Origin of the sequence: Mesorhizobium sp. B2-7-3 (assembly GCF_006440715.1) — a bacterium.
Classification (GTDB): Bacteria; Pseudomonadota; Alphaproteobacteria; order Rhizobiales; family Rhizobiaceae; genus Mesorhizobium; species Mesorhizobium australicum.
This window is the reverse complement of record NZ_VFTY01000001.1, coordinates 391238-444385: the sequence shown is the minus strand read 5'-3', so window position 1 is coordinate 444385 and position 53148 is coordinate 391238. Positions and strand designations below refer to the sequence as shown.

The 53148-nt window shown below is 65.0% G+C and carries 59 protein-coding genes (2 of these 59 only partly in view); 29 read left to right on the top strand and 30 right to left on the bottom strand.

Annotation, left to right across the window (positions count from 1 at the left end):
* From FJW04_RS02240 to rph, 8 genes are all read right to left on the bottom strand, one after another.
* A protein-coding gene (locus tag FJW04_RS02240) for an isochorismatase family protein (protein WP_140712097.1) crosses the window boundary here: on the bottom strand, window positions 1-576 show its 5' portion. Its footprint begins 105 nt before the window's first position; the window shows 576 of its 681 coding nt (coding positions 1-576); its start codon is at window positions 574-576; the stop codon falls past the left edge of the window.
* 316 nt (window positions 577-892) lie between these two features.
* Window positions 893-2197, bottom strand: coding sequence for a Xaa-Pro peptidase family protein (locus tag FJW04_RS02235; protein ID WP_140712095.1), 1305 nt, complete (start codon window positions 2195-2197; stop codon window positions 893-895).
* Window positions 2198-2346: 149 nt separating this feature from the next.
* Entirely contained in the window at window positions 2347-3318 is a 972-nt protein-coding gene (locus tag FJW04_RS02230) for a GlxA family transcriptional regulator (protein ID WP_140712093.1), read from the bottom strand.
* A gap of 97 nt (window positions 3319-3415) precedes the next feature.
* Window positions 3416-3739 carry a low molecular weight protein tyrosine phosphatase family protein gene (locus tag FJW04_RS02225; protein ID WP_140712091.1) on the bottom strand — a complete coding sequence of 108 codons (324 nt, stop codon included), beginning with the start codon at window positions 3737-3739 and terminating at the stop codon, window positions 3416-3418.
* Window positions 3740-3742: 3 nt separating this feature from the next.
* Window positions 3743-4921, bottom strand: a complete 1179-nt coding sequence (hemW, locus tag FJW04_RS02220; RefSeq protein ID WP_140618144.1) for a radical SAM family heme chaperone HemW — start codon at window positions 4919-4921, stop codon at window positions 3743-3745.
* A complete protein-coding gene (gene rdgB, locus FJW04_RS02215) occupies window positions 4918-5595 on the bottom strand; it encodes an RdgB/HAM1 family non-canonical purine NTP pyrophosphatase (RefSeq protein WP_015314796.1) in 678 nt (225 codons plus the stop codon). The genes hemW and rdgB overlap by 4 nt, the downstream gene beginning before the upstream one ends.
* A complete protein-coding gene (locus FJW04_RS02210; protein WP_140618142.1) occupies window positions 5595-6005 on the bottom strand; it encodes a VOC family protein in 411 nt (136 codons plus the stop codon). The genes rdgB and FJW04_RS02210 overlap by 1 nt, the downstream gene beginning before the upstream one ends.
* A gap of 183 nt (window positions 6006-6188) precedes the next feature.
* A complete protein-coding gene (gene rph, locus FJW04_RS02200) occupies window positions 6189-6905 on the bottom strand; it encodes a ribonuclease PH (RefSeq protein WP_015314794.1) in 717 nt (238 codons plus the stop codon).
* A gap of 155 nt (window positions 6906-7060) precedes the next feature.
* On the opposite strand from rph, the gene hrcA reads away from it, so the two are divergent.
* The 6 genes from hrcA (at window position 7061) to FJW04_RS02170 (ending at window position 12570) form a co-directional block, all read left to right on the top strand.
* Complete coding sequence (hrcA, locus tag FJW04_RS02195) at window positions 7061-8143, top strand: heat-inducible transcriptional repressor HrcA (protein ID WP_015314793.1); 1083 nt, start codon at window positions 7061-7063, stop codon at window positions 8141-8143.
* 103 nt (window positions 8144-8246) lie between these two features.
* Complete coding sequence (locus tag FJW04_RS02190) at window positions 8247-8444, top strand: hypothetical protein (protein ID WP_015314792.1); 198 nt, start codon at window positions 8247-8249, stop codon at window positions 8442-8444.
* A gap of 83 nt (window positions 8445-8527) precedes the next feature.
* Window positions 8528-9892: a sorbosone dehydrogenase family protein gene (locus FJW04_RS02185; protein ID WP_181172853.1), complete on the top strand. Its 1365-nt coding sequence runs from the start codon at window positions 8528-8530 to the stop codon at window positions 9890-9892.
* Between the two features lie 117 nt (window positions 9893-10009).
* Entirely contained in the window at window positions 10010-10627 is a 618-nt protein-coding gene (locus tag FJW04_RS02180; RefSeq protein WP_140712087.1) for a LysE family translocator, read from the top strand.
* A 177-nt stretch (window positions 10628-10804) separates the two neighbouring features.
* Entirely contained in the window at window positions 10805-11785 is a 981-nt protein-coding gene (cysK, locus tag FJW04_RS02175; RefSeq protein WP_140712085.1) for a cysteine synthase A, read from the top strand.
* Between the two features lie 158 nt (window positions 11786-11943).
* Window positions 11944-12570, top strand: a complete 627-nt coding sequence (locus FJW04_RS02170) for a glutathione S-transferase family protein (protein ID WP_140712083.1) — start codon at window positions 11944-11946, stop codon at window positions 12568-12570.
* Window positions 12571-12606: 36 nt separating this feature from the next.
* Here the strand turns inward: FJW04_RS02170 and FJW04_RS02165 are convergent, their stop codons facing one another.
* Together FJW04_RS02165 and FJW04_RS02160 are read right to left on the bottom strand one after the other, a co-directional pair.
* On the bottom strand, window positions 12607-13851 hold the full coding sequence (locus FJW04_RS02165) for an RNA polymerase sigma factor (RefSeq protein ID WP_015314787.1): 1245 nt from the start codon (window positions 13849-13851) through the stop codon (window positions 12607-12609).
* 7 nt (window positions 13852-13858) lie between these two features.
* Window positions 13859-14227 carry a YciI family protein gene (locus tag FJW04_RS02160; protein WP_015314786.1) on the bottom strand — a complete coding sequence of 123 codons (369 nt, stop codon included), beginning with the start codon at window positions 14225-14227 and terminating at the stop codon, window positions 13859-13861.
* 256 nt (window positions 14228-14483) lie between these two features.
* Here FJW04_RS02160 and FJW04_RS02155 point away from each other — a divergent pair, with 256 nt between their 5' ends.
* The 3 genes from FJW04_RS02155 (at window position 14484) to FJW04_RS02145 (ending at window position 18078) form a co-directional block, all read left to right on the top strand.
* Window positions 14484-15443, top strand: a complete 960-nt coding sequence (locus FJW04_RS02155) for a TAXI family TRAP transporter solute-binding subunit (protein WP_140660352.1) — start codon at window positions 14484-14486, stop codon at window positions 15441-15443.
* A gap of 69 nt (window positions 15444-15512) precedes the next feature.
* On the top strand, window positions 15513-17618 hold the full coding sequence (locus tag FJW04_RS02150) for a TRAP transporter permease (RefSeq protein WP_140712081.1): 2106 nt from the start codon (window positions 15513-15515) through the stop codon (window positions 17616-17618).
* A 76-nt stretch (window positions 17619-17694) separates the two neighbouring features.
* Window positions 17695-18078: a DUF1850 domain-containing protein gene (locus FJW04_RS02145; RefSeq protein WP_140618416.1), complete on the top strand. Its 384-nt coding sequence runs from the start codon at window positions 17695-17697 to the stop codon at window positions 18076-18078.
* A gap of 171 nt (window positions 18079-18249) precedes the next feature.
* On the opposite strand, the gene FJW04_RS30525 is transcribed toward FJW04_RS02145, so the two are convergent.
* Together FJW04_RS30525 and FJW04_RS02140 are read right to left on the bottom strand one after the other, a co-directional pair.
* Complete coding sequence (locus tag FJW04_RS30525; RefSeq protein WP_263484918.1) at window positions 18250-18375, bottom strand: hypothetical protein; 126 nt, start codon at window positions 18373-18375, stop codon at window positions 18250-18252.
* Between the two features lie 2 nt (window positions 18376-18377).
* Window positions 18378-18518, bottom strand: a complete 141-nt coding sequence (locus FJW04_RS02140; RefSeq protein WP_015314782.1) for a hypothetical protein — start codon at window positions 18516-18518, stop codon at window positions 18378-18380.
* A 401-nt stretch (window positions 18519-18919) separates the two neighbouring features.
* Between FJW04_RS02140 and FJW04_RS02135 the strand changes: the two genes are divergently transcribed.
* From FJW04_RS02135 to ligD, 3 genes are all read left to right on the top strand, one after another.
* Window positions 18920-19426, top strand: a complete 507-nt coding sequence (locus FJW04_RS02135; protein WP_015314781.1) for a ferritin-like domain-containing protein — start codon at window positions 18920-18922, stop codon at window positions 19424-19426.
* 109 nt (window positions 19427-19535) lie between these two features.
* Window positions 19536-20405 carry a Ku protein gene (locus FJW04_RS02130; RefSeq protein ID WP_140712079.1) on the top strand — a complete coding sequence of 290 codons (870 nt, stop codon included), beginning with the start codon at window positions 19536-19538 and terminating at the stop codon, window positions 20403-20405.
* A gap of 9 nt (window positions 20406-20414) precedes the next feature.
* The gene (gene ligD / locus FJW04_RS02125) at window positions 20415-22970 is read left to right on the top strand and encodes a DNA ligase D (protein ID WP_140712077.1); all 2556 of its coding nucleotides are present in this window, start codon (window positions 20415-20417) and stop codon (window positions 22968-22970) included.
* A 25-nt stretch (window positions 22971-22995) separates the two neighbouring features.
* Here ligD and FJW04_RS02120 read toward each other — a convergent pair whose 3' ends face one another.
* The gene (locus tag FJW04_RS02120) at window positions 22996-23670 is read right to left on the bottom strand and encodes a winged helix-turn-helix domain-containing protein (RefSeq protein ID WP_140712075.1); all 675 of its coding nucleotides are present in this window, start codon (window positions 23668-23670) and stop codon (window positions 22996-22998) included.
* A 68-nt stretch (window positions 23671-23738) separates the two neighbouring features.
* Here FJW04_RS02120 and FJW04_RS02115 point away from each other — a divergent pair, with 68 nt between their 5' ends.
* The 3 genes from FJW04_RS02115 to FJW04_RS02100 all read left to right on the top strand — a co-directional run bounded on the left by FJW04_RS02115 (window position 23739) and on the right by FJW04_RS02100 (window position 24714).
* Entirely contained in the window at window positions 23739-23954 is a 216-nt protein-coding gene (locus FJW04_RS02115; RefSeq protein WP_140712073.1) for a DUF1127 domain-containing protein, read from the top strand.
* Window positions 23955-24040: 86 nt separating this feature from the next.
* A complete protein-coding gene (locus FJW04_RS02105; protein ID WP_140712071.1) occupies window positions 24041-24373 on the top strand; it encodes an NIPSNAP family protein in 333 nt (110 codons plus the stop codon).
* Complete coding sequence (locus FJW04_RS02100) at window positions 24370-24714, top strand: antibiotic biosynthesis monooxygenase (protein ID WP_140712069.1); 345 nt, start codon at window positions 24370-24372, stop codon at window positions 24712-24714. The genes FJW04_RS02105 and FJW04_RS02100 overlap by 4 nt, the downstream gene beginning before the upstream one ends.
* 176 nt (window positions 24715-24890) lie before the next feature.
* Here FJW04_RS02100 and mbfA read toward each other — a convergent pair whose 3' ends face one another.
* Entirely contained in the window at window positions 24891-25874 is a 984-nt protein-coding gene (mbfA, locus tag FJW04_RS02095) for an iron exporter MbfA (RefSeq protein WP_140618116.1), read from the bottom strand.
* Window positions 25875-26043: 169 nt separating this feature from the next.
* Between mbfA and FJW04_RS02090 the strand changes: the two genes are divergently transcribed.
* Together FJW04_RS02090 and FJW04_RS02085 are read left to right on the top strand one after the other, a co-directional pair.
* The gene (locus tag FJW04_RS02090) at window positions 26044-26367 is read left to right on the top strand and encodes a hypothetical protein (RefSeq protein WP_140712067.1); all 324 of its coding nucleotides are present in this window, start codon (window positions 26044-26046) and stop codon (window positions 26365-26367) included.
* Window positions 26368-26516: 149 nt separating this feature from the next.
* Entirely contained in the window at window positions 26517-27491 is a 975-nt protein-coding gene (locus FJW04_RS02085; RefSeq protein WP_140712065.1) for a threonine/serine dehydratase, read from the top strand.
* 21 nt (window positions 27492-27512) lie between these two features.
* Here the strand turns inward: FJW04_RS02085 and FJW04_RS02080 are convergent, their stop codons facing one another.
* From FJW04_RS02080 to FJW04_RS02065, 4 genes are read right to left on the bottom strand one after another with little or no spacing between them, the layout of a single operon-like run.
* Entirely contained in the window at window positions 27513-28649 is a 1137-nt protein-coding gene (locus FJW04_RS02080; protein ID WP_140712063.1) for an ABC transporter permease, read from the bottom strand.
* Window positions 28646-29566, bottom strand: a complete 921-nt coding sequence (locus tag FJW04_RS02075) for an ABC transporter ATP-binding protein (RefSeq protein WP_140618109.1) — start codon at window positions 29564-29566, stop codon at window positions 28646-28648. Before FJW04_RS02075 ends, FJW04_RS02080 begins: the two co-directional genes overlap by 4 nt.
* On the bottom strand, window positions 29563-30516 hold the full coding sequence (locus FJW04_RS02070) for an HlyD family efflux transporter periplasmic adaptor subunit (protein ID WP_140712061.1): 954 nt from the start codon (window positions 30514-30516) through the stop codon (window positions 29563-29565). Before FJW04_RS02070 ends, FJW04_RS02075 begins: the two co-directional genes overlap by 4 nt.
* On the bottom strand, window positions 30513-31232 hold the full coding sequence (locus tag FJW04_RS02065) for a CerR family C-terminal domain-containing protein (RefSeq protein ID WP_140712059.1): 720 nt from the start codon (window positions 31230-31232) through the stop codon (window positions 30513-30515). Before FJW04_RS02065 ends, FJW04_RS02070 begins: the two co-directional genes overlap by 4 nt.
* A 91-nt stretch (window positions 31233-31323) precedes the next feature.
* On the opposite strand from FJW04_RS02065, the gene FJW04_RS02060 reads away from it, so the two are divergent.
* Window positions 31324-31797: a CYTH domain-containing protein gene (locus FJW04_RS02060; RefSeq protein WP_140712057.1), complete on the top strand. Its 474-nt coding sequence runs from the start codon at window positions 31324-31326 to the stop codon at window positions 31795-31797.
* Window positions 31794-32738 (top strand): CHAD domain-containing protein, encoded by a 945-nt coding sequence (locus tag FJW04_RS02055; protein ID WP_140712055.1) that lies wholly within the window; start codon window positions 31794-31796, stop codon window positions 32736-32738. Before FJW04_RS02060 ends, FJW04_RS02055 begins: the two co-directional genes overlap by 4 nt.
* A 22-nt stretch (window positions 32739-32760) precedes the next feature.
* Here FJW04_RS02055 and FJW04_RS02050 read toward each other — a convergent pair whose 3' ends face one another.
* Window positions 32761-33564 carry a helix-turn-helix transcriptional regulator gene (locus FJW04_RS02050; protein WP_140712053.1) on the bottom strand — a complete coding sequence of 268 codons (804 nt, stop codon included), beginning with the start codon at window positions 33562-33564 and terminating at the stop codon, window positions 32761-32763.
* Between the two features lie 114 nt (window positions 33565-33678).
* Between FJW04_RS02050 and FJW04_RS02045 the strand changes: the two genes are divergently transcribed.
* Both FJW04_RS02045 and FJW04_RS02040 read left to right on the top strand, forming a co-directional pair.
* The gene (locus tag FJW04_RS02045; RefSeq protein ID WP_140712051.1) at window positions 33679-34539 is read left to right on the top strand and encodes an SMP-30/gluconolactonase/LRE family protein; all 861 of its coding nucleotides are present in this window, start codon (window positions 33679-33681) and stop codon (window positions 34537-34539) included.
* A gap of 117 nt (window positions 34540-34656) precedes the next feature.
* Window positions 34657-35274 carry a DNA-3-methyladenine glycosylase gene (locus FJW04_RS02040; RefSeq protein WP_140712480.1) on the top strand — a complete coding sequence of 206 codons (618 nt, stop codon included), beginning with the start codon at window positions 34657-34659 and terminating at the stop codon, window positions 35272-35274.
* On the opposite strand, the gene FJW04_RS02035 is transcribed toward FJW04_RS02040, so the two are convergent.
* The 4 genes from FJW04_RS02035 to FJW04_RS02020 all read right to left on the bottom strand — a co-directional run bounded on the left by FJW04_RS02035 (window position 35264) and on the right by FJW04_RS02020 (window position 38662).
* The gene (locus FJW04_RS02035) at window positions 35264-36994 is read right to left on the bottom strand and encodes a SulP family inorganic anion transporter (protein WP_140712049.1); all 1731 of its coding nucleotides are present in this window, start codon (window positions 36992-36994) and stop codon (window positions 35264-35266) included. The two genes, FJW04_RS02040 and FJW04_RS02035, sit on opposite strands and share 11 nt — an antisense overlap.
* Window positions 36995-37055: 61 nt before the next feature.
* Entirely contained in the window at window positions 37056-37334 is a 279-nt protein-coding gene (locus FJW04_RS02030; protein WP_140712047.1) for a helix-turn-helix transcriptional regulator, read from the bottom strand.
* Between the two features lie 273 nt (window positions 37335-37607).
* Entirely contained in the window at window positions 37608-38312 is a 705-nt protein-coding gene (locus tag FJW04_RS02025) for a phosphatase PAP2 family protein (protein ID WP_140712478.1), read from the bottom strand.
* Window positions 38313-38320: 8 nt separating this feature from the next.
* A complete protein-coding gene (locus FJW04_RS02020) occupies window positions 38321-38662 on the bottom strand; it encodes a hypothetical protein (protein WP_015314759.1) in 342 nt (113 codons plus the stop codon).
* A 168-nt stretch (window positions 38663-38830) separates the two neighbouring features.
* On the opposite strand from FJW04_RS02020, the gene FJW04_RS02015 reads away from it, so the two are divergent.
* Together FJW04_RS02015 and FJW04_RS02010 are read left to right on the top strand one after the other, a co-directional pair.
* Window positions 38831-40222, top strand: a complete 1392-nt coding sequence (locus tag FJW04_RS02015; RefSeq protein WP_140712045.1) for a sensor histidine kinase — start codon at window positions 38831-38833, stop codon at window positions 40220-40222.
* Window positions 40219-40881 carry a response regulator transcription factor gene (locus FJW04_RS02010; protein ID WP_140712043.1) on the top strand — a complete coding sequence of 221 codons (663 nt, stop codon included), beginning with the start codon at window positions 40219-40221 and terminating at the stop codon, window positions 40879-40881. The genes FJW04_RS02015 and FJW04_RS02010 overlap by 4 nt, the downstream gene beginning before the upstream one ends.
* 118 nt (window positions 40882-40999) lie before the next feature.
* Here FJW04_RS02010 and FJW04_RS29865 read toward each other — a convergent pair whose 3' ends face one another.
* On the bottom strand, window positions 41000-41500 hold the full coding sequence (locus FJW04_RS29865; protein ID WP_181172852.1) for a hypothetical protein: 501 nt from the start codon (window positions 41498-41500) through the stop codon (window positions 41000-41002).
* A 263-nt stretch (window positions 41501-41763) separates the two neighbouring features.
* Here FJW04_RS29865 and FJW04_RS02000 point away from each other — a divergent pair, with 263 nt between their 5' ends.
* Both FJW04_RS02000 and FJW04_RS01995 read left to right on the top strand, forming a co-directional pair.
* Window positions 41764-43767 carry a PhoX family phosphatase gene (locus FJW04_RS02000; RefSeq protein WP_140712041.1) on the top strand — a complete coding sequence of 668 codons (2004 nt, stop codon included), beginning with the start codon at window positions 41764-41766 and terminating at the stop codon, window positions 43765-43767.
* 133 nt (window positions 43768-43900) lie between these two features.
* Window positions 43901-44125, top strand: a complete 225-nt coding sequence (locus FJW04_RS01995) for a hypothetical protein (protein ID WP_140712039.1) — start codon at window positions 43901-43903, stop codon at window positions 44123-44125.
* A gap of 32 nt (window positions 44126-44157) precedes the next feature.
* On the opposite strand, the gene FJW04_RS01990 is transcribed toward FJW04_RS01995, so the two are convergent.
* On the bottom strand, window positions 44158-45345 hold the full coding sequence (locus FJW04_RS01990; RefSeq protein ID WP_140712037.1) for an NAD(P)/FAD-dependent oxidoreductase: 1188 nt from the start codon (window positions 45343-45345) through the stop codon (window positions 44158-44160).
* 95 nt (window positions 45346-45440) lie between these two features.
* Here FJW04_RS01990 and FJW04_RS01985 point away from each other — a divergent pair, with 95 nt between their 5' ends.
* Both FJW04_RS01985 and FJW04_RS01980 read left to right on the top strand, forming a co-directional pair.
* Window positions 45441-45629 (top strand): hypothetical protein, encoded by a 189-nt coding sequence (locus FJW04_RS01985; protein ID WP_140619882.1) that lies wholly within the window; start codon window positions 45441-45443, stop codon window positions 45627-45629.
* Window positions 45630-45787: 158 nt separating this feature from the next.
* On the top strand, window positions 45788-46825 hold the full coding sequence (locus tag FJW04_RS01980; protein ID WP_140660328.1) for a phosphatidylglycerol lysyltransferase domain-containing protein: 1038 nt from the start codon (window positions 45788-45790) through the stop codon (window positions 46823-46825).
* Between the two features lie 27 nt (window positions 46826-46852).
* On the opposite strand, the gene FJW04_RS01975 is transcribed toward FJW04_RS01980, so the two are convergent.
* Both FJW04_RS01975 and FJW04_RS01970 read right to left on the bottom strand, forming a co-directional pair.
* Window positions 46853-47632, bottom strand: coding sequence for an ABC transporter permease (locus tag FJW04_RS01975; protein ID WP_015314751.1), 780 nt, complete (start codon window positions 47630-47632; stop codon window positions 46853-46855).
* On the bottom strand, window positions 47629-48555 hold the full coding sequence (locus tag FJW04_RS01970; protein WP_041163616.1) for an ABC transporter ATP-binding protein: 927 nt from the start codon (window positions 48553-48555) through the stop codon (window positions 47629-47631). Before FJW04_RS01970 ends, FJW04_RS01975 begins: the two co-directional genes overlap by 4 nt.
* A 235-nt stretch (window positions 48556-48790) precedes the next feature.
* Between FJW04_RS01970 and FJW04_RS01965 the strand changes: the two genes are divergently transcribed.
* Together FJW04_RS01965 and FJW04_RS01955 are read left to right on the top strand one after the other, a co-directional pair.
* Window positions 48791-50152: a cytochrome ubiquinol oxidase subunit I gene (locus FJW04_RS01965; RefSeq protein ID WP_140712035.1), complete on the top strand. Its 1362-nt coding sequence runs from the start codon at window positions 48791-48793 to the stop codon at window positions 50150-50152.
* A gap of 241 nt (window positions 50153-50393) precedes the next feature.
* The gene (locus FJW04_RS01955; protein WP_140712031.1) at window positions 50394-51398 is read left to right on the top strand and encodes a cytochrome d ubiquinol oxidase subunit II; all 1005 of its coding nucleotides are present in this window, start codon (window positions 50394-50396) and stop codon (window positions 51396-51398) included.
* A 60-nt stretch (window positions 51399-51458) separates the two neighbouring features.
* Here FJW04_RS01955 and msrA read toward each other — a convergent pair whose 3' ends face one another.
* The 3 genes from msrA to FJW04_RS01940 all read right to left on the bottom strand — a co-directional run.
* Window positions 51459-52184, bottom strand: a complete 726-nt coding sequence (msrA, locus tag FJW04_RS01950) for a peptide-methionine (S)-S-oxide reductase MsrA (RefSeq protein WP_140712029.1) — start codon at window positions 52182-52184, stop codon at window positions 51459-51461.
* 223 nt (window positions 52185-52407) lie between these two features.
* A complete protein-coding gene (locus FJW04_RS01945) occupies window positions 52408-52662 on the bottom strand; it encodes a hypothetical protein (RefSeq protein WP_140712027.1) in 255 nt (84 codons plus the stop codon).
* A gap of 116 nt (window positions 52663-52778) precedes the next feature.
* Window positions 52779-53148: the 3' portion of a DUF1223 domain-containing protein gene (locus tag FJW04_RS01940; RefSeq protein WP_140712025.1), read on the bottom strand. 335 nt of this gene lie beyond the right edge of the window; 370 of the gene's 705 nt are visible here — the last part of the coding sequence; its start codon lies beyond the right edge, outside the window; its stop codon occupies window positions 52779-52781.

The window sequence follows — 53148 nt, the reverse complement described above, 5'->3', positions numbered from 1 at the left end:
GGCGCCGTCGGTGTCGGCAACCGCGCCGCCATAGAGCCGGTTGGCAAGGTTGAGGATGCCGGTCTGGTGCATGGCCGCGCTCCCGCTGCCGCAGGCATCCTTGACCAAAAGCACGCGAAAGCCCCTTGCCACGGCATCCCTGACCGACGCGTCGATGCAGGCCTCGGTCCACACGCCAGCCATGACGAGCCATTCGATGCCGGAAGCCTTGAGCCGATCGCCGGCCGGACCGGAGCGGAAGGCGCTGGCCTCGGCCTTGATCAGCAGCGCCTCGCCATTCGCCGGCGCCACCTCGTAGCAGATCTCGGTCAGCGGGTCGCTCTTGTCGGAAAAGGCCGACTTGCCGTCTTCGCCGACCGGATGAAAGGGCCGGTCCTGGCTGTCGAGATCGACGATATAGGCCCAGTGATGAAGCGGCACATGGTTTTGACGCGCCGCCGCCTGCAGGCGCTGGACGTTGGCGAGGATCTTTTCATAGCCCTCGACAAGGTAGCGCTTGTCCCGCCGGTGCTCTTCCTGCAGATCGATGAACACAGCGGCCACCGTGCCGCGCTTGATAGAGATGGGGGCTTTCATGCGGATAGGGTCCGGGCCAACACGGTTCCTTTCCGCGCGCTGGCGCAGGCCCTGGCGATTGGCCGGCGCCTCCCCACCTTCGTCATCCACGGGCGGAGCAGGAGCGAAGCTCCGTCGCGGAGACCCGAGGATCCATGCCGTGACGTTGATCGACTGGTGCAACGGAGCAGAATTCGGACCATTGCTGCGCTTCTGTGTCGCGGCATGGATCCTAGGGTCTCCGCGTCGCTGCGCTCCTTGCTTCGCCCTAGGATGACGAAGCGATAGGAGGCCCCGTCGGCCGCGAAGGTCACGTCAGCGAGGTGGGCAGAAGGCATCAAACCTCTTTCTCCAGAAACTCATCCTCATAGGGAAAGCGCGACAGAAGCTCGGTGCCGGTCTCGGTGATCAGGATTTCGTCCTCCAGCTTGACGCCTTCGCGGCCGCCCTTCTCGCCAATATAGCTTTCCACGCTCACCACCATGCCTGGCACGATATGGCCGTCGCGGCCATAGGTCTCGTAATCCATGGCATGCGCGATGAATGGTGTCTCGCCATGCATGCCGACGCCGTGCATGACCGAGGTGTAGCGCTGGTCGACGAAGCGGTCCGGAATTTTCCACGCCTTCTCGGCGATCTCGCGGAATGCCATGCCGGGCTTCACGATCGAAATATTGTGCTGAACCTGATCATGCGCCATGCGGTAGAGCGATTTCTGATAAGGCGTCGGTCTGCCCGGCCCACAGCGGAAGGTGCGCGAAAAATCCGAATAATAGCCGTAACAGCCGATCGTGTCGGTATCGAGCGCCAAGAGTTCGCCGGGCCTGATCTTGCGGCCGCTGGCTTCGTTGAACCACGGATTGGTGCGCTGGCCTGAGGTCAAGAGCCGCGTCTCGATGAACTCGCCGCCCTGGCGGATGACCTCGCCATACATGATGGCGAACAGATCGTTTTCGGAAACGCCGGGCTTGATCGCCTCGCGCACCGCATAGACGGCGGCCTCGGCGCCGGCCATCGACACCTGCAGGCATTTGACTTCCTCGGGCGTCTTCACCGCGCGCACGGCGAGAATTTCGCCCTGGCAATCGCGAACCTCGCAGCCGCGCTTTTCAAGCGCCAGGGCCTGCAGATGGCTGCAGCGGTCGAGCCCGAGCTTCATCGAGCCGCCGCCGTGCTTTCTCAGCAACTCGGCGATCTCGTCGGCGAAGGGCCCGGCGGTCTCGTCGTCGCGGCCCGACACGGAAGACCAGACAAGCTTGGAAGGACGCGCTTCATCGATCGTGTCGAGCACCATGGAGACATGGTAGCTCTGCGGGTATTCGAACAGCACGATCGGCCCTTCGGCCGGGATGAAGAAGTAGCGGGTCGAATTGCGCAGGAAATAGCCGAACATGTTGCGCGAGCCGGTGGCGTAGCGCTGGTTGTAGGGGTCGAACAAAACGACGCCGCCATAGCCGGCCTCGCGCATCCAGCCGCGCAGTTTGTTGAGCCGGCCTTTGCGCAGGGCGTCGGCATCGATGAAGGACGGCTCGGTGTCGGACAGCCACATGCCGCCGGCCGGATCGGCCGCCGCCGGGTGGCGCATGCGGTCCTTGAAGTCGACGTCCTCGGTGCTGTCGGGGTCGAAAACGACGATGCTCATGGTGTCTGGCCTTTGGCTGGGTGTAGGGCCAGAGCATGGCGCAGGAGGATCGGGGCAATTGTGCGGAAAACCGCGTGGGTTGTGCGGGATACCGCTGCACGACAGAGGGGGGCGCTGTCCCGCCAACGCCTCCCGCGTCAACGCTCGCGCTAACGCCTTCTCGCCAGCTTCGGCGCATGGCCATGCTCCTCGCGAAAAGCGCGGGCAAAGCTCGACATCGAGGCAAAGCCGCAGGCCAGCGCCACGTCGCGCACGGCAAGCGTCGAATGCGCCAGCAGGTCGGCGGCGCGTTTCAGCCTGAGCCGTCGATAATAGCCGTTGGGCGAGATGGCGAGTTCGGAGCGGAACGAGCGTTCGAGCTTGTCGGAGGAAACCCCGAGCTTCGCCGTCAGCTCGGCCATGCCGAGCCGCTCCTCCACCGCGTCTTCCATGATGGCGATGGCCGACAGCACCAGCTCGTTCTGCACGCCGGTGCGCAGCCTGAGCGGCATCAGCTTGCGGTCGACGCTCGAGCGCAATTGGCTGTGCACGAACCACTCGGCGACGCCCGCGGCAAGCTCGGCGCCGTAGTCGCGGGTGACGATCTCCAGCATCATGTCGAGGCTGCCGACGCCGCCGGCCGAGGTAAAACGCTTGCGGTCGATCACGTAGAGATCGCGGCGCAGCTCGATGTTGGGGAACGCCTCGGTGAAGGCGGCCTGGCTGGTCCAGTGCAAGGTGCAGGCATGGCCGTCGAGCAGGCCCGCGCGTGCCAGGAAGAACGCCGCGTCCGCCACCGCCCCGATATGCGCGCCGGCGCGCAGGCTGCGGCGGATCCAGCTCGCGGCGTCCTCGGCGACGAGATGGTCGGCATCGCCGCCCGAGCAGACCACGATGCGGTCGACCTTGGGCGCTGCCTCGGCGTAAAAGCCTGGCTGGATGACGACGCCGTTCGAGGCCTCGACCGGATCTTGGGTCGCCCCGACGATGATCCAGCGGTAGCATTCCCGCTTCGCCAGTATGTTGGCGGCGCGCAGTGGCTCGATGACGGAACTGAACGCCATCATCGGAAAGCCGGGGAACACCAGCACCGCGAAGGTGAGCGGGGCGTCCGTGGGTTTGGGTGGTTCGCGCGTGGCCATGACGTCCGGAGCCGGGAGGATCGGGGGCTACAATTCGGGCAGATAGGCTTCGGGGTCAACGGTGTTCGGCCGAAGGCGAAGGGGCGAACGCAAGCGCTCAGTCCAGATACCGGGACACGCGCGCCTTCAGAAGCGCGATCAGCTCCGGATCCATGAATTCATAATCGTCGGGGATATCGAGGCAGATCACCTTGGCCGCCTTCAGGCTGGCCTTGAACTGCTTCCGCAGTTTCGTCCGGTGGGTTTTCTCCATGACAAAGATGATGTCCGCCCAGCCGACGAGTTCGTGGGTCAGCGGTGTGTTGGCGTCATGATTGGTGCCAGCCGACGCGACTTCGATGTCGCGCCGCGTGGAAAACACCTGTTCGGCGGTCGGGCTGCGCAAGCGGTTCTGGCTGCAGACGAAGAGGACGTTTTTCAAGGTTTAGCGCGCCAAGTCCGCGACCACGGCGTCGAGCACGATCATTCCGGCCGGCGTGGCACGCAGGCGGGCGTTGCCGATCGGCGCCACCAGCCCCTCGCCCTGCAGCACCGACAGCCGAGCGCTCGACAGCTCGCGCCCGGAAAAGGCCTCGTAGCGCGAGAGGTCGATGCCTTCGGCGAGCCTCAGCCCCATCAAAAGAAACTCGTCCGCCTCTTCGGAGCGCGTCAGCAGCTCGCCGCCGGTGATGCCATGGCCCTTGGCCTCGACCAGATTGGCCCAGGTTTCCGGCATCCGTTCGGCGATGGTCACCACACGATGGCCGTTCTCGACGAAGCGGCCATGCGCGCCGGGGCCGACGCCGACATATTCGCCGTAGCGCCAGTAGGTCAGATTGTGCCGGCTTTCGGCCCCCGGCCTGGCGTGGTTGGAGATCTCGTAGGCCGGCAGGCCGTGCGCCGACGTGATTTCCTGCGTCAGTGCATAGAGATCGGCGGCGTGGTCGTTGTCGGGAACGACGAATTTCTTCGCCGCGTGCAGCGCATGGAAGGGCGTGCCTTCCTCGATGGTCAGCTGGTAGAGCGACAGGTGGTCGGCGGCATGGCCGATCGCCTGTTCGAGTTCCGCCTGCCAATCCTCCGGCGTCTGCCCGGGCCGCGCATAGATCAGGTCGAAGGACAGGCGCGGAAAGATTTCGCGCGCGAGCCCGATGGCGTGCAAGGCTTCGCTTACATTGTGCAGCCGGCCGAGAAAGCGCAAATCCTTGTCGTTCAGCGCCTGCACGCCGAGCGAGACGCGGTTGACACCGGCGGCGCGGTAACCGCGAAACCGCTCCGCCTCGACCGAGGACGGGTTGGCCTCGAGCGTCACCTCGATGCCGTCAGGCACTGTCCAATTCCTGGCCACGGCGTCCAGAACCCTGGCCACGGTTTCCGGCTTCATCAGCGACGGCGTGCCGCCGCCGAGAAAGATGCTGGTCACTTCGCGTGGCCCGGTGCGCTGGCGCATCGTTGCCAACTCGGCCTCGAAGGCGGCGGCGAAGCGCTCCTGGTCGACCGGCTGGTGGCGGACATGGCTGTTGAAGTCGCAATACGGGCACTTGGCGGCGCAGAACGGCCAATGCACGTAGACGCCGAAGCCGGGACCGCGGTCGAGCGCCATGGTGGTGCCGGGTCCGATCATGCCGAGCCAGGCCTCACCGAACCAAGCCGGGCTTGGGCGAATTTCTGGAAGGCGCGGGCGCGGTGCGACAGCGCCGTCGCCTGGCCGGGTTTCCAGCCGTGCTTTTCCTCCGCGCTCATCTCGCCGAAGGTCTTGTCGAAGCCATTGGGCAAAAACACCGGATCGTAGCCGAAGCCGAGCTCGCCGCGCGGCGGCCAGACCAGCGTGCCCTCGGCCTCGCCGCGATAATATTCGGCCTCGCCGTCGGGAAAGGCGAGGCAGATGACGGCGACAAAGCGGCCCGTGCGCCGTTCGGGCGTGGCCGCGCCGACTTCCTGCATCGCCACTTCGGTGCGCTGCATGGCCATGGCGAAATCGCGCGAACCGTCCGGAGTCTCGGCCCAGTTCGCGGTATAGACGCCGGGCGCGCCGTCGAGCGCGTCGACGCAGAGGCCGGAATCGTCCGACAGTGCCGGCAGGCCGGTCGCCTTTGCGGCGGCAAAGGCCTTGATGTAGGCGTTTTCCTCGAAGGTGGTGCCGGTTTCGTCCGGTTCGGGCAGGCCATACGCCTTGGCTGATTTCGCCTCGAAGCCGAACGGTCCCATCAGCTCGGCGAATTCGCGCAGCTTGCCTTCATTGTGGCTGGCGACGACGATCTTCTTGCCATCAAGCGTATGGAGGTTTGGCGAATGCATCAAAGGCCCCAGATTCTCGGCTCGGCGAACTCGATCGAATTGCCCGAAGGGTCGCGTATATAGATCGAACGGCCGCCTTGCGGCCATTCGAATTCGCTTTCGACGGCGATTTTCTTCGCCAAGAGATGGGCTTTCCAGCCGTCGATTTCAGCGGCGTTTGCGGCAAAGCACAGATGGCCTTCGCCGACCGTGCCGTGCGGCGGCACCTTCAGCCGCGCATCGGACGCCGGCGGAATCTTGGTCGCCTCGGCGTTGAAGATCAGCAGCACGCCCGGGCCACAGCGGAAGAAAAGGTGGCGGCCTTCTACCTTGCCAAGCAGGGTGAGGCCGAGGATATCGGTGTAGAAGACCTCTGCTTCAGCGAGGTCGGTGACATAGAGGGCGGATTCAAGAATGGCAGAGGGAGTCACGAGGCACCCCCCTCTGGCCTGCCGGCCATCTCCCCCGCAAGGGGGGAGATCGGCAGCGTGAGCGCCAGCTCATGGTATTCTATGCTGATTATTGGCGAAGCTCTCGACAACATCCGATCTCCCCCCTTGCGGGGGAGATGCCCGGCAGGGCAGAGGGGGGTGCCCAGGCTCCGCATGAATAAACTAAGCCACAGCCATCTGCTGCAGGCTGACCAACCGGGAAATGCCCTTCTTGGCCAGGCCCATCAAGGCCGCGAACTGCTCTTCGGAGAAGGGCTCGCCCTCGGCGGTGCCCTGGATCTCGACGATGCCGCCCTTGCCGGTCATGACGAAATTGGCGTCGGTGCCGGCCGAGGAATCCTCGATATAGTCGAGATCGATGACCGGCTGGCCGTCATGGATGCCGCAGGAAATCGCCGCGACATGATCCTTCAGCACTTTCGAAACACTGGCCATCTGCCGCGCTTCCATCCAGCGCAGGCAGTCATACAGCGCCACCCAGCCGCCGGTGATCGAAGCGGTGCGGGTGCCGCCATCGGCCTGGATGACGTCGCAGTCGACGGTGATCTGCTGTTCGCCCAGCGCCTGCAGGTCGACCACGGCGCGTAGCGAACGGCCGATCAGCCGCTGGATTTCCAGCGTGCGGCCGCCCTGCTTGCCGGCGGAGGCCTCGCGGCGCATGCGCTCGCCGGTCGAGCGCGGCAGCATGCCATATTCGGCCGTCACCCAGCCCTTGCCGGAATTGCGCATCCAGCCAGGCACCTTTTCCTCAAGGCTGGCGGTGCACAGGACATGCGTGTCGCCGAACTTCACCAGGCACGAGCCTTCGGCATGCTTGGAGACGCCGCGCTCGAAGGATATGGCGCGCATTTCGTCGAATTGGCGTTTGGAGGGGCGCATTCGGCCTGCTTTCTTGTCATTTTTTGAATCGTGGCCGGCTTGTAGCCCCACCAAGCCCATGGCGCAAAGGAAAATGGCCGAGCGATCCGACACAGACACCGGGTTGCGCGCGGCCCACCGAAGTCTATATCCTTGAACCGGAGGTTTTTAGCCGAATGACCAAGGCAGTCGATCCCGCCTCGCAGTCGCTGGCTCTTCAGTCGCTCGACATGCGCTCGCGCGACATCTTCCGGCGCATCGTCGATTCCTATCTGCGGGACGGCGAACCCGTGGGCTCGCGCAGCCTGTCGCGCATCCTGCCGTCCTCGCTGTCGCCCGCCACCATCCGCAACGTGATGAGCGACCTCGAGCATCTCGGGCTGATCTACGCGCCGCACATCTCGGCCGGGCGCCTGCCAACCCAGGCTGGCCTGCGTTTCTTCGTCGATGCCTTCATGGAGCTTGGCGACCTCTCCGACGAGGAGCGTCGTACCATCGAGGCGCAGGTGCGGGCCTCCGGCTCCGGCGCGACGCTGGAGCATATGCTGACCGAGGCCAGCCAGATGCTGTCAGGCATGTCACGCGGCGCCGGCCTGGTGCTCGCGGCCAAGAACGAGGTGGCGCTGAAGCACATCGAATTCATCCAGCTGGAGCCGACCAAGGCGCTTGCGGTGCTGGTGTCGCAGAATGGCGATGTCGAAAACCGTGTCGTCGAGTTGCCCGCCGGCATCACCGTCTCGCAACTGCACGAGGCCTCGAATTTCCTCAACGCGCATATTCGTGGCCGCACGCTGGCCGAGGCGCGCACCGAGATCGCCCGCATCAAGGAAGAGACGAGAGCCGCCCTCGACACGCTGTCGCAGGACCTCGTCGAGAAGGGGCTTGCGGTGTGGGCGGGCGCCGAAAGCGGCCTGCCTGCCCGGCTCATCGTGCGCGGCCGCGCCAATCTGCTGGAAAACGTCACCGCCCAGGCCGACATCGAACTCTTGCGCCACCTGTTCGAGGACATGGAGACGCAGGACGGGCTGATCCAATTGCTCGACCTCGCCGAGCAGGGATCTGGCGTGCGCATCTTCATCGGCTCGGAAAACAAGCTGTTCTCGCTGTCGGGCTCGTCGCTGGTGGTGGCGCCCTATCGCGACAAGGACGCCCGCGTCGTCGGCGCGCTCGGCGTCATCGGCCCGACAAGGCTGAACTATGCCCGCATCGTGCCGATGGTGGATTATACGGCACAGCTGATTTCCCGCATGCTGAGGTAAGGAGTCCGAGGAATTATTGCTTTGGTTTCCATGCCGGAATTCGACCGCGAACGACTTTCCTGGCGGGACCGTAAATCCAGACAGGCTGCAAAGGAGAAAAAGAATGGCGCTGGAATCGTTCAAGGCCCAGATCAGTCTGCTGCTCGAGGAGATGGTCAACCAGCCGGAGGACCAGCACGAAATTCAGGAACAGCTGCGCGAAAAACTGCGCGAGATGCGCGCCATGGGCCTGCCATTGCCGGCCGATCTCGTTGAATTGGAAAAACGCCTGGACGACGATTTTTACGCTGCCGGGACCTGATCCGAGAAGTTTTGCGCATCGTGCGAACGGAACCCACGGGCAAACCGATCGTTGCTTTCCTTCATGACGGATTGGAGGAAGTGATGCGATTGGCCGGACTGGCGCTGTCCGCACTGTTTGTCACGACCGCGGCGCTCGCCCAGCAAGCCGATCAGCCTGTGCTCAAAGGCCCGGCCGCCTTCGGCGACTGGCGGGCGGACAGGCCCGGCGTGCGCCGGCTGATCAAGCCGGAAGACCTGCCGAAACCCTATGTCACCAAATCCGCCTCCAACAGCGCCGGCGTGATCGACATGCCGGCGGACGCAAAGCCGCATTTGCCGCCGGGGTTTTCGGCCGAGTTGATCGCCTCGGGGATCGACAATCCGCGCGTCGTGCGCATCGCACCCAACGGCAACCTGTTCGTTGCCGACAGCAAGGCCAATCAGGTTCGGGTCTATCGCCTGGCGAAGGGCAGCGCGAAAGCCGCGGAGAAAAGCATCTTTGCCGGCGGTCTCAACCGGCCCTATGGCATTGCCTTCTATCCCCCGGGCAAGGACCCGCAATGGGTCTACGTCGCCAACAGCGACAGCATCGTGCGTTTTGCCTACGGCAATGGCGACCTGAAGGCCTCGGGCGAGCCGCAAACCATCGTCGCCGACATTCCTTCGACCCACCACTGGACCCGCGACATCGCCTTCTCGCCCGACGGCAAGACACTTTATCTTTCCGTCGGCTCCGGCTCGAATGTCGCCGAGGACATGGGCAAGAGGCCCAGGGGCGGGCTCGACGCCTGGGTCAAGGCTAAGCCGCTCGGCGCCAGTTGGGGTTCCGAGGCGGGCCGGGCCGAGGTCCGGGCCTTCGATCCCGACGGCAAGAACGGCCGCACAGTCGCCACCGGCTTGCGCAACTGTTCGGGCATGACCGTCCAGCCGGCGACCGGCGCGCTATGGTGTGTCGTCAACGAGCGCGACGGGCTCGGCGACAATGTGCCCGCCGAATACGCGACATCGGTCAGGGAAGGCGCCTTCTATGGCTGGCCCTGGTATTATATCGGCGACAATGAGGACCCGCGCCACAGGGGCGAGCGGTCCGATCTCGCCGGCAAGGCTGACAGTCCCGACGTGCTGATGCAGGCGCATTCGGCGCCGCTCAACATCGCCTTCTACGATGGCAAGGATTTGCCCGCCGACACCGGCTTTCCCCAGGCGTATCGAGGCGACGCCTTCGTTGCCCTGCACGGTTCGTGGAACCGCGGCAACAGGACCGGCTACAAGGTGGTCCGGCTTCTGTTCAAGGACGGCAAGCCAACCGGCGAATACGAGGATTTCATGACCGGCTTCGTCGTTTCCAATGGCGAGGTGTGGGGCCGCCCGGTCGGCGTTGCGGCGGCCGGCGACGGATCCTTGATCGTCTCCGAGGATGGCAACGGCACGATCTGGCGCGTGACTTATAGCGGCGACCGCTCCTGATCCTTCCTTGCGAACCGGGCCATGCCGTCTGGTGCAAGCGAATTTCGCGCTCAGGGCGTTCTCCTGGAGGCCGCCTCATGCGACAAGGGGCGCGACCGCCCTTGGACGCCAACGCCAATGACCCTCACCGGATTCCTGGCCTATAGCGCCGCTCTTGGTATCGCCGCCGCCATTCCTGGCCCCGGCATCACCGCGTTGGTCGCGCGTGCGCTGGGCTCGGGCTTTCGCTCGTCGCTGGCCATGTCCTTCGGACTCATGCTGGGCGATCTCACCTACCTGACCGCCGTGGTGCTGGGCCTCGCCTTCGTCGCGCAGGAGTTCGGCATGGTTTTCCTGGCCATCAAATGGGCCGGCGTCGCCTACCTGGCTTTCCTCGGCTGGCGCTTCTGGACCGCCGGCATCACACCTGAAACCGTCGAAGCCAGGAAGGGAAAGGGCGGCTTGCTGTCGAGCTTCGTCGCCGGCCTCACCGTGACGCTCGGCAACCCCAAGACGATGATCTTCTACCTCGCCATCACGCCGACCATCGTCGACCTGAAGACGATCGCGCTTGCCGATTACGGCATTCTCGTCGCGCTGACGGTCGTCGTCCTGTTCGTCGTGCTGGTGCCTTACCTGGCGCTGGCGGCCAAGGCGCGCTGGTTCCTGAAGTCGCCGCGCGCGCTGAAGGTGCTGAACCGCACCGCCGGCGCCTTCATGGTTGGCGCGGCGGCGGCGATCGCCGCTCGTCAGTAGGTCGTTTCGGCCAAACCATTCCCTGCCCCGGCTGTTTCGGGAAATGCTTTTCCGGGGGCCAGGCGTTTTCAGCACGTGCCCCACTCGGATATTTTCCAGCCGCGGCCTATCTTGCGCGGTTGAAAGCCCTATTCTGTCGGCTACTGCCAATTGCCTGAAATCCAGGGAGCGAAACCAATGAACAAGCCCGTCACTTCAGCCCGCGTGCCCGGCCGCGGCCGCATCTACGATTCCATCACCGACACGATCGGCGACACGCCCCTGGTACGGCTCGACAAGTTCGCCAAGGAGAAGGGCATCGTCGCCAATCTGGTCGCCAAGCTCGAATTCTTCAATCCGATCGCCTCGGTCAAGGACCGTATCGGCGTAGCGATGATCGAGGCGCTGGAAGCGGCCGGCAAGATTGCCCCCGGCAAGACCACGCTGATCGAACCGACATCCGGCAACACCGGCATCGCGCTCGCCTTCGCCGCCGCCGCCAAGGGCTACAAGCTGATCCTGACCATGCCGGAGACAATGTCGGTCGAGCGCCGCAAGATGCTGGCGCTGCTCGGCGCCGAACTGGTGCTGACCGAAGGCCCGAAAGGCATGAAGGGCGCCATCGCCAAGGCCGACGAACTGGCCGCGACGATCCCCAACGCCATCATTCCGCAGCAGTTCGAAAACCCGGCCAATCCGGAGATCCATCGCAAGACGACGGCGGAGGAAATCTGGAACGACACCCAGGGCGGGATCGACATCTTCATCGCCGGCATCGGCACTGGCGGCACCATCACCGGCGTCGGCCAGGTTTTGAAGAAGCGCCAGCCCGCGCTGCATGTCGTCGCCGTCGAGCCGGATGCTTCGCCGGTCCTGTCGGGCGGCCAGCCCGGCCCGCACAAGATCCAGGGCATCGGCGCCGGCTTCGCGCCAAAAATCCTCGACACCACGGTCTATGACGAGATCGTCAAGGTCTCGAACGAGGATTCGGTCGCCAATGCGCGCCTCATCGCCCGCCTCGAAGGCGTGCCGGTCGGCATCTCCTCGGGCGCGGCCCTGCAGGCGGCCATCGTCGTCGGCTCGCGGCCCGAGAACAAGGGCAAGACCCTGGTCGTGGTCATCCCCGATTTCGCCGAGCGGTATCTGTCGACGATCCTGTTCGAGGGGCTGGGAGCTTAGGCTTCGATACCCAAGAACAGCAGCGCTAACGTGGCTTGTTTAGCGTCCTGAGCCTGGCCCGTTGAAAAACCTGCCGTGGAGTCCTTACCCGACTTGAGTAGCCCCTGCTTCCGGTGCAAATCTCGAGCGCGCCCCGGTTCGGGCCGGGGGAGGATTTCATGTACAAGCTCTACACGCGTCCGGGCAGCGGTGGCTTTGTCGTCGAGGCGGCGCTGGCGCTGATCGATGCGCCTTTCCAACGGATCGACGTGCCGAAAAGCGAGGCGCCCGATCCGGCCTTCCTCGCCATCAGCCCGTTGAACCAGGTGCCGGTGCTGACCTTGCCGGACGGACGCTCTATCACCGAATCGGCGGCGATCTGCATCCTGCTCGCCGAGCGCCACCCGCAAGCCGGCCTGGCGCCGACCGCCGATGAACCGGCGCGCGCGGAGTTCCTGCGCTGGATGGCGTTCATGTCCTCGGTGCTCTACCCGGCGATGCTGCGGCTCTACTACGCCCACCGCTACACGACGGATGCCGAGGGGTCGAAGGCGGTGAAACAGGCGGCGGTCGCCGAGATGGACCGCGGTTTTACCGTCGTCGATGCAGCCTTGCGCAACCGCGACTGGCTCGCCGGCGATCGGATGTCGCTGGCCGACATCTATCTCGTCATGCTGGTGGCCTGGCATCCCGACATCGACATGGCGCGGGCGGCCTGGCCCGGTATCGAACGCCTGTGGGCGCGGTTGCGCGAGCATCCGCTCATGAAGACGCTCAACACGTCGCACGAGATGTGGCCGGCCTGAACGAGGTGGTCCGAAAGGCCGCCCGCGCCCGGGAGCTCATTGGATGAGAGCGGCGCGTCTTGCCTGCAGGAAGCGGCGCACCGCCGGATCGCGCTCTAGGCCGATCGCCCGATCATAGGCTTCGAGCGCCTGCGGTGCCTGGCCGAGCCTGGCCAGCAGGCCGGCCCGCGCGGCCCAGTAGGGCTGGTAGTCATTGAGCCGCTTGTCGTCTCCCAGCACGTAAAGAGCCGCCAACCCTGCCACGGCGCCCTCGGTCTCTGCGATCGCCACCGCGCGGTTGATCGCCACGACCGGTGATCCCGCGATCGAAAACAGCGCTTCGTAGAGCGCGCGGATCGCCGCCCAGTCGGTGCGGCCGCTCAGTCGTCGCGCCACATGCGCCGACTGGACCGCCGCCTCGAGCTGATAGCGGCCGATCGTGCCCATGGCGGCGGCACGGCGGAGCAGCGCTTCGGCCTCGTCAACCAGGGCGTGATCCCACAGTGCATGGTCCTGCTCGGCGAGCGGCACATACTCTCCGGCCGTGTCGCGACGCGCGGCGCGGCGCGCTTCGGCGAACAGCATCAGCGACAGCAGGCCCAGCGCTTCCGGCTCTTGCGGCAGCAGCGAGGCCACCAGCCGGCCGAGCCAGATGCCTTCGGTGGCGAGGTTCCGGCGCCGCGTCTCGGTACCGGCCGGGTCGGACCAGCCCTCGGCGAAAGCGGCGTAGATTGCCTCCAGCACCGCGTCCAGCCTTTCGCCGAGTTCGGCTCGCTCCGGTACGCGGAACGGAATGCCGGTCTCGCGGATGCGGCTCTTGGCGCGCACCAGGCGCTGCCCCATCGTTGACGGCGAGAGCAGGAAAGCGGAAGCGATCGTCGCGGCATCGAAGCCGAGGATGGTCTGCAGGATCAGCGGCGCCCGCACGCCGGGTTCGATCGCCGGATGGGCGCAGGCGAACATCAGCCGCAATCGTTCGTCGGGCAGGTCCTCATCGGTCATGCGCGCCTCCGCCTCCTCGGCAATCAGCTTGAGATGGTCGCGGCCGGCTTCGCCGGTCAGCCGCCGCCGCACCGCATCGACACGCCGCCGCCTTGCCACGGCGAGCAACCAGGCTTCCGGCTTTTCCGGCACGCCGGTGCGCGGCCAGCGCTCAAGCGCCGCCGCAAAGGCGTCGGCCAGCGCATCCTCCGCGGCAGCCACGTCGCGCGTGCGCGCCGCCAGCCAGGCGACCAGCTTGCCGTAGCTCTGCCGGGCGGCCGTCTCGGCGGCCACCCGGGCGATTTCGGGGCGTGTGTCCATCACGCCGTCATTTCCTGGGCAGATAGTCGGCCATTTCCCAGATCGGCCGCACCTCGACAGTCCCGGTGCTGGCCGCCGGACAGCGCGCCGCCCAGGCGATCGCGGCGTCGGCGTCCTCGGCCTCGATCATGTAGAAGCCGGCAAGCTGCTCCTTGGTGTCGGCATAGGGGCCGTCGAGCACGCTGGTCTTGCCGTCAGTCATCCGGACCAGGGTGGTCGCCTGGCTCGGGCGCAGCCTGTCGCCGGCCAGCCAGGTGCCGGACTTCTTCAGCGCTTCCGTGTAGGCGTCATAGGCGGCGCTCATCTGATAGGTCGCCTCGGTCGGCACGTTCGCCATCGCGGCTTCGTCGGCGTAGATCATAAGCATGTATCGCATGGGTCTTCTCCCGTGGTTTCGAAGGCCGCTTCGTTGCGGGCCGAACGTATGTCGCGCGACCTTGGCCGATTTCGACAGGCGCTGGAAAAACTTTCGGCTCCGGCCGCGCCTTGTGCAAGCGGGCATATGTTTGGCGACACTCTCAACCATTCGTCTAACGAGCGGAATTGCGGGTTGGCATTTCCCCTCCGCTGTCTAAACTCGCCCGGTTCGCGTCAGGGAGGCGATGCGGCCAATATTTCAGGGAGGAAACCGGATGTTGAACTTCAGAAAGACGTTTATTGCTGCCGGCGCGATGGCGCTTTCCCTTGGCCTTGGTGCGGTGTCCGCCACCGCGCAGGAATTCATCAATGTGCTGACCGGCGGCACTTCGGGCGTCTATTATCCGCTCGGCGTGGCACTGTCGGAAATCTACGGCAAGGGCATCGAGGGCGCCCGCACCCAGGTGCAGGCGACCAAGGCCTCGGTCGAGAACCTCAACCTCCTGCAGCAGGGCAAGGGCGAGATCGCGTTCGCGCTCGGCGATTCCGTCAAGATGGCCGCCGAGGGCAATGCCGAGGCCGGCTTCCCCGGCAAGCTGGACAAGCTGCGCGGCATCGCCGCCATCTATCCCAATTACATCCAGATCGTCGCCAGCCAGGAATCCGGCATCAAGACGCTCGCCGACCTCAAGGGCAAGAGCTTGTCGGTCGGCGCGCCGGCATCGGGCACCGAGCTCAACGCGCGGGCCATCTTCGCCGCCGCCGGGCTGAAATACGAGGACCTCGGCCGCGTCGAATATCTGCCCTTCGCCGAATCGGTCGAGCTGATCAAGAACCGCCAGCTCGACGCCACGCTGCAATCGGCCGGGCTGGGCGTCGCCTCGATCCGCGATCTCGCCACCTCCTTGCCGATCAATGTCGTTGCGGTGCCGGCCGAAGACGTCGCCAAGATCGGCTCGCCCTATCTGTCGGTGGTCATTCCCAAGGGCACCTATGAGGGCCAGGCAGAGGATGTCGCGACAGCCGCCGTCGGCAATTTCCTCATCACCCGGGCCGATGTCTCGGATGAGACCGCCTACCAGATGACCAAGCAGATGTTCGAGCATCTCGACCAGCTTGCCGCCGCGCACGCCGCCGCCAAGGCGATCGACCCGGCCAAGGCCCTCGACGGCATGCCGGTGCCGCTGCATCCGGGCGCGGAGCGGTATTACAAGGAGAAGGGGCTGCTGAAGTAGGCGAGGACTATCTGAGATGTCTTCGCGACGCGCCTCGCACTATCATTCGCTCATTTTGGAGTGCGTCGGATGAGCGAAGCAGTCGACGGCAAATCCTCCACCTTCCATCTCCCCGTCGCCGAAGAGCAGGTAGAAGGACTGCCGCCGGGTTTCGGCGACGGCATCGCCGGCAAGGCGGCCTTCGCCATCGCGGTCGCTTTTTCCGCCTTCCAGATCTACATCGCCGCCTATGGCAGCCTGCCGAGCCAGGTGGTGCGGGCCATGCATGTCGGCTTCCTGCTGCTGCTCGGCTTCGGCCTGATCGCCAATCTGCGCGCCACCAGCCTGCCGGCCAAGGCCGCGTTCTGGACGCTGGGAGTGCTCGGCTTCGGCACCGGCCTGTACAATTGGGTGTTCTATACCGACCTCATCCGGCGCTCCGGCTTCCTCACCACGCCGGACCTGATCGTCGGCGCGGTGCTGGTGGTGTTGGTCTTCGAGGCGGCGCGCCGGCTGATGGGGCTGCCGCTGGCGGCCATCGCCTTCATCTTTCTCGCCTATTGCTTCGTCGGCAATCATCTGCCGCCGCCCTTCATCCATCGCGGCTATGACTTCGCCCAGCTGGTCGACACCTTCGCCTACGGCACCGAAGGCATTTACGGCACGCCGATCTATGTCTCGGCCGCCTATATCTTCATCTTCGTCGTCTTTGCCGCCTTCCTCGAACGCGCCGGGATGATCGCGCTGTTCAACGATTTCGCGCTCGGCCTGGTCGGCACCTGGCGCGGCGGCCCGGCGCAGGTCTGCGTGCTGTCCTCGGCGCTGATGGGCACCATTTCCGGTTCCGGCGTCGCCAATGTGGTGGCCAGCGGCCAGTTCACGATTCCCTTGATGAAGCGCTTCGGCTTCCGCTCGGCCTTTGCCGGCGCCGTCGAGGCGACCTCCTCGATGGGCGGCCAGATCATGCCGCCGGTGATGGGCGCGGTCGCCTTCATCATGGCCGAGACGCTGAACATCCCCTATGCCGATGTGGTCAAGGCGGCGATCATCCCGGCGCTGCTCTATTTCGGCGCCTGTTTCTGGCAGGTGCATCTGGAGGCAGGCAAGGCCGGCCTGCGCGGCATGGCCAAGGCGGACCTGCCGAACCCCTGGGACGCGGTGCGACAGCACTGGCCGCTGGTGCTGCCGCTGGCGGCGCTGATCTATCTGCTGTTCGCCGGCTACACACCGGTCTTCGCCGGTACGATGGGCCTGGCGCTGACCATCGTGCTGATCCTCGGCACGCCGCTGGCGGCGCTGATCGGGCCGCTCGCCTTCCGCGTCGTCTTCTGGCTGGCGCTGGGGCTTGCCGCCTCCTCCTTCATGAAATTCGGCGTCAACATCCTCAGCCTTGTCATCGCCGCACTCGTCATTGCCTGCCTTGCTTTCAAGGGTGGCCGCGAGACGCTGCGGATCTGCATCGACTCGCTTGCCGAAGGCGCCAAGAACGCGCTGCCCGTCGGCATTGCCTGCGCCATCGTCGGCATCGTCATCGGCACGCTGACGCTGACCGGCATCGCCTCGACCTTCATCGGCTGGATCATCTCGATCGGCGAGAACAATCTGTTCCTGTCGCTGGTGCTGACCATGCTGACCTGCCTGGTGCTCGGCATGGGCATCCCGACCATCCCCAACTACATCATCACCTCGTCGCTGGCCGGGCCGGCGCTGCTGTCGCTCGGCGTGCCGCTGGTGGTCAGCCACATGTTCGTCTTCTATTTCGGCATCATGGCCGACCTGACGCCGCCGGTGGCGCTGGCCGCCTTTGCCGCCGCACCCATGGCCAAGGAGAGTGGCCTCAAGATCGGTATCCAGGCGACAAAACTAGCCATTGCCGGCTTCGTCGTTCCGTTCATGGCGGTCTACACGCCGGCGCTGATGCTGCAGGACGCCGGACCGATCGCCGCCCAGTTCGGTTATCCCGTCGAGGTCGCCTACATCGTTCTCAAGGCCTGCATGGGCATCGTGCTGTGGGGCGCCGCCGCCGTCGGCTTCCTTGCCACGCGCATGGCCTGGTGGGAACGGCTGGTCGCCTTCGCCGCCGGCGTGCTGCTGGTGGCGGCGGTGCCGCTGACCGATGAGACCGGCTGGGCGCTGTCGCTGGCCTGGATCGGCTGGCATGTCTGGCGTGCCCGGCAGGCGCCGGCCAGGGCATGATCCCGAAGCGAAGGTCGGCGAACGCAAAAAGCGGCACCCGGCTGGCGGCGGCGATCCTGCTCAGGCGAGAAACCGCATGAGCCTGTGCATCCTCGCCGCCGGCAAGAGCGTGACGCTCGGCGTTGCCGCCTTCACATTGTCCTGGGCGCATTCGGTGGAGCGGACGCGCTGGGAGGAAGACTGGAAGGTGACGCCCTCCGGCCTGCAAGTAGTCGAGGCCCGTATCAAAGGCTCGGGTGCCGGCATGGAGCCGCCGGAAGGTGCGGTGCTGAAGGATGGCTGGTGGGCCTATTCGCCCAAGGTCGGGCCGCAGCCCCGTCTCGTGCTGGCGGCCTCCGGCGCGACGGCCGGTGGCTGGACGCTGTGCACGTCCCAGGATTGCCGCGAACTGGGTAAGGCGGCGGGCGGCGCGATTGTGCTCCAACCCTGTGTGGCCGATCGCTTGAGCCGGCCGCGGTAGCGCGCATTCATCCGATTGGCCGCAACCAGGCGCGACGCTCTCGAAGAGGATCAGCGGCTGCACCGAAGGGTTCAGAGGGACGGCTTGCGTGGGATGGCTCGTCCGCGGACGCGCGGTCACGCTGGCCTCGGCTGCTTATGTCCTATAACACCAAGCCAGCCGATGGCGGCATCAAAGACGCGGCGTTGCCGCACGCCGGCGGTCGGCCAGGACAGGGCGTTCGGCGCGATAGGCGGTGGCGCGGCTGTCGGCGTCCGGCCTGCAGATGCGGCTGTTGTGTCGGCTTTCGAAGCTCATGGTCAGTGTGCGCCCAGCGACGTGCCGCGACGGGCGCAGGCCGGACCGGGGCCACGCATGTAATAGCGCTCGGGCCGATAGGTCGGCGCGACGAATTCGCGGATAGCGGCGGCATAGCCGATGAGTTGCGTGAGGAAGTTCATTTTATCTGGTCCCTGTCCCGATTTTCGGACGTCCCTTCCGAAGTGCGAGAACGATAGCATCGAGGCGTGAATACTCAGTGAACGTGATGTTAATTTTTGGTCGAAAACCCGTCGCTTCATGGCCGGATTGCGGCTGATTCGGGGTGTTTCGACGCCTTTTGTCACCATTTCGGTTGGTGTGACTTTTGCATCACATATGTTTCGTTTGAATGTCGCCTTGGCGCGCTTGTGTTTCAACTTTCGTGCCGCCCGGGAATTTCCTGCCGTGCGGCCGCGAGCGCTCGGAACCGGCCCCACCAATGGACGTTGAGTTCCAAGAACCGGCATCGCCGGCTCACAGGCACTGCCCAGGCAAGGCCGGGATCTCCCGAACAAGCAAGAGCAATGGAAAGGTTGAAATCATGGGCTTCTTTTCGAAGGACATCAAAACGCTGGACGACCTCTTCGTGCACACGCTGCGCGACATCTATTATGCCGAAAAGCAGATCGAGAAGGCGCTGCCGAAGATGGTCGACAAGGCAACCGATCCGCAATTGAAGGCCGGCTTCGAAAAACACCTCGAGCAGACCAAGGGCCATATCGAACGCGTCGAGCAGGTGTTCGAGCTGCATGGCGTCAAGGCCAAGCAGGTCAACTGCCCGGCCATCGACGGCATTCTCGAGGAGGCCGACGACGTCAGCGGCGATGTCGACGACAAGGACGTTCTGGATGCCGCGCTGATCGCCTCCGCGCAGGCCGTCGAGCACTATGAAATGACCCGCTACGGCACCTTGATCGCCTGGGCCAAGCAGCTCGGCCGCAGCGACTGCGCCAATGTGCTGGCCAAGAATCTCAAGGAAGAGCAGGCGACGGATCGCAAGCTGACCGAAATCGCGGAAAGCAAGATCAACCTGCAGGCCGCCGAATAGGGGCTGAAAGCCGGGGCCGGCGGCAACCGCGCCGGCCCCGGCCCGACCGGGTTGGAACCGAGCGGGGTGGTCGCCCGTTCCAGCTGATCTTTCTCACGGGGAAATCATCATGGCGCCGCGCCCGGCCTGGAAAGGCTATCTGAAACTCTCGCTGGTCACCTGCGCCATCGAACTGACCAACGTGGTCACCCATGCCGACAAGGTCTCGTTCCACATCCTGAACCGCAAGACCGGCAATACGGTGAAGCGGATCTATGTCGACGCCGAGACCGGCAAACCGGTCGAGGACGGCGACGAGATCAAGGGATACGAGATCGAAAAGGGCGACTTCGTCCATATAGAGGAGGACGAGATCGAGGCGGTGCAGATCGAAACCTCGCACACGATGAGCCTCGACGGCTTCGTCGACAAATCCTCGATCCGGCAGATCTATCTCGACACCCCCTACTATGTCGCGCCGGCCGACAAGGTTTCGGAGGAGGCGTTCGCCGTCATCCGCGACGCGATGGCGGGCAAGAAGATGGCCGGGCTGGCGCGCATCGTCCTTTATCGACGCGAGCGTCCGGTGGTCATCGAGCCGCTCGGCAAGGGCATGGTGCTGACCACGCTGCGCTACGACAACACGGTGCGCCAGCCGGAGACCGTCTTCGGCGACATCGAGGCGGTGAAGACCGACCAGGAGATGACCGATCTGGCCGAGCTCATCATCGACAAGAAGAAGACCAAGTTCGATCCCTCGAAATTCGACGACAAATATGAGGAAGCCCTGCTCGAGCTGATCCGCGCCAAGAGGGCGGGGCACAAGGCGCCCAAGGCCAAGGAGGCGCCCAAACCCTCCAATTTCGTCAACCTGTTCGACGCGCTGAAGAAGAGCTTGTCGTCAGATTCGGCGCCAACCAAGTCGTCCCCGGCGAAAGCCAAGCCGGCGGCCAAACGTGCCAAGGCGAAAAGCGTTGCGCCGAAGCGCAAATCGGCCTGAGGATACGAGATGGCCAGCAGCCTCGAACAGTATCATTCGAAGCGTGACTTCAAGAAGACCGCCGAGCCGGCCGGCAAGGTTGCGCGCGGCAAGAAGGCCGGCGGCATCTTCGTCGTCCAGAAGCATGCCGCCACGAGGCTGCATTACGATTTTCGCCTCGAGCATGACGGCGTGCTGTGGAGCTGGGCGGTGACGCGCGGTCCGAGCCTCGATCCGCACGAAAAGCGGCTGGCCGTGCATGTCGAGGACCATCCCATCGACTATGCCGGCTTCGAAGGCACCATCCCCAAGGGCGAGTATGGCGGCGGCTCGGTCCTCGTCTGGGACGAGGGCACCTGGATGCCCGAGGGCGATCCGGCCAAGATGATGGCGAAGGGGCACATCAACTTCGAGCTCGAGGGCCACAAGCTGCGTGGCAAGTGGCATCTGGTGCGGCTGCGGCCGCGGCCCGGCGAAAAACGCGACAACTGGCTGCTGATCAAGTCGGACGATGCCGCCGCACGCCCCGGCGAGGATATTCTGCAAGACGAGCCGAAATCGGTGAAATCAGGCCTGACGATCGAGGAGGTCGGCGAAGGCAAGGCGGCCAAGGGCGAGAAGCCGAAGGTCTGGCATTCGAACAAGCCGGCCGCCGGCAAGGCCAAGACCGGCGGCAAGAAGCTCGATTTCATCGAGCCACAACTCGCCACGCTGGAGCGCGACGCACCGTCGGGCCAGGACTGGCTGCATGAGGTGAAGTTCGACGGCTACCGCATGCAGGCGCAGATCGCCGGCACCGACGTTCGGCTCCTGACCCGCACCGGGCTGGACTGGACGGAAAAATTCGGCGGCGAGATCGCGGCCGAACTCGCCGGGCTGAAATGCAGCGACGCCATCCTCGACGGCGAGATCGTCGTGCTGGCCGACAGCGGCGTGTCGTCCTTCGCGCTGCTGCAGCAGGATCTGTCGGCGAAGCGGACGAACCGCTTCATCTATTACGTCTTCGACCTGATGCGGCTCGACGGCAAGGATTTGCGCCGCGAGCCGCTTGTCGAGCGCAAGCAGGCCCTGCAGGCGCTGCTCGGCGAGCCGTCCGACACCGCGGCGGTGCGTTTTTCCGACCATTTTGCCGAACCCGGCAAGATCATGCTGGAACATGCCTGCCGCATGGGGCTGGAAGGCGTCGTCTCAAAACGCGCCGATGCGCCCTATCGCAGTGGGCGCGGTCCGGCATGGGTCAAATCGAAATGCACGGCACGGCAGGAATTCGTCATTGGCGGCTATCTGCCGTCGGACAAGACCGGACGCGGCCTGCGCTCGCTGCTGGTAGGCTATTTCGAAGGCGGCAGCCTGCACTATGCCGGCCGTGTCGGCACCGGCTTCTCCACCAAGAGCGCCAACGACTTGAAGAAGAAGCTCGATGCGCTGAAGGCGGACGCCTCGCCCTTCGATGCGGCCGTGCCGAAGGGCAAGGGCCTGGTCTGGGTCAAGCCGGAACTGGTCGGCGAAGTGGAGTTTCGCAGCTGGACGTCGGACCGTATAATACGCCATGCTTCGTTCCAGGGGCTGCGCGAGGACAAGCCGGCGGAGGAAGTCGTGCAGGAAAAGCCCAATGCAACGGGAACAGGGGCAACGGGAACAGGGGCAACGGGAACCAAAACAGCGACAGGCAAAAGCCCCGCCAAGGCCAAGCCGGCGGCAGGCAGCGCCAATACGGCAGCAACGGCGGCGAAAACGACCGTGAAGCTCTCCCACCCGGACAAGCTTCTGTGGCCCGACGAAAAGATCTCGAAGCAGGCGCTGCTCGATCATTACGCGCTGGTATGGCCGCGCATGAAGCAATTCGTGGTCGACCGCCCGCTCAGCCTTGTCAGGGCGCCCGATGGCGTTGGCGGCCAGCGTTTCTTCCAGAAGCATGCCTCGCCCGGCATGCATGCGAAGATCGAAAAGACCAAGGACCCCACGGATGGCGAGGAAATCCTGTTCATCCGCGATTTCGACGGCATCGCGGCGCTGGTCCAGCTCGGCGTGGTCGAGATCCATATCTGGGGCTGCACCATCGACAAGCTTGAACAGCCCGACCAGGTCGTCTTCGACCTCGACCCCGACGAGGGCGTCGATGTGAAGGCGGTGCGCGAGGCGGCGCTCGACATCAGGGGCAAGCTCGACGAGCTGTCGCTGCCCAACTTCGTCAAGACATCGGGCGGCAAGGGCTTTCACGTCGTCGTTCCGCTGAAGCCGTCGGCGGATTGGGCCGAGGTCAAAGGCTTCGCCCATGATTTCGCCAGGGCGCTGGAGCAAGGCGCGCCGGATCGCTACACCGCGACGCTGTCGAAGAAGGCGCGCACGGGGAAGATCTTCGTCGACTACCTGCGCAACGGCAGCGGCGCGACCACCGTCGCGCCCTACTCCTCGCGCGCCAAGAAGGGCGCGACGGTGTCGATGCCGGTGACATGGGCCGAGATCGAGGCCGGCCTGCCGCCGAACGCCTTCCCGATCGGCGACAAGACGACGCTGAAACGGCTCTCGGAAGCCGATCCGTGGGTGGATTTCTTCAAGAAGGGGAAGGTGCTGAAGCGCGGCTAGCTCGACTTTCAATGCTGCGGGACTCTCACCCCAAAAACACCCTCTCGAACGCCTGCTTGCCCGGCGGCGAGAAAATCACCGCGCGGCTGTCCTTCTCGCGGCGCGCCCATTTCTCGGCAAGGATCTTGTCGAGGATGGCGGCGCCCAGCGTCCCGGCGAGGTGCGAGCGCCGCACGCTCCAGTCGAGGCAGGCGCGGCACACCGGCCGCCGAGGCTTGGTGTAGACATCGATGCCGATCGCCGCGAAATGCGATGCGGCGGATGGCCCGAGCCTGATCTCCTTGTCGTTGCGGACCAGTATGTTTTTCTCGACGAGGCGGTCCAGCATCGCAACGGCCTGCTCGCCGGCAAGGTGATCGTAGCAGACGCGCGCGACGCGCATCGCGCCGTCGCGCGGGCCTGGCCGCACGCGCCTGGGGCCAACGGCTTCCGCCACGCCGGTGATGGCCTCGATCATGCCGGCCACTTGCGGGCCGGCCAGACCGTAATAGCGATGCCGGCCCTGGCTGGCCAAGGTCAGCAGTCCGCCCTCCATCAGCTTGGACAGATGCGAGGAGGCGGTCGGCAGCGACACGCCGGCCTCCAGCGCCAGTTCGCTCGCGGTCAATGCCGTGCCGCCCATCAGGGCATTCAGCATGTTGGCGCGGGCCGGATCGCCGACCAGGCTGGCGATGCGGGCAATGTCGGGTCCTTCACGCATGGTTTGATCCTCATCGAAGCATTCTTGTCAGATAACCATTATTCTCCGACGGGATCAAGGAGACGAGGATGGCCGCACGAATCGCTTTCACCCCCGAACCGGTGCCCCGCCGCCAATCGTTCCCGTTCGTCACCTGGGTCCGCTCACGGTTGCTGGCCCGCTGGTATGACCGCCATTCGCAGCGCCGCGACCTCTCGGAGATCGACGACCACCTGCTGCGCGACCTCGGCCTGACACGGGAGGACGTGCGCCGCGAATGCGCGAAATCCTTCTGGCAGGTGTGATCGCCAACTCATCTGCCTAGCAGATCGGGTGGCACGACGTTTCGACGCCGCCCGAACTGTCGCCGCTAAACACCAAGGAGCCGACCATGACCATCACCTGCTTCATCCGCTATGAGATCGACCCGTTCGGCAAGGCCGCCTTCGAGGAGTATGCCCGCAACTGGGGTCAGGCCATTCCGCGCTGCGGCGCCGATCTGATCGGCTATTTCGCGCCGCATGAGGGCTCGGCCACGACGGCCTATGCCGCCTACAACATCGAAAGCCTCGCCGCCTACGAAGCCTACCGCGCCCGGCTTGCCGCGGACCCCGCCGGCAAGGCAAACTATGAATTCGCCAAGCGCGAACGCTTCATCCTCAAGGAGGACCGCATGTTCCTGAAACTGGCTTCCGGCCCGCATGCGCCGCTGGTCAAGCTATGATCGCCGTCATCTTCGAGGTGCAGCCTGCGCAGGGCCGGCGCGAGGCCTATCTGAGCATAGCCGCCGACCTGCGTCCGCTGCTCGACGGCATTGACGGCTTCATCTCCGTCGAGCGCTTCCAGAGCCTGGCCGACCCGGACCGGGTGCTGTCGCTGTCGTTCTGGCGCGACGAGGAGGCGGTGAAGGCCTGGCGCAACACCGAAGAGCACCGGCAGGCGCAGCGGGCCGGGCGCGGCGGTATCTTTGCCGGCTATCGATTGCGGATCGCGCACGTGGTGCGCGACTACGGACTGGCCGAGAGGGACGAGGCGCCAGCGGACAGCCGGGCCGTGAATGGGTGAGAGCTATTGGGCTGACGTTGGCGCCGCCCCTCACCTGCCTGCCATCCCCGGTTTCGCCAATCGCCAGCGTTGGAAGAAAGGAGCCAGCGCTGCAGCCAGCCTCCTTCTCCCCGTCACTATACGGGGAGAAGTGCCCGGCAGGGCGATGAGGGGCAGCGCTGACCTCGCCACTTTGTTTACGCATTCCCGATCAGCACGCCCGCCGCGAACACCAGGGCGCCGCCCAGCACCACCTGGAAGGCGGCGCGCAGGAACGGGGTCTGCATGTAGCGGTTCTGGACGAAGGCGATGGCCCACAATTCGAAGAACACCACCACGGCGGCTACCGCCGTCGCGGTCCAGAAATGCGGGATGAGATAGGGCAGAGCGTGGCCGAGGCCGCCCAGCGTCGTCATGACGCCGACGGTCAGGCCGCGCTTGATCGGCGAACCCCTGCCCGACAGCTTGCCGTCGTCGGAAGCGACCTCGGTGAAGCCCATCGAGATCCCGGCGCCGATCGAGGCGGCGAGACCGACCAGAAGCGTCTGCCAGGTGTCATGGGTGGCAAAGGCGGCGGCGAAGATCGGCGCCAGCGTCGACACCGACCCGTCCATCAGCCCGGCTAGGCCCGGCTGCACATAGGTGAGGATGAACTGGCGCTGCTCGGCGGTCGCCTCCTCGACCTTGACTTCGCCCGGCACGTGTTTCTGCTCCAGCGCATGCGCCGAGCTTTCATGGCCCTGTTCGGCCGCGGCCAGATCGTCGAGCAGCTTGCGGGTCGAGGCGTCGGTGGTGCGCTTGGCCGCCTCGACATAGAACAGATAAGCCTGCCGCTCCATCGCCTCGGCTTGGCGGCGCACGGCCTCGATGCCGAGCGGCCGCACCAGCCAGTCGGGCTTGCGCTCGAAATAGCCCCTCACATGTTCACGGCGGATCAGCGGAATGCGCTCGCCGAAACGCTTGCGGAAGAGTTCGATCAGCGAGTCGCGATGGCCGTCTTCCTCCTCGGCCATGGCCTCGAAGAGTTTGGCCGATTGCGGAAAGGTCTCGGACAATCCGTCCGCATAGGCCCGGTAGATACGCCCGTCATCCTCCTCCGATGAAATGGCCAGCGCCAGGATCTCCTGTTCGGAGAGCGATTCGAAGGAGCGGCGGCCGAAGCCGAAAACACGGGAAAGCATGAGGAAATCACCCTAGTTTAGAATTGTTCTAAACTATGGTTTGCAACGTCCTTGGTCAATCGTGCGCTTGGCCGCGGTCAAGAATAGTTGAGCCGGCACCGGGCATCCCTCTTCATTATCAGCGAATGTTTACCTATATATCGGGCCAAGCCAAAAAAGGAACGAGCTGATGACGGCCAAGAAGCCTCCGCACCCCTACGACCCGAAACCGGTCCTCGATCTCATCGCCAGCATCGAGGCCGACCTGCAGCGCCTGAAGGGGCTGGTCGAGCAGCAGATCGAGAAATTCGACCCCGCCAACCCGCACAACAAGGCACCCGACGGCAAGCTGACCGAGGAAGGCGTCGAGTGCTGCTACCGCATGTTCGACGAGGGCAAGTCGCGCTATTCGGTCGCCCAGCAGATGAAGATCTCGTTTGCCGCCGCCACGCATCGGTTCAACAATTGGCGCAAGCTGGGCGGCAGCAAGCGGCAGCGGACATTGCTGGGGTGAATTTCGATATGCGGGCGTGACGGCCGCAACGCAGGATGTGTTTGTGTCTTGATCACAATCGCGAACTTTGTCCCGGTCACATCTTTTCGTTGGCATCGCGCGCGCCTTTGCGTGCACCATGGCCGGATCGCATCGCCACAGGACCCGCCATGACCACCCCTCCCGGCATCGCCGACATCCATGCCGCCGCAGCGCGCCTCTCGGGCCTGATCGTCGAGACCCCCTTGATCGAATCGCAGGAACTGAACAGGCGCTTCGGCGGCCGCATCCTGTTCAAGCCGGAGACGCTGCAGCGCACCGGCTCGTTCAAGTTCCGCGGTGCCTACAACAAGCTGTCGACGCTGAGCGAGGCGGAGCGCTCGCGTGGCGTCGTCGCTTTCTCTTCGGGCAATCACGCGCAAGGCGTGGCGGCTTCCGCCGCCATGTTCGGCGTCAAGGCGGTCATCGCCATGCCGGCGGATGCACCTGACATGAAGATCGCCAATGTCCGCAGGATGGGCGCCGAGGTGGTGCCCTTCGACCGATTCAAGGACGACCGCATGACGGTGGTGCGCCCCTATCTCGACAAGGGCATGGCGTTGGTGCCGCCTTTCGACGATCCGGCCATCATTGCCGGCCAGGGCACGATCGGACTGGAGCTGGTCAAGCAGGCGCGGGCTCTGGGTGTCGGCCTCGACGCGGTCGTCATCCCCTGTGGTGGCGGCGGCCTGACCAGCGGCATCTCGGTCGCCGTGAAGGATACCTCGCCCGGCACCGCGATCTGGGCTGTCGAACCCGAGCATTTCGACGACACGCGCCGCTCGCTGGCCGCGGGCGCCAGGGTTTCGAACGAGCCTGGCCACAGTTCGATCTGCGACGCCATCCTCACCGCCGAGCCGGGCGCGATCACCTTCGAGATCAACCGCCGCAACCTCGCCGGCGCCGTCGCCGTCTCCGAGGATGCCGTCAGGCAGGCGATGCGCGACGCCATGGCCTATCTGAAGCTGGTGGTCGAGCCCGGAGGCTGCGTCGCGCTGGCGGCGCTGTCATCGGGTGAGATCGAGCTGTCCGGCAAATGCGTTGCCGTGGTGCTGTCCGGCGGCAATGTCGATTTCGGCACCTATGCCGGGATCATGGCGGCGTAGGGCGGCACAGGTCAGCTCTCGTCAGTCCAGCGTGCGCCTGAACCGCACCAGCGCCACGCCGGCGAACAGCGCCACGAAAACCGCCAGCCAACCGATCTCGGTCGCCACCGCCGGCAGTTCCGCGCCCTTCAGCATCACCGCGCGGGTGATGCGCAGGAAATGCGTCAGCGGGAAGATCTCGCCGAAGGTCTGCGCCCAGTCCGGCATGCCGCGATAGGGGAACATGAAGCCCGACAGCATGATCGAGGGCAGGAAGAAGAAGAAGGTGAGCTGAAGCGCCTGCATCTGCGTGCGTGCGATCGTCGAGATCGTGTAGCCGAGCAGCACCAGCGACAGCACGAACACCAGCACCGCCGACAGAAGCAGCGTCATCGAGCCGGTGAACGGGATGGCGAACAGAAGCTTCGACGCCGCCAGCACCACCACCACCTGCACCGCGCCGACCGCCAGGTAGGGCAGCACCTTGCCCATCATGATCTCCAGCGGGCTCGACGGCATCGCCAGGAGATTTTCCATCGTGCCGCGCTCGGTCTCGCGCGTCAGCGCGATCGAGGTCATCATCACCATGGTCATCTGCAGGATGACGCCGAGCAGGCCGGGCACGATGTTGTATTGCGAGATGCCTTCGGGGTTGTAGCGGCGGTGGACGACGACATCGAGCTGCCCCCTGGCGGCTTCCGCTGCGGCTTCCTGCATGCCCTGCGCTCTCAGCAGCGCCTGGCCGGCGATGGTGCCGAGCGTCGAGATGGCGCCGCTGGCGACCGCCGGATCGGTGGCGTCGGCCTCGATCAGGATTTGCGGCTTGTCGCCGCGCTCGACGCGGCGGGCGAAATCGGCCGGGATGGTGACGACGAAGGCGACGTCGCCGCGCGCCATCAGGAACTCGGCCTCCTCGGCGCTTTGCGCGACATGGTCGAAGCGGTAGTAACCGGTGGTCTGCAGCGCCGCGACCATGGCGCGGGTATAAGGATCGCTGCTGGTCGCCACCAGGGCCGCCGGCAGGCTTTTCGGGTCGTTGTTGATGGCGTAGCCGAACAGCACGAGCTGGATCAGCGGCACGCCCAGCATCATGGCGAAGGTGATGCGGTCGCGCCGCATCTGGATGAACTCCTTGATCAGCAGGGCGCCGAGCCTGGCTAAGGAAAAGACGCTGTTCATGCCATGTTGTCCTTCGATCCCGACATGAACTGGATGAAGACATCCTCCAGGCTGGTTTCGCCCGGCGTCACCGTTACGCCCTTGTGCTCTCTCTCGACGTCGGCAAGCGCGGCCTCGAGCTTCTCGCGGTCGGAACCGACGACGTGCAGCGTCGCGCCGAACGGCGCCACCTGGTCGACGCCGGGGCGGCCTTGCAGCGCTTGCGCCACCTCGTCGAGCTTTGGACCCTGCAGCACGAAGGTGGTCAGGCCTGCATTCTTCACCACCTCGGCGACGGTGCCGGTGGCCAGCATCCTGCCATAGGAGATGTAGCTGATGCGGTGGCAGCGCTCGGCCTCGTCCATGTAATGAGTGGAGACCAGCACGGTCAGCCCGCCGCTCGCCAGGCGATGGATCTCGTCCCAGAACTCGCGCCGCGCCTTCGGATCGACGCCGGCCGTCGGCTCGTCCAGCAGCAGCAGTTTCGGCTTGTGCATGATGCAGGCGGCCAGCGCCAGCCGCTGCTTCCAGCCGCCGGACAAGGTGCCGGCCAGCTGGTTGCGGCGCGTCGTCAGGCCGAGCTCCTCCAGCGTGCGCGAGACATAGTCCTCGACCGGCCGCAGCCGGTAGAGCCGCGCCACGAATTCGAGGTTCTCGCCGATCGTCAGATCCTCGTAGAAGGAGAATTTCTGCGTCATGTAGCCGACTTCGCGCTTGATCCTGAGGCTGTCGGTGCGGATGTTGAAGCCCAGCACCGTGCCTTCACCCTCGTCCGGCGTCAGCAGGCCGCACATGATGCGGATGGTGGTGGTCTTGCCCGAGCCGTTGGGGCCGAGGAAGCCGACGATCTCGCCCTCGGCTACCGACATCGTCACATGGTCGACGACGGTCTTGTCGCCGAAGCGTTTGACCAGGCCGTGAACGTCGATGGCGTTCATTTTCCCATGTCCGCGAGATCGACATCGACGATCTGGCCGGGCTGCAGCGGCCCCGCATCGCCCTCCGGCCGCGCCTCGACGAGGTAGACCAGCTTCTGCCGGTTTTCCAGGGAGTAGATCACCGGCGGGGTGAATTCGGGATCGGGCGAGACATAGCTGACGCGCGCCTTCACCTCCGGGCCACAGCCGTCGCAATGGACGCTGAGCAGGCTGCCGACCTTGACCGAGGAGAAGGCGCTTTCCGGAATATAGACGCTGAGCTTCACCGCGCCGTCGGGAAGCACCGAGATGACCGGCGCGGTCGGGCCCGCCGTGTCGCCGGGATTGCGGATGACGTCGTTGACGCGGCCTGGCGAAGGCGCCGCCAACACGCGTTTGGAGAGCCGCCATTGCGCCTGATCCAGTGCCGCCTGCGCCTGTCTGACCTGATTGTCGGCGGCCTTGATCGTTTCGGCACGCGCCGGCAGGCCGCCGACCGCCAGGTTGGCCTCCGCCTGGCCGACCTGCGCATTGGCCGTCTCCAGCGTCGCGGAAGCCGTGTCGAAATCAGCCTGCGTGCCGGCGCCGCGTTTGAACAGGTCGCTGGCGCGGTCGAATTTTCGCTTGGCGTCGGCGGCCTGTGCCTTGGTCATGTCGACCTCGGCCTTCAGCACGGCGATCTCTTCCGGCCGCTTGCCAACCTGGAGATCGGCATACTGCGCCTGCGCCTGGGCCAGCGCCGCCTGCGCTTGCGCCACCGCGATCTTGGCGTCGGCATTTTCGAGTGTCACCACGGTGGCTCCCGGCGTGACGCGGTCGCCGCGCTTCACCGCCACCGTCTCGACCTGCGCCACCTCGATCGGCGCCAGGAGCACATAATCGCCCTCGACATAACCGACGGCGAGCGGTGCCGCCGGCGCGCAGGCACCGAACAATTGCGCGGCGAGCGGCAGCGAACACAGAAAGCTCATTGTTTTGATCCCTTCATCCCTGGTCCCTTCCGGGCGGCCAGTATGGCGCCGAGATTGTCCGTGGTGACCGCCACCACCTTGGCAGCCTCGGCGGCGCCGATGTCGCGCCAGCCCATGCGGCGCATGACAGCCTCGCGGCCGATGCGGAAATAGATGACCTGGCCGATCAACGTGAACACGGTGAGCCGGGTGCGTTCGCTCTCGGCCGGCTCGCCGGTGGCCTGCTCCCAGATCTGGCACAGCCGACGGTGGGTCGGCTCGAAGACGCCGTCATAGATGCGGTCGAGCGCCGCCGTCGGATGCGACAGCTCGCGCAGCACGAATTGCACGATCTCTCCGGCCTGCGGCTGTGCCACGATGAAGCCGACCATCCGCTCGAGTGCCGTGAAGAGCTGCGCGCGCGCCGCCTCAGGATCGCTTGCCGCCGCCTGTCCGTGGCCGAGCCCCTCGCCGGCGCCCAGTGCCTGCCCTGCGACGCCCTGGATGGTCTCGACGATGAAGTCGGCGGCAGCGGCGCGAAGACCTTCCTTGCCGCCGAAATGATAGGCGATCGAGCCGATATTGGCCCCCGCCTCGGCGGCAATTTCGCGCGTCGAGGTGCCGTCGAAGCCCTGCCGCCCGAACAGTTTCAACGCCGCCTGGACAAGCGCGGCGCGCGTCGGCTCTGCCGGGGAGGTCTCGCGGCGGGATCTCTTGGCATCTGGCAATTTGATCATGCCAAGGACCTTAATCAATCGATTGATTAAGGTCAACTTGTGTGCGGCGCTGTCTTGCCATCGCGCGCGGCAACCGCTTTAGTGCGCGGCCATGGGCAAGGAAGTCGAGCGTAAGTTCCTGGTCTCCAGCACCGCATGGCGGGATCTGGCGGAAGCGGATATCCGCATTCTCCAGTTCTATCTCGCCACGGCACCCGGGCGAACCGTCCGCATCCGCATCAGTGATGGCGCCTCCGCCAGGCTGACGCTCAAATTCGGCAGCAGCGCGCGCGAGCGCGACGAATTCGAATACCCGATCCCGCTGGCGGAGGCGGTGGAGATGCTGGACTTCGCCATCGGACGTGTCATCGAGAAGACACGTCACCATGTTAGGCATCGCGGCTATCTCTATGAAGTCGATGTCTTTGGCGGTGCACTGGCGGGACTTGTGGTGGCCGAGCTCGAGACGCCGGAAGAGATTCCGGACGAAATGCTGCCTGACTGGCTCGGCCGGGAAGTGACCGGCGAGCAGAAATTCTACAACGCGTCGCTCGCCCTCGGGGGGATACCGGAGATCGCCGCATGAGCTTTCGTATCGATCCGCGCCTGCCGCTGACCGGCGAGGTCAGGCGTATCCTTGCCGAGGAGATCGGCAAGGCCCTGCTGCATCTGGAGACCGCGCACACCCGGCCGGAACAGGGGCTGCACAAGTGCCGCAAGCGGCTGAAAAGCGCGCGTGCCTTGTTGCGCCTGGTTCGTTCCGGTGACGAAACATTCTGCACCACGGAAAACCAGTGCTATCGCAATGTCGCGGGGCTGCTTGCCGGTCCGCGTGAAGCCACGGCCCTGATCGAAACCATCGATCGGCTGGCGGCGGGCTTCGCCAGGGAAAGCGTCGATGGCGGGCTTGATGCCGTGCGCGACAGGTTGATCGCACGCCAGCATGATCTGCACGAAGGCGCCGGCCTGAAGGCGGCGATCGGGGCGGCCACCGCCGCCTGCGAAGACGGCTTGAAGCGCATTGAAACCCTTGCTTTGCCCGATCAGCCGGAACAGGCCGCCGACGTGCTTGCCGAAGGCGCCCGCGTCGCCTTGCGCCGCGCCAGGAAGGCGCTCGACAAGGCCGGCACGCGCGGTGAGGCCGACGATTTCCATGACCTGCGCAAGGCGGCCAAGACGCATGGCATGCACCTGTCGCTGCTGGGCAGGCTGTGGCCGACCCCGATCAAGGCGAGGCGCAAGGCCGTGGATGAACTGGGCGAGCGGCTCGGTGAACTGCATGATGTGTTCGTCATGCGCGCGTTGCTCGAGGCGGATAGCGAGCCGCTGGGGCCGCCCGAGGACACAAAACTTCTCGGCAAGTTGCTCAAGCGCTCGGAAAAGAGCCTCAGGAAAGCCTGTCTCGCCGAGGCCGCCGAACTGTTCGGCGACAGCCCCAGGCACGCGACGAAAAAGCTCGCCCGCAAGGCACGCGACGATCTCGCCGGCGCCTCGTCCGCTGATGATCTTGCCGCCAGTGCCGGCTGATGGGCGGCGGACCTCGGCCGGTCTAAGCGGGTAGCGGCCGCCGGCCTTTTGCCAGGGAAGGCTGGTCCTCCATCCGCGCCCCGGCGTCGCGTGGATGCGGCCCGATCGGCATGATCGCCTCGAATGGCGTGGCGCCAAAGGCAAAGGTCCATTTGTAGCCGATCAACCCGTCCTCGGGCGTGGTGTGCTGGTCGTGATGGGCCAGCAGTCTCGCCCGGTCGGCCAGTTCCTCGGCCTCGCGCCGCACCATCTCCGCCGTCTCCGGACGCATTCGCCTGGAGAAGCTGACGAAGGTCGCCTCCTTCTCGATATGGGTGATGGCCCAGCCGATGAAATTCTTGTTGGTCATTTCGAACAGCGGCCTGAGCGGTCCCTCGAAATTCCACTGGATCGGGGTTTCGACCAGCAGTTTCGCCGACAGGCCACGGCCAAGCGCGATCAGGCCGAGTTGCTCGAGGTCGCGCAGATAGAGGAACATCGAGGCCTCACTCAGGCCTTGCGAGCGCATGATGCCTTCAGGCGTGAATTTTTCCGACAGCATGACGAAGACGAACAGCAGCGCCGGCCGGCCGGCGAGCCGGCGCTCGATCTCGGGCGCGATGTGGTTGACCGGCCCCGGCCCGCGGTTCATCGAGCCGAGCACGTTTTCCAGTTCGACGCCGGCGGCGGCGCAGATCTCCACCAGCCGGTCGAGCTTGCAGTTCTTCTCATGGAAGATGCGCTTCACCGTCGGCTCGGAAACGCCCATCCGTTTGCCGAGCTCACGATAGGTGACACCCTTGGCCTTCAGTGTCCGTTTCAGCGCCTCGAAGATTGGGCCGTTCATGGGATGCGCCTCTTGCCGGCAGTTTCGTATCGATGTTCGATACTAGCTTCAATCCGGCTTCCCGAGAAGTATCGAAAATCCTAGCTGTTCGCCGACATTCACAGGAGAGCAGCCATGAACATTGTCGTCACTTCCGCCGTCATCGCCGCCATCGGCATTGCCGCCGCCCAGGCCGCCCAGGCCGACGAACTCTGGCGCGCAACGGGCCTCGAACAGCCTGAATCGGCGCTGTACGACGCCACCAACGGCCGCATCATCGTTTCCAACATCGTGGGCAATCCGGGCGACGTCGACGGCAACGGCTACCTCAGCCTGCTGTCAATGGATGGCAAGATCGTGAGCCAGCACTGGACCGACGGCATGGACGCGCCCAAGGGCATGGCCATATCGGGCGGCAAGCTCTATGTCGCCGACATCACCAAAATCCGTGTCATCGACCTCGCCAGCGGCAAGCTCATCGCCAGCATCGTGGTCCCGAATGCCGTTTTCCTGAACGACATGACGTCGGATCGGTCCGGCAAGGTCTACGTCACCGACATGCTGGCCGACACGATCTACCGCATCGACGGCGACAGGCCGGAGCTGTTCGTCAAGGATCCGCTGCTCGCCTCGCCCAACGGCGTCTTCGCCGATGGCGACAGGCTGATCGTGGCCTCCTGGGGCAAGGGCATCAAGGCCGACTTCAGCACGGCCGAGCCGGGCGGGCTCCTGGCGGTCGACATCGCCAGCAAGGCGGTGACGCCGCTGGCGGGCGCCCAAAACTTCGCCGACCTCGACGGCGTCATCGCCATTGGCGGCACCATCTATGCGACGGCCTACATGACCGGCACGCTCTACCGATACCGGACCGGCGGCGGGCCGGAAGCGGTGGCGCATTTCAAGCCGGGCAGCGCCGATATCGGCACCGACGGCAAGTCGATCCTCTACGTGCCGCTGATGAACGAAGGCGAGGTCGCGGCGCTCAAGATCGAATGAGCGCTGGCGTCCGCACGACCTTCGCTGACAGCCGTGGATGGAGCGTGGTAGGACGGTCCCTCCACGGCAATGGTCAAGGAGGTGTGCCATGGACGACCGGGAGATCAGAGCGGCCCGATGGATCCCGTGAGCCACAGCGACAAGCATCGTCCGCTCGCGCGAGAGGAGCTGCCGGACGATACGGCCGCCCTCGCCCGGTTTCTCCTAGGCAAGCTGGTGGTGCGCGACTTGCCCGAAGGCAGGGTCAGCGGACGGATCGTCGAGACGGAAGCCTATGTCGTCGGTGACGCGGCCGGGCACGGCTTTCGAGGGATGACGCAGCGCAACCGGTCGCTGTTTCTCGAAGCCGGGCACGCCTATGTCTACCTCGCCTATGGCACCTCCTTCATGCTGAATGTCTCGAGCGAGACGAAAGGGGTCGGAACCGGCGTGCTGATCCGGGCGCTGGAACCGCTGGAAGGCGTCGCGATCATGCGGCTGAACCGAGGCGTCGAGCGCCTGCGCGACCTGGCGCGCGGGCCCGGGAGGCTGGCGGCGGCGTTGCGGATCGATCGTTCGCTCGACGGGATCGCCCTGTGCCGGAAAGGCCCGCTGTGGCTCGCCCACGATGAATGTGAGCCCGGCGCGATCGGACAGGGCATCAGGATCGGCATTTCGAAGGACGCCGACCGCCTGCTGCGGTTCTACGTCAGGGAAAGTCCGTTCGTCAGCGGCCCGGCATCGCTCAATCGTTGAGAGACGGCTGCTTCGCCTCTTGTCTCCCCGCCAATTGGTCCCGCGCGTCGCGGATCGACGCGGCATAGGTCACCAGCGGCGGCTTGACGCCGTGATTGATCAGCATACGCCGGATCTGCGGCGAGGCGCCCGAAATGATGAAGCGCACGCCGGCGCGCCCCGCCTTGTGGGCCGCGCTTTCGATGACATTGGCCGCCGTCGAATCGAAAAGCGGCACGGCCGAACAGTCGAGCACGAAGTTGCGGCGCTGGTCGGCGATGCGGTCGAGCACGCTGCCGACAGTGGACGCGGCACCGAAGAAGAAGGCGCCCGAGATGCGGTAGACGACGGTGTCGGCGTCGCTTGCCTCCGCGGAATCATAGGCGCGGGCGCCGCCGACGCTGTCGGCGACATCGTCCTGCGCAAGGTCCGCCTCGACCGCGACGGACTTGGCCATGCGGTCGATGAACAGGATCGAGCCGAGCGCGAAGCCGACGATGATGCCCTCGGTGAGGTCGCGGAAGACGACGATGAGGAAGGTCGCCATCAGCACCAGCGCATCGCCGCGCGATGCCTTGAGCAGCGTGGCGAAGGCTTGTTTCTCGACCATGTTCCAGCAGACCACCGCCAGGACGCCGGCAAGGGCCGCGAGCGGGATGTAGCTGGCAAGCGGCGCCGCCACCAGCATCAGCACCAGCAGGATTCCCGAATGGACCATGCCCGAAACCGGGCCGTGCGCGCCGGCCCGCACATTGGTGGCGGTGCGGGCGATGGTGCCGGTGGCGCAGATGCCGCCGAACAAAGCGGACGCGACATTGGCGAAGCCCTGCGCCACCAACTCGCAATTCGAGCGGTGCCGCCGGCCCGTCATGCCGTCGGCGACGACGGCCGACAGCAGCGATTCGATGGCGCCGAGCAGCGCGAAGGCGATGGCGTCCGGCAAGACGTCGAGCATCCTGCCGAAGCTGACGGGTGGCATGCCAGGCCATTGCAGGCTGCGCGGAATGCCGCCATAGCGCGTGCCGATCGTCTCGGCCGGCAACGCCAACAGCGCCACGACCAGCGAGGCGAGCCCGATGGCGATCAACATGGCCGGCCATTTCGGCCGCCAGCGCTTCAGCAAGACGATGGTCGCGATGGTCAGCGCCGCCACGCCGGTCGCCGCGAGGTTGATCGTGCCGGCTGCTTCACCAAGCGCGATCAGCTTGGGCACGAACGGTCCGGGCTCCCGGCCCGGCAAGGTCAGCCCGAACAGTTCAACGATCTGGCCGGAGAAGATGATGACGGCAATGCCGGCGGTGAAGCCGACGGTGACCGGATAGGGAATGAACTTGATGTAGGTGCCGAGCCGGAGATAGCCGATGGCAATGAGGAACACACCGGCCATCATCGTTGCCAGCAGCAGGCCGTCGAGGCCGACGCGCGCCACCGTCGCCGCCACCAGCACGATGAAGGCGCCGGCCGGGCCGCCGATCTGGAAGCGGCTGCCGCCCAAGGCCGAGATGATGAAGCCGCCGACGATGGAAGTGTAGAGGCCACGCTCCGGCGTCACGCCCGAAGCGATCGCGATCGCCATCGACAGCGGCAGCGCGACGATGGCGACAGTCAGCCCGGCGATGACATCCGCCTTGAAATGCGGCAGCCGGTAGCCCTCCCGCCAGACCGTCACCAGCTTCGGCGTGAACAGCTCGGAGAATGTCGGCTTCACCGCCTGATGCACTGCCTGACGCGATTGATCCATGGACTGCCCCTGCAAAAGCGGCGGGATCGTCGGCAGGACTGTCGGCGGTCGCCGTCGCGACTTATTCCGGCCCGGCCTTGGGTTCCGGCGGCATGGCGGGCTTGAGGCGCACGCCCCTGCCGCCGCGCTCGCTGGCCTGGTTCTCGCCGATCAGTTCCACCCCGGCTTCGTCGAGAGCCTGGATGACCTTCATCAGCGTATCGACCACGCCCCTGACCACGCCGCCGCTCGCCTCCATGCGCTGGATGGTGGGAAGCGAGACGCCGGCGCGCTCGGCGAGCGTCCTCTGGTCGATGCCGGCCAGCGCCCTTGCGGCGCGCATCTGCGCGGCAGTGATCATCGGCCGGAATCCCCGTCTGAGCCTGCTGACATAACGTATAATACCATCATTATCATGTTTCAAGCATCATTATATCAGTTTAGGACGTAACCACTGCCACCTGATGCTCATTTTCTTCGATACCGGCTAAGGTTTCAGGTAGGGTGGCATGCATCAGAGCAGGGGGTACGCGGGTGAACGTTTTCAAGACCTTGGTGATATCGGCAGGCTTGCTGTCGACGATTCTGGTACTGACGGGCTGCGGAGGGCACCTCATCAACAGGTTGATCTGACTCAGTCAGGCTCCTCGCTCACCGCCTTGCGCCGTTGCAGAAGCCTCGCCACCAACCAGCATAGCATCGCCCAGGCGAAGCCGGCACACCAGCCCGCCAGCACATCAGAGGGCCAGTGGACGCCGAGATAGATGCGGCTGACGCCGACCAGCACTGTCGTCAGCACCGCCAGGAACAGCACGTAGACCTTGGTCGTCCGGCCCGGCAGGAAGCGCGCCGCCAGCGAACCGAGCGTGAGGTAGGTCACCGCCGACAGCATGGCATGGCCGCTTGGGAAGGAAAGCGACGTCTCGTTGACGAGATGCGAAACGAGTTCCGGGCGTGGCCGGTCGACGCCGACTTTCAGCAGGCTCGACAGCATCTGGCCGCCCGCCACGGCAACGAACATGAGAAGCGCCGTCGCCGGGCGGCGGATCAACAGCAGATAGATGATCGTCGCCGCCGTGATCAGCACCAGAACGCTGGAGCTGCCGAGGCTGGTGATGTCGCGCATCGCGCCTTCCAGCCATGGCGGACCGATCGGGATCGCCGGTTGACCGGTCTGGCGGAATGCAAGCAGGATTTCGGTATCGAAGGCGTGCGGCGTGGTGGCCCGTGCCACCTCCATCAATTCCTCGAACGCCCACAGCCCCCCGGCGATGACCAGGCCGGCCAGCAGCACCGGGAATTCGACCCGGTTGAGCAGAGCTTTCGCGGCGTTCTTCATCGGCACCGTTACATCCGCCCTTGCAGATAGGGCCCCAACGTGATCAGCGCCACGGCCGCGATTGCCAGCGCGATGCCGGCCGCCTGCAACGCGTTGACGCGCTCGCCGAAGAACACCAGCGCAACGACATTGACCGAAACCAGCTGGATCACCGCCGAGAGGCTGAACGATACCGACATGCCGAACTCGCGGATCAACCGCAGCATGATCAGATTGCCCAGCGAATAGAGCGCCAGCGTCAGCAGGATCTTGCCGAGGCTGGGCGCCAGCCCCCATTGCTTGGCGGCGGTCGCCGCCAGGAGGAAGATCACCGTCGAAAAGCCGAGCTGCAGAAGTCCCGAAAAACTCAACGTCCCGTCCCCCTCGAAGCGCCCTTTGCCTGATATCGCCGACCTTGTTTCCGAAGCGTGCCGGAACGTCAAGCGACGTCGTTCAAACGAGGGTCTTGGCAACGGCGAGACTGAAGCTCAATGTGCCGGAATCGCCCAGCCTGTCGATAGAGGGGCGGTCAGGGGTTCATGATTCGTATTTTTCAGAACTTGGCGCGGCGCTGGAGCGAGCTTTCCCTTGCCCTGCAATTCGTCGTTGCCGGCGGTTTTGGGCTGCTGGTCGTCATGGTGATCGTCGGGACCTGGGTGACGACGCAGATCCGGGACGGCGTCACTCGCAATTCGGCCGCCACGACGGCGCTCTATGTCGACAGCGTGATTGCGCCGCTGCTGCCCGACCTGCGCAAGAGCGAGGAGCTCAGCGCATCCGTCAAGCAGGCGCTCGACGAGACGCTCGGCCAGGGCGCGCTCGGCAAACGCCTGGCATCCTTCAGGCTCTGGCGCCGCGACGGCACGATCCTCTATGCGAAGGACTCGGCTTTGACGGGTCGCCGCTTCGACCTGAACGACAATCTGCGTTCTGCCTTCCAGGGCAGCGTCGTTGCCCAGTTCGATACGTTCGACGAGAACGAAGACAAGGAGCGGGCCGCGGGTGTGCCGTTGCTCGAGATCTACAATCCAGTGCGCGAGCCCTGGTCCGGCGAAGTGGTCGCCGTCACCGAATTCTACGAGGTCGCCAGCGATTTCAAGGCTACCCTGGCTTCCGCCCTGCTGTCGAGCTGGCTGGTCGTGGCCGGGACCACCTTGACGGCATTCCTGCTTCTGTCGGGCATCGTCCTGCGCGGCAGCCGCATTATCGACGACCAGCGCGGGGCGCTGCGCCGCCAGGTGTCCGAGCTGCAGGGCCTGGTGACACAGAACAGCGCCTTGCGGCATCGTGTGCAGCGGGCGTCCCGCCGCGCCACCGCGCTCAACGAAAGATATCTGCGCCGGATCGGCGCCGACCTGCATGACGGCCCTGCCCAGCTCGTGGCGCTGGCCGCGCTGCGCATGGACAGTCCGGTGTTTACCGGCGACGGGCATGGCAGCGAAGGCCGCTCGACCGAAATCGCCATGATCCGCAAGACACTGGAGGATGCGATGCGCGAGATACGCGGCATCTGCACCGGCCTGGTCCTGCCGCAGATAGAAACGGCGGCGGCGGCGGACGTGCTGCGGCTGGCCGTCGAAGAACACGAGCGCCGGACGGGCACATCGGTGACGCTTACGATGCCGAGACATTTGCCGGAGCCCGGCGCTTCTGAGAAGATCAGCATCTATCGCTTCGTGCAGGAGGGGCTGAACAATGCCTATCGCCACGGACGGGGCAAGGATCAGGCGGTGCGTGCAGGCATGAAAAATGGTAGGCTTTTCGTTGAAGTATCGGACGGCGGACCGGGCTTCGATCCGGCGCGGGCCGAGGGGTTGGGCCTTGCCGGCCTCAGGGAGCGGGTTGAAAGCATTGGCGGCCAATTCGAAACACTCACAGGGCCGAAAGGCACGAAGCTGGTGATCCGTCTTTCGGTCGAGGAGCAAGCATGATCGGCGCCATCCGCATTGCCATTGTCGACGATCATCCGCTGTTCCGCGAAGGCGTGACGCGCAGCCTGTCGGAGATCGGCGGCTTCGAGATGGTCGGCGAAGGTGCGACCGCGCAGGACGCGGAGCGCATCGCCTCGACCATGCAGCCCGACATATTGCTCATCGACATTTCAATGCCGGGCGGCGGCCTGGCCGCGGTTGCCAGCATCCTTGGCGACCATCCCGCCCAGAAGATCGTCATGCTGACCGTTTCAGAGGCGAATGCCGATGTGACCAAGGCCTTGAACGCCGGGGTGCTCGGCTATGTCCTCAAAGGCGTCGGATCGCGTGCGCTTGCCGATATCCTGCGCAACGTGGCGGCCGGCGAAAGCTATCTTTCGCCGATGCTGTCGGCCCGGCTGCTTTCCGACGTGCAGTCCTTGCAGCCCGCCAACGGCGTGGCGGACCGGCTGCGGCAACTCACCGGCCGGCAGACCGAAATCCTGCGGCTGGTGGCGGAGGGACTGAGCAACAAGGAAGTCGCCTTACGCCTGGAGCTGCAGGAGAAGACCGTCAAGCATCACATGACGGGGGTGCTGTCGAAACTCAACGTGCGAAATCGTACTGAAGCGGCCCTCATCATGCGCGAGTTTCGCGACCGCGACAGGGACCGTTCGTAGCCATCGTGGAACGCCGCGAAACGAGGTCACCTCCGCCGGGGGGCGGCGGAGGTGACGTGTGAAGCCGGTCGTTGCCTGTTGACCAGCTTCACAAGGCCAAAATTCATAGGGCCGAAATTCAAAGAGCCTTGAGACGGCTGGCGTCGGCCGGTGTGGCGCGGCGATCGACGATCGTGCGGCCGAGCTTATCCTTCATGCTGAAACGGCCGTTCTCGATCGTTTCCGTCAAGCCGTCAGGGTGCTGAACTGTAATGTTGCTGCCGTCCACGTCGACCGTGTCGCCGGTCGTGGCGTTGACATGGCTTGTGCTCTGGTTGCCCTGGCCCTTGCCCTTTCCGCTATTCCCGCCGCCGCTGTTACCGCTATTGCCGTTGCCGCTGTTTCCTCCATTGCCGCTGTTGCCGCCACCGCCACCGCTGTTACCGCCACCGCCATTCCCACCGCCACCGCCGTTCCCACCGCCACCGCCGTTGCCACCCTTGTCGGCATGTGCGGTCGCGGCATCGATTCCAGGCACGAAGCCATGGAAGGCTATTCCATAGGGAGCGATGGTCAGCGCCAGAACGGCCGCCGATCTGAGAGCCAGACGGCAACAACGGGCCGTGATCGATCCACGCATACTGATCTCCGTCGATTGAGCCGGCGCGCTCACCCCAACGTTGCAGTGCAACAACATCGCCGAAAGACGTGGTGACCGGAAGCGACCTCCGACCGTTGCGTTTGTCCCCCAGGACCTTTGCAGGCGCAAGCTTGGACCAAAGTCCCAGGCGAGGCGTGAAAAATCGGTCTCGTGAGCGAGCGGCAGCGGAGATACCATGTCACGAAGATGTGATCAGCCGACTGTAAGCCGGAAGCTCCAGCCAAAACCCACCAGAGGTTCCCATGACCGAACATCGCTCCCCCGACGCCCGATTTCGCACCAGCTTGCTCGAGGAAAACGAAGGCCCGGCCAACAATCCCAGCGAGAACCGCACCATGGGCGAGATCATCGCTGCGCGGTTCTCGCGCCGTGGCTTCCTCAAGGGTTCGCTTGCCGTTTCGGCGATCGCCGCCACCGTCAGCCCGCTGGCCATGATCGCCGCCGACGATGCCCGCGCCGCGGAAGGCTCAGCGTTCAAATTCGACGAGCTGGAGGCCGGCATCGACGATAAGCACCACGTCGCGCCGGGCTACGACGCCGACGTTTTGCTGCGCTGGGGCGATCCGCTGTTTGCCGATTCGCCGGAATTCGACCCGACGAAGCAGTCGGCGCAAGCCCAGGCCAGGCAGTTCGGCTACAACAACGACTATGTCGGTTACATCCCGCTCGATGGCTCGGCCGAGCATGGCTTGCTGGTGGTCAACCACGAATACACCAACCCGCATCTGATGTTCCCAGGCATCGTCAAGATTGTCGAGAAGGACGGCAAGAAGTCGGCCGAGGTGGCGCCGCTCTCGAAAGAGCAGGTCGATGTCGAGATGGCCGCCCATGGCGGCACCATCGTCGAGATCCGCAAGGATGGCGGCAAATGGCGGGTAATTCGCGACGGCAAGCTCAACCGCCGCATCACCGCCAACACCGAGATGGCGCTGTCGGGCCCGGTTGCCGGCCATGACCGCGTCAAGACCAATGCCGACCCGTCCGGCGTCAAGGTGTTCGGCACCATCAACAATTGCGCCGGCGGGGTCACGCCCTGGGGCACCTATGTGATGTCCGAGGAGAACATCCATGGCTATTTCTCCGGCGAGCTGCCGGAGGGCCACAAGGAGGCCGCCAACTACAAGCGCCTCGGCATTCCGGAAGGCGCCTATGAATGGGGCGCGCACTATGACCGCTTCAACCTGGCCAAGGAGCCGAACGAGCCCAACCGCTTCGGCTGGATCGTCGAGGTCGATGTCAACGACCCGGCCTCGGTGCCGCGCAAGCGCACCGCCATGGGCCGCTTCAAGCATGAGGGCGCCGAATCGATCGTCGCCAAGGATGGCCGCGTCGTCTTCTATCTCGGCGACGACGAGCGCTTCGACTATGTCTACAAGTTCGTCACCAAGGGCATGTTCAACGCCGGCGACCGCGCGGCCAACAAGGATCTGCTCGACGACGGCACGCTGCATGTCGCCAAATTCGCGGAGGACGGCTCGGTCGAATGGATGCCGATCGTGTTCGGCCAGGGGCCGCTGACGGCGGAAAACGGTTTTGCCGGCCAGGCCGACGTGCTGATCGAGACACGTCGCGCCGCCGACCTCCTTGGCGCCACCAAGATGGACCGGCCCGAAGACATCCAGCCCAATGCCAGCAACGGCAAGGTCTATGTCATGCTGACCAACAATTCCAAGCGCAAGGCCGATCAGGTCGACGCCGCCAACCCGCGTGCCGAAAACGCCTTCGGCCACATCATCGAAATCGTCGAGGACGAGGGCGATTTCGCCGCCACCAAGGGCAAGTGGGAAGTGCTGCTGAAATGCGGCGACCCATCGGTGGCCGCCGTCGGTGCCACCTTCTCCACCGCGACGACGGCCAATGGCTGGTTCGGCATGCCCGACAATTGCGCGGTCGATTCGGCCGGGCGCCTGTGGGTCGCCACCGACGGCCAGGGCCCGAAGGCCACCGGCCGCACGGACGGCCTGTGGGCGGTGGACACGGAAGGATCGGCGCGGGCGACCTCGAAGCTGTTCTTCCGCGTGCCGATCGGCGCCGAAATGTGCGGCCCGCTGTTTGCGCCGGACGACCAGACCGCCTTTGTCGCCGTCCAGCATCCGGGTGACGGCGGCGAGGATTGGGAAGCGTTCGGCCGGCCCTCCTATTATGAGGACCTGTCGACCCGCTGGCCCGATTTCAGGCCCGACATGCCGGTGCGGCCGGCGGTGGTCGCCATCACCAAACAGGGTGGCGGCAAGATCGCCGTCTGAGGTCGGGCGAGACAAAAATGAGAGGGGCTCCGGCGATCTGGGGCCTCTCTTTTGTGCGATATCATATTCAAGCCTCGGGAAAGATTGGCAATTTACACGTGGCGCCCTAGATCGTGATCAGGAGATCATCGCCATGCCCAAGTCGATCTACGACCGTGGCCTGCTCAAACCTGACGAAGTGGCCACCTTGCAACGTGTCTTCGACGAGGCCTGCTGCCGACGGCAAGCGCATCCCGAATCCGTCGAGGCGCGTGAATTGGCGCTCACCTTGCTGGCCCTCTACAATGCCGGCATGGTCGACGAGGAGATGCTGACCGAGGCTGTCGGTTTCCGGCGGCTGGAGCCGAAATCGGCGTGACGCCGACGGCAAATGTTGTCCTATGCGGTCGCTCAGCGTGAGGCGCCGGAGGGGCGGGATGAGCCGGCGATCCGCGCAGCTATCGCCTTGGCCAATATGCCGGCATTGGCAAAGCAGCCGCGGATGCTCGGCCGCATGCCGGTGAACCACAGGCCGGGCAGTTTCGGATCGGCCTGGCCGCCGTTGAAGAGCGGAACGCCCTTCTCGTCGAGCACGCCGAGATTGCCGACCATCCGCTCCAGCCCAGTGCGGTAGCCCGTCGCCGCAATGACGATGTCGGGAGCGATCAGGCTGCCATCGGCCAGGATGACGCCGTCGCGGGTGAACTCCCGTACACCGGGCACCACCACGATCCTGCCCGATTTGATGGCATCGACGGCGCCATCGTCGGCGGCGATCGCGGTATAGTCCGAGGTCAGGCGGCTGGCGCCGCCCGCGGGCGCGGGCGGCACGCCGAATTTGGTGAGATCGCCGAATACCAGGCGCTGCGTCACCGCCATCACCGCATCGGCGACGCGCAGCGGCAGGCGCGCCATGAGCGGCGAGAGGCGGTGCACGGCGATCTTGCCGACGCGCTTGGGCAAAAGGGCGGGGCCGTTGCGGGCCGACAGCCAGACAGCGGCGGTATCGACACCGGCCAGATGATTGAGTGCGTCGAAGCCCGAATTGCCGGCGCCCACAACCAGCACCTTCTTGCCCGCATAGGCCTGGGCATCGCCAAAATCCGCCGAGTGGATGATCCGGCCCGCGAACGCCTGCATGCCCGTCCACTGCGGCGTGAAGGGTTCCCGGTCGCGGCCGGTGGCGACAACGACATGGCGCGCCAGGCGCGAGCCGGCGCTGGTGCGCACGACCCAGTGATCGCCCCTGAACGTGATGGACTCGACGGAAACGCCAAACTCCACCGGCAAACGGTTCGCCTCATGGAAATCGTTCATATGGCGGATGACGACGTCCCGGTGCGGAAAGGCAGGGGTGCCCTTGGGATAGGCAAGGCCAGGCAGTGCCGAGAGATCGCGGTGGGTGTTGAGGTGCAGCTGCTCGTGGCGCCGGCGCCAGGGCTCGGCCAGCCGGATTTCCTTCTCCAGGATCGCCGTCGCCACGCCGGCCTTCATCAAGGCCCTCGCGACGGCCAGCCCGGCGGCGCCGGCGCCAACGACGATCGCCGGCTCGACCGTCACCGCCTGCTCCACCATCGATCTGCTTGTCGTATCAGCCATTCACTCTCGAACCCCATTCGCGCTCGCGGCGGCCCCTGAAGGCTCGCAGGCCGCTGTAACAGTTTGATCGCGCGCAGGACCCGAACGGCAACTCGATGCCGATTTTCGATGGTCCCGCGCCGAGGCGGCTTCGCGTCTGGAGCATTTCCGCCCGGCCGAAACAGCCGGTCGCGGCACCGCGTCAAAACCACGACATGGAGCGCATTACCCGCTTCCGTCCGAATACATCCAGCCCTATATGGCATATCCGCGGCATCGGCGATAATCAGGTCGCGGCAAAGTGATTGATTCGAGGTCCGGGGGCTGGCGGATCTCGTCACGGACGCAGGCATTCGAAACCGGCAACCCGATTTCGGCTACCTTGCGAAAAATCAAGACGCCGTGGCGCGTCTTGCGTGTCGTCGGACACGTCGCGCCATGGACGGCACGCGGAATCTCGACCATGCCCTCCTTGCGGATCTATTTCGACAACCTCCTCGAGGGGGCCTCGCCCAAGGTCGAGCGCCGGGCGCTGACGCATGTCGAACGGCTGGCGCTGGTGCGCCGTCATGGCGACTTCTCGCTCGCCTATTCCACCGCCGTGCAAAGCAAGCTTTCCTATTTTGGCGATGCCGACGGTTACATCGCCTTCGGCACCAAGATGAGGCATCATTTCGCGCTCGGCGATCCGGTGGCGGCGCCGGATCGGCGGCCCGATTACATCAGACGCTTCGTCGAGAGCGCCGGCGGCCCGTGGTTCGTGCAGATCGGCGAACAGACCGCCCAGGTCCTTGCCGGCCTTGGCTACAAGATCAACCGGCTGGGCATCGACACGCGCCTCGTTCTGCCCGACCATGATTTTTCCGGCAAGCGCAACGAAACGGTGCGTTATTCCGAGCGCTGGCTGTTGAAGAAGGGCTTTTCGTTCGAGGAGGACAAACGCACGATCCACCTCGACGAGATCTCCCGGCTGTCTCAAAACTGGCGCGGCGACCGTATCGTCAAGCGATGGGAGATGGGTTTCCTCAACCGACCGTTTTACGATCAGCTCGGCACCGATATGCGCCGTTTCGTGCTGCACGGCCCCGACGGCGACCTCGTCGCCCTGCTCGATTTCGATCCGATGTTCGCCGACGGCAAGGTGATCGGCTACACCACCGCCTTCAAGCGCAAGCACATCGATGCCTCGCCGCATGCCGAGATCGGCCTGACCAAATTTGCCGTCGACCGCTTTCGCGAGGAAGGCATTTCGGTGGTGACGCTCGGCCTGTCGCCGCTGCTCGATGTCGGCCCGAGCGGATTTGCCGAAAGCGAGTTCTGGCGCAACGCCTTCCAGCGCGCCTACGACTCGCCCTGGGTCAACCGCCGCAGGTTCAACCTGCAGGGACAGGCGGCATTCAAGCGCCGCTTCCACGGCGCCGAGGAACCGGTCTATATCGCCTTTCGCGAGGGGACCTACATCGAGATGCTGGGGTTGCTGCGGCTGGTCAAGGCCATTTGAGGCCTCTCTCACGACTTTAGGGCCGCGTCAGTTCCTCAGCCGGTAGCCGGTCCGGAAGATCCAGGCGACGATCGCGATGCAGACGGCCAGGAACACCAGCGTCATGCCGAGGCTGACGACGACCGAGACATCAGCCTTGCCGTAGAAACTCCAGCGGAAGCCGCTGATCAGGTAGACCACCGGGTTGAACAGCGTGATCGTCTTCCAGATGCCTGGCAGCATGTGGATCGAATAGAAGCTGCCGCCGAGGAAGGTCAGCGGGGTGATGATCAGCAGCGGCACCAGCTGCAGCTGCTCGAAGCTTTTCGCCCAGATGCCGATGATGAAGCCGAACAGGCTGAAGGTCACCGCCGTCAGGATCAGGAAGGCGAGCATCCAGAACGGATGTTCGATGTGCAGCGGCACGAACAGCGAGGCGGTGGCCAGGATGATCAGGCCGAGGATGATCGACTTGGTCGCGGCGCCGCCGACATAGGCGATGACGATCTCCAGGTAAGAGACCGGCGCCGACAAAAGCTCGTAGATCGAGCCGACGAATTTCGGGAAATAGATGGCGAAAGAGGCGTTGGAGATCGACTGCGTCAACAGCGACAGCATGATCAGTCCCGGCACGATGAAGGCGCCGTAGGCGATGCCGTCGATTTCGGTTATGCGCGAGCCGATGGCCGAGCCGAAGACGACGAAATAGAGCGACGTCGAGATGACTGGCGAGATGATGCTCTGCAGCACGGTGCGGAACGCACGCGCCATCTCGACCCGGTAGATCGCCCAGACCGCGCGAAAATTAGGGGCCGCACGCAGGTTCATGGCTCTTGCCTCAGGAGATTGACGAAGATCTCTTCGAGCGAGCTGTTCTTGGTATCGAGGTCGCGGAACTGGATGCCGGCCGCCTCGAGATCCCTGATCAGCGAGGCGACGCCCGGCCGGTCGCTCTGGTTGTCGTATGTGTAGGTGAGTTGCGTGCCATCCGGCGACAGTTCGAGCGCGTAGCGCGAGAGCCCGTCGGGCACGCTGCCGAGCGGCGCGCGCAGCTCCAGCCTCATCTCCTTGCGGCCGAGTTTGCGCATCAGTTCGGCCTTGCCCTCGACCAGGATGATCTCGCCGCGGTTGATGACGCCGACGCGGTCGGCCATGGCCTCGGCTTCCTCGATATAGTGCGTGGTAAGGATGATGGTGACGCCGTCCTCGCGCAGCCGCCGGACCATCGCCCACATGTCCTGGCGCAGTTCGACGTCGACGCCGGCGGTCGGCTCGTCGAGGAACAGGATGCGTGGCTCGTGCGACAGCGCCTTGGCGATCATCAGCCGCCGCTTCATGCCCCCCGACAGCGTGATCGCCTTGGCGTCCTTCTTGTCCCACAGCGACAGGTCGCGCAGCACCTTCTCGACGAAGGCCGGATTGGCCGGCTTGCCGAACAGGCCGCGGCTGTAATTGACGGTCGCCCAGACGCTCTCGAACGCGTCGATGGTGAGTTCCTGCGGCACCAGCCCGATCAGGCTGCGCGCGGCGCGATAGTCCTTGTTGATGTCATGGCCATCGACGGTCACGGTGCCCGACGAGCGGTTGACGATGCCGCAGACGATCGAGATCAGCGTCGTCTTGCCGGCGCCATTGGGGCCGAGCAGCGCGAAGATCTCGCCGCGCTGGATATCGAGGCTGACTTCCTTGAGCGCGGTGAAGCCGGTGGCGTAGGTCTTGGAGACCCCGGAAATGGACAATATGGAGGGCATGGTTGAAAACGGCTGCCTGAAAGAGGTGACTTGATATAGGCCTGTTGTCGCCCAGTGCAACCGCAAGTCAATGCCCTGCTGCCAGTTCTGGACATCGAAGCGCGGAGCTGGCTGGGATGCGCCGCGTCCATCCGGTAAAATTGTCCTGTGGCGTTCAGCCTCGCGGCAGGAGGCCGCTTTGACCTGACCCCGCTTCGGGCCTATCCTTCGCGAGTATTTACAGCCGGAGCCCGCCATGGACCCGCTCATACTGTCGCGCATGCAGTTCGGCGCGAATATTTCGTTTCATATCCTGTTTCCGACAATCACCATTGCCCTTGGCTGGGTGCTGCTGTTCTTCAAGCTGCGCTACAACGCGACCAATGATTCCGCCTGGATGCGCGCCTATTTCACCTGGGTGAAGGTGTTCGCGCTGTCGTTTGCCATGGGCGTGGTTTCGGGCGTCACCATGAGCTTCCAGTTCGGCACCAACTGGCCGGGCTACATGCAGCATGTCGGCAACATCGCCGGACCGCTGCTCGCCTACGAGATCCTCACCGCTTTCTTCCTCGAGGCGGCCTTTCTCGGCATCATGCTGTTCGGCTTCCGCCGCGTCTCCAACCGCATCCACACGCTGGCGACGGTGCTGGTCGCCGGCGGCACGACGCTATCGGCGTTCTGGATCATCGCGCTCAATTCCTGGATGCAGACGCCGGCCGGCTTCGAGATGCGCGACGGCGTCGCGCACGCAGTCGACTGGTGGGCCATCGTCTTCAACCCGTCCATGCCCTACCGGCTGGTGCATATGCTGCTCGCCTCGGGGCTTACGGTGTCGTTCCTGATCGCCGGCCTGTCGGCGCTGCGCTACCTCAACGGCGACCGTTCGGAATCGATGTGGAAGGCGCTGCGCACCGGTGTCTTCACCGCTGCGATCCTGATCCCGATCCAGATCCTGGCCGGCGACCAGCATGGACTCAACACGCTGGAACACCAGCCGCAGAAGATCGCCGCCATGGAGGCCAACTGGAACACCGGTCCCAACGTGCCGCTGGTTTTGTTCGCGCTGCCCGACGAGGCGGCCAGGGAAAACAAGTTCGAGGTCGCGATTCCGGACGGGGCCAGCCTTATCCTGCGGCACTCGACCGACGGTGTAGTGCCGGGGCTGAACGACTATCCCGGCAACCATCCGCCGATCTTTCCGCTCTTCTGGAGCTTCCGCATCATGGTCGGCACCGGGCTTTTGATGCTCGCCGTCTCCTGGTCGGCCGCCTTCTTCCTCAAGCGCCGGCACGCGCTGCCAAAGCCGCTCGCCATGCTGATGGTGCCGATGGCGTTGTCGGGCTGGCTGGCGACGCTGGCCGGCTGGTACACGACCGAGATCGGCCGCCAGCCCTGGCTGGTGACCGGCGTATTGAAGACCGCCGACGCCGTCGGGCCGGTGGCCGGCAGCCATGTGGCGCTGACGCTCGCCATCTATCTCCTGCTCTACGTGCTTTTGCTGATCGCCTATCTCGGCGTGCTGGTGCACCTGGCGCTGAAGGCGGCCAAGGACGGCGACATCTCGCCGCTGCCGGGTGTTCTCAACGCACCGCTGTCGCAGCCGGCCGCGGGGGAGTGAGCATGTTTTCATTGCAGGCCCGCGCCGCCCCTCACCTGCCTGCCGGCATCCTCTCCCCGTATAAGGACGGGGAGAGGAGCGCTGAGTCCTATGGTTTCGCCAATCGCCAACGTTGCATGGATGGCGCCGGCGTTGCGGCCAGCCCGCTTCTCCCCGTCCCTATACGGGGAGAAGTGCCCGGCAGGGCGATGAGGGGCTGCGCTAGCTTAGCAAACCGAAATCAGGGCCTGAGGAGAGCAAGATGACCTATGACTGGCCGACCCTGCTCCCCCTCATCTTCGCCGGACTGATGGGCCTTGCCATCCTGATCTACGTCATTCTCGACGGCTTCGACCTCGGCATCGGCATCCTCTTCGCCGCCGCCGAGGACACCGAACAGGACACCATGATCGCGGCGATCGGCCCGTTCTGGGACGCCAACGAAACCTGGCTGGTGCTGGCCGTCGGCCTGCTGCTGGTCGCCTTTCCGCTGGCGCATGGCGTCATCCTGACGGCTCTCTACATTCCGGTCTTCGTCCTGCTGGTCGGCCTGATCCTGCGCGGCGTCGCCTTCGATTTCCGCGCCAAGGTGCCGGCGGGGAAGAAACATCGCTGGAACCGTATTTTCTTCCTTGGCTCGCTCATCGCCTCGCTGGCGCAAGGCTATATGCTGGGCGTCTACGTGCTCGGCCTCAATGTCGGGCCAGGCGGCATGGCTTTTGGCGTGCTGGTGGCGTTCTGCCTGGCGGCGGCCTACGCGGCGATGGGCTCCGCCTGGGTGATCTACAAGACCGAAGGCGCGCTGCAGAAGAAGGCGGTGCTCTGGCTGCGCACCGCGCTGGTGCTGACCGCGCTCGGAATGGCCGCCGTGTCGCTGGCGACGCCGTTCGCCAGCCCGCGCATCTTCGCCAAATGGTTCGTCTGGCCCGAGATGCTCTATCTGTCGCCGCTGCCGATCCTGTCGGCGCTGCTGTTTGCCTGGCTGTGGCGGCAGAGCTTCCATCTGCCGAGGCCTGACGATCGCCATTCGCTGACGCCGTTCCTGACGCTGGCCGCCATCTTCGCGCTCGGCTTTGCCGGCCTGGCCTGGTCGTTCTATCCCTATGTGGTGCCCGATCGCCTGACCATCTGGCAGGCGGCGTCGGCGCCCGAAAGCCTGGCGATCATCCTGGCCGGCACCGTGGTGGTGCTGCCGGTCATCATCTTCTATTCGTTCTATGCCTACCGCGTGTTCGGCGGCAAGGCGACGGATCTGACGTATGATTGAGGGATCCCGGCAGGTGCCCCCGCTGTCCCGCCGGCATTTCGAGGCGAGCGCCTCGCAATCTCAGTTGCTCGCCGACAGCACCAGCACCGGCTTTTCGCTGTAAAGCGCCGGGAACAGCGTCTTCAAATTCGCCACCTTGGGCAGGTCGTTGTAGACGATGTAGGGATAGGTCGGGTTCAGCGTCAAAAAGTCCTGGTGGTAGGTCTCGGCCGGATAGAAGGTCTTGCCGGTCTCCAGCGTGGTGACGATCGGCTCGCCGAACACTTTGGCCTTGTCGAGCTGGGCGATGTAGCTCTGCGCGATTTTCTTCTGGGCGTCGTTTTCGGCGAAGATCGTCGAGCGGTACTGGGTGCCCGAGTCCGGACCCTGGTAGTTGAGCTGGGTCGGGTTGTGGGCGACCGAGAAATAGACCTGCAGCAGCTGGCCGTAGGTGACCTTGGACGGATCATAGGTGATCTCGACGGACTCTGCGTGGCCGGTGCGGCCGGTGCCGACCGTCTCGTAGACGGCGTCGTCCTTGGCGCCGCCGGTATAGCCCGAGACCGCCTTGCTGACGCCCTTGACGTGCTGGAACACGCCCTGCACGCCCCAGAAGCAGCCGCCGGCGAAGATCGCCTTCTCTGTGCCGGTGGCCGCCTTTTCGTCGATCGCCGGCGGCGGGATCTTCACCGCATCCTCGGCGGAGATGGCCGGCGTCAGCCAGAAAGCAGCGCCCGCGACGGCAAGGGCGAGTGCGGCGAGCGCCCCCCGGACAAAGCCTGTCGAACGTTTGTTGATAGTGGGCATGGTTGCACTCCTCATGGCTTCCATTGGGATCAGTCTATTGGATCAGCTACGGTGGCGCGATGCGTGAGTTGCGGCGGAGGCTCACATTCGCGTGCGCCCCCGGACTTTCTGTTTCGACCCCGTTCCCGAAGCAAACCGCTTCAAGCCTTTCCCGGGGGCTGCTCCAGCAACTGTCCCCGGCTGGACAGGGAGCCCGCCAGGGACAGAAGGCCACGCACCAATCTCAATTGCCGGTGGCATCCGTTGCCGGCTTCATCGCGTCGGTCGCCGGTTTCATCGCATCCGTGGCAGGCTTCATGGCGTTGGTCGCCATCGGGTCGGCCGGCTTCATCGCGTCGGTTGCCGGCTTCATGGCGTTGGCGGCGGGCTTCATCGCATTGGTGGCATCGTCGGCGCGGGCGATGCCGCCGGCAAACAGCGCCGTGGAGCACAAAGCGAGGGCGAGCGCCGGCAGCGTCAGGCGGGAGAAAGTGGTCATGGTCGGTTCCTTGGGTTTACGGGTTGATGGCACGCCCTTTGGGCGGCCGGGCTCTTGCACCGCTGCTCATGCGGCGGCGCAAATCTCTGTTTGGCAAATCTCTGCTCGAACGCGATCTAGTTGGCGGCGGCGGCCAGGATCGGTCCGCCGCCGGGCGACTGCACCAGCACGGCGGTGCTGAGGCCGCCCGAGGCCGCCGGCAGATCGAGCGTCTTGGCGTCGCCCCTCCAGCTGCCGAGTTTTATCAGCGCATGCACGACATTGGCATGCGGCAAGGTGCGGCCGGTGTTCTCGCCGCGCGCCACGGGCACCTCGACGACACCCTTGGTGTAGCGCACCAGCCAGACATCGGCATGGCCGCCCGGAGCGGCGCCGGCGCCGATCGCGACCTTGCCGCCCTCAAGCGCCAGCGACGGGCCGCCGGTCTTGGCCGTGGCCGCGATCAGATGTTCGATCTCGCCGGGTGCGGCGCCGACGACGTCGGCA

Excerpts from the sequence above, each read along its gene's own strand:
- FJW04_RS02235 (WP_140712095.1), bottom strand. The coding sequence starts at position 2,197 with ATGAGCATCGTCGTTTTCGACCCCGACAGCACCGAGGACGTCGACTTC.
- FJW04_RS02230 (WP_140712093.1), bottom strand. The coding sequence starts at position 3,318 with ATGGCCACGCGCGAACCACCCAAACCCACGGACGCCCCGCTCACCTTC.
- hemW (WP_140618144.1), bottom strand. The coding sequence starts at position 4,921 with ATGATCGGACCCGGCACCACCATGGCGCTCGACCGCGGTCCCGGCTTC.
- rdgB (WP_015314796.1), bottom strand. The coding sequence starts at position 5,595 with ATGCATTCGCCAAACCTCCATACGCTTGATGGCAAGAAGATCGTCGTC.
- rph (WP_015314794.1), bottom strand. The coding sequence starts at position 6,905 with ATGCGCCCCTCCAAACGCCAATTCGACGAAATGCGCGCCATATCCTTC.
- hrcA (WP_015314793.1), top strand. The coding sequence starts at position 7,061 with ATGACCAAGGCAGTCGATCCCGCCTCGCAGTCGCTGGCTCTTCAGTCG.
- FJW04_RS02190 (WP_015314792.1), top strand. The coding sequence starts at position 8,247 with ATGGCGCTGGAATCGTTCAAGGCCCAGATCAGTCTGCTGCTCGAGGAG.
- FJW04_RS02185 (WP_181172853.1), top strand. The coding sequence starts at position 8,528 with ATGCGATTGGCCGGACTGGCGCTGTCCGCACTGTTTGTCACGACCGCG.
- FJW04_RS02180 (WP_140712087.1), top strand. The coding sequence starts at position 10,010 with ATGACCCTCACCGGATTCCTGGCCTATAGCGCCGCTCTTGGTATCGCC.
- cysK (WP_140712085.1), top strand. The coding sequence starts at position 10,805 with ATGAACAAGCCCGTCACTTCAGCCCGCGTGCCCGGCCGCGGCCGCATC.
- FJW04_RS02170 (WP_140712083.1), top strand. The coding sequence starts at position 11,944 with ATGTACAAGCTCTACACGCGTCCGGGCAGCGGTGGCTTTGTCGTCGAG.
- FJW04_RS02165 (WP_015314787.1), bottom strand. The coding sequence starts at position 13,851 with ATGGACACACGCCCCGAAATCGCCCGGGTGGCCGCCGAGACGGCCGCC.
- FJW04_RS02160 (WP_015314786.1), bottom strand. The coding sequence starts at position 14,227 with ATGCGATACATGCTTATGATCTACGCCGACGAAGCCGCGATGGCGAAC.
- FJW04_RS02155 (WP_140660352.1), top strand. The coding sequence starts at position 14,484 with ATGTTGAACTTCAGAAAGACGTTTATTGCTGCCGGCGCGATGGCGCTT.
- FJW04_RS02150 (WP_140712081.1), top strand. The coding sequence starts at position 15,513 with ATGAGCGAAGCAGTCGACGGCAAATCCTCCACCTTCCATCTCCCCGTC.
- FJW04_RS02145 (WP_140618416.1), top strand. The coding sequence starts at position 17,695 with ATGAGCCTGTGCATCCTCGCCGCCGGCAAGAGCGTGACGCTCGGCGTT.
- FJW04_RS30525 (WP_263484918.1), bottom strand. The coding sequence starts at position 18,375 with ATGAGCTTCGAAAGCCGACACAACAGCCGCATCTGCAGGCCGGACGCC.
- FJW04_RS02140 (WP_015314782.1), bottom strand. The coding sequence starts at position 18,518 with ATGAACTTCCTCACGCAACTCATCGGCTATGCCGCCGCTATCCGCGAA.
- FJW04_RS02135 (WP_015314781.1), top strand. The coding sequence starts at position 18,920 with ATGGGCTTCTTTTCGAAGGACATCAAAACGCTGGACGACCTCTTCGTG.
- FJW04_RS02130 (WP_140712079.1), top strand. The coding sequence starts at position 19,536 with ATGGCGCCGCGCCCGGCCTGGAAAGGCTATCTGAAACTCTCGCTGGTC.
- ligD (WP_140712077.1), top strand. The coding sequence starts at position 20,415 with ATGGCCAGCAGCCTCGAACAGTATCATTCGAAGCGTGACTTCAAGAAG.
- FJW04_RS02120 (WP_140712075.1), bottom strand. The coding sequence starts at position 23,670 with ATGCGTGAAGGACCCGACATTGCCCGCATCGCCAGCCTGGTCGGCGAT.
- FJW04_RS02115 (WP_140712073.1), top strand. The coding sequence starts at position 23,739 with ATGGCCGCACGAATCGCTTTCACCCCCGAACCGGTGCCCCGCCGCCAA.
- FJW04_RS02105 (WP_140712071.1), top strand. The coding sequence starts at position 24,041 with ATGACCATCACCTGCTTCATCCGCTATGAGATCGACCCGTTCGGCAAG.
- FJW04_RS02100 (WP_140712069.1), top strand. The coding sequence starts at position 24,370 with ATGATCGCCGTCATCTTCGAGGTGCAGCCTGCGCAGGGCCGGCGCGAG.
- mbfA (WP_140618116.1), bottom strand. The coding sequence starts at position 25,874 with ATGCTTTCCCGTGTTTTCGGCTTCGGCCGCCGCTCCTTCGAATCGCTC.
- FJW04_RS02090 (WP_140712067.1), top strand. The coding sequence starts at position 26,044 with ATGACGGCCAAGAAGCCTCCGCACCCCTACGACCCGAAACCGGTCCTC.
- FJW04_RS02085 (WP_140712065.1), top strand. The coding sequence starts at position 26,517 with ATGACCACCCCTCCCGGCATCGCCGACATCCATGCCGCCGCAGCGCGC.
- FJW04_RS02080 (WP_140712063.1), bottom strand. The coding sequence starts at position 28,649 with ATGAACAGCGTCTTTTCCTTAGCCAGGCTCGGCGCCCTGCTGATCAAG.
- FJW04_RS02075 (WP_140618109.1), bottom strand. The coding sequence starts at position 29,566 with ATGAACGCCATCGACGTTCACGGCCTGGTCAAACGCTTCGGCGACAAG.
- FJW04_RS02070 (WP_140712061.1), bottom strand. The coding sequence starts at position 30,516 with ATGAGCTTTCTGTGTTCGCTGCCGCTCGCCGCGCAATTGTTCGGTGCC.
- FJW04_RS02065 (WP_140712059.1), bottom strand. The coding sequence starts at position 31,232 with ATGATCAAATTGCCAGATGCCAAGAGATCCCGCCGCGAGACCTCCCCG.
- FJW04_RS02060 (WP_140712057.1), top strand. The coding sequence starts at position 31,324 with ATGGGCAAGGAAGTCGAGCGTAAGTTCCTGGTCTCCAGCACCGCATGG.
- FJW04_RS02055 (WP_140712055.1), top strand. The coding sequence starts at position 31,794 with ATGAGCTTTCGTATCGATCCGCGCCTGCCGCTGACCGGCGAGGTCAGG.
- FJW04_RS02050 (WP_140712053.1), bottom strand. The coding sequence starts at position 33,564 with ATGAACGGCCCAATCTTCGAGGCGCTGAAACGGACACTGAAGGCCAAG.
- FJW04_RS02045 (WP_140712051.1), top strand. The coding sequence starts at position 33,679 with ATGAACATTGTCGTCACTTCCGCCGTCATCGCCGCCATCGGCATTGCC.
- FJW04_RS02040 (WP_140712480.1), top strand. The coding sequence starts at position 34,657 with ATGGATCCCGTGAGCCACAGCGACAAGCATCGTCCGCTCGCGCGAGAG.
- FJW04_RS02035 (WP_140712049.1), bottom strand. The coding sequence starts at position 36,994 with ATGGATCAATCGCGTCAGGCAGTGCATCAGGCGGTGAAGCCGACATTC.
- FJW04_RS02030 (WP_140712047.1), bottom strand. The coding sequence starts at position 37,334 with ATGATCACTGCCGCGCAGATGCGCGCCGCAAGGGCGCTGGCCGGCATC.
- FJW04_RS02025 (WP_140712478.1), bottom strand. The coding sequence starts at position 38,312 with ATGAAGAACGCCGCGAAAGCTCTGCTCAACCGGGTCGAATTCCCGGTG.
- FJW04_RS02015 (WP_140712045.1), top strand. The coding sequence starts at position 38,831 with ATGATTCGTATTTTTCAGAACTTGGCGCGGCGCTGGAGCGAGCTTTCC.
- FJW04_RS02010 (WP_140712043.1), top strand. The coding sequence starts at position 40,219 with ATGATCGGCGCCATCCGCATTGCCATTGTCGACGATCATCCGCTGTTC.
- FJW04_RS29865 (WP_181172852.1), bottom strand. The coding sequence starts at position 41,500 with ATGCGTGGATCGATCACGGCCCGTTGTTGCCGTCTGGCTCTCAGATCG.
- FJW04_RS02000 (WP_140712041.1), top strand. The coding sequence starts at position 41,764 with ATGACCGAACATCGCTCCCCCGACGCCCGATTTCGCACCAGCTTGCTC.
- FJW04_RS01995 (WP_140712039.1), top strand. The coding sequence starts at position 43,901 with ATGCCCAAGTCGATCTACGACCGTGGCCTGCTCAAACCTGACGAAGTG.
- FJW04_RS01990 (WP_140712037.1), bottom strand. The coding sequence starts at position 45,345 with ATGGCTGATACGACAAGCAGATCGATGGTGGAGCAGGCGGTGACGGTC.
- FJW04_RS01985 (WP_140619882.1), top strand. The coding sequence starts at position 45,441 with ATGCCGATTTTCGATGGTCCCGCGCCGAGGCGGCTTCGCGTCTGGAGC.
- FJW04_RS01980 (WP_140660328.1), top strand. The coding sequence starts at position 45,788 with ATGCCCTCCTTGCGGATCTATTTCGACAACCTCCTCGAGGGGGCCTCG.
- FJW04_RS01975 (WP_015314751.1), bottom strand. The coding sequence starts at position 47,632 with ATGAACCTGCGTGCGGCCCCTAATTTTCGCGCGGTCTGGGCGATCTAC.
- FJW04_RS01970 (WP_041163616.1), bottom strand. The coding sequence starts at position 48,555 with ATGCCCTCCATATTGTCCATTTCCGGGGTCTCCAAGACCTACGCCACC.
- FJW04_RS01965 (WP_140712035.1), top strand. The coding sequence starts at position 48,791 with ATGGACCCGCTCATACTGTCGCGCATGCAGTTCGGCGCGAATATTTCG.
- FJW04_RS01955 (WP_140712031.1), top strand. The coding sequence starts at position 50,394 with ATGACCTATGACTGGCCGACCCTGCTCCCCCTCATCTTCGCCGGACTG.
- msrA (WP_140712029.1), bottom strand. The coding sequence starts at position 52,184 with ATGCCCACTATCAACAAACGTTCGACAGGCTTTGTCCGGGGGGCGCTC.
- FJW04_RS01945 (WP_140712027.1), bottom strand. The coding sequence starts at position 52,662 with ATGACCACTTTCTCCCGCCTGACGCTGCCGGCGCTCGCCCTCGCTTTG.